Origin of the sequence: Roseateles albus (assembly GCF_028595345.1) — a bacterium.
Classification (GTDB): domain Bacteria; phylum Pseudomonadota; class Gammaproteobacteria; order Burkholderiales; family Burkholderiaceae_C; genus Paucibacter_A; species Paucibacter_A albus.
The window spans coordinates 171,427-229,097 of the sequence record NZ_JAQQXT010000009.1; the positions used below are offsets into that span (position 1 = coordinate 171,427).

At 61.1% G+C, this 57,671-nt stretch carries 49 protein-coding genes (1 of these 49 running past the window's edge); 30 read left to right on the top strand and 19 right to left on the bottom strand.

Annotated elements, in window-relative coordinates; all coding sequences use genetic code 11:
- From PRZ03_RS15570 to PRZ03_RS15600, 7 genes are all read left to right on the top strand, one after another.
- On the top strand, positions 1-476 hold the final stretch of the coding sequence (locus PRZ03_RS15570) for a patatin-like phospholipase family protein (protein WP_273601181.1). The gene continues 1,825 nt to the left of window position 1, outside the view; only the last 476 of its 2,301 coding nucleotides appear in the window; its start codon lies off the left edge, out of view; its stop codon occupies positions 474-476.
- A gap of 42 nt (positions 477-518) precedes the next feature.
- Positions 519-1,181: an OmpA family protein gene (locus PRZ03_RS15575; RefSeq protein ID WP_273601182.1), complete on the top strand. Its 663-nt coding sequence runs from the start codon at positions 519-521 to the stop codon at positions 1,179-1,181.
- Between the two features lie 131 nt (positions 1,182-1,312).
- A complete protein-coding gene (locus PRZ03_RS15580) occupies positions 1,313-1,783 on the top strand; it encodes a hypothetical protein (protein ID WP_273601183.1) in 471 nt (156 codons plus the stop codon).
- A 234-nt stretch (positions 1,784-2,017) separates the two neighbouring features.
- Positions 2,018-4,231: a mechanosensitive ion channel domain-containing protein gene (locus PRZ03_RS15585; RefSeq protein WP_273601184.1), complete on the top strand. Its 2,214-nt coding sequence runs from the start codon at positions 2,018-2,020 to the stop codon at positions 4,229-4,231.
- Positions 4,231-5,880 (top strand): mechanosensitive ion channel family protein, encoded by a 1,650-nt coding sequence (locus PRZ03_RS15590; RefSeq protein ID WP_273601244.1) that lies wholly within the window; start codon positions 4,231-4,233, stop codon positions 5,878-5,880. The genes PRZ03_RS15585 and PRZ03_RS15590 overlap by 1 nt, the downstream gene beginning before the upstream one ends.
- Positions 5,877-7,472 carry a phospholipase D family protein gene (locus PRZ03_RS15595; RefSeq protein ID WP_273601185.1) on the top strand — a complete coding sequence of 532 codons (1,596 nt, stop codon included), beginning with the start codon at positions 5,877-5,879 and terminating at the stop codon, positions 7,470-7,472. Before PRZ03_RS15590 ends, PRZ03_RS15595 begins: the two co-directional genes overlap by 4 nt.
- A 113-nt stretch (positions 7,473-7,585) precedes the next feature.
- Positions 7,586-8,260, top strand: coding sequence for a DUF3047 domain-containing protein (locus PRZ03_RS15600; RefSeq protein WP_273601186.1), 675 nt, complete (start codon positions 7,586-7,588; stop codon positions 8,258-8,260).
- 35 nt (positions 8,261-8,295) lie between these two features.
- Here PRZ03_RS15600 and PRZ03_RS15605 read toward each other — a convergent pair whose 3' ends face one another.
- Entirely contained in the window at positions 8,296-9,243 is a 948-nt protein-coding gene (locus PRZ03_RS15605; RefSeq protein WP_273601187.1) for a phospholipase A, read from the bottom strand.
- A gap of 95 nt (positions 9,244-9,338) precedes the next feature.
- Positions 9,339-9,695, bottom strand: coding sequence for a hypothetical protein (locus tag PRZ03_RS15610; protein ID WP_273601188.1), 357 nt, complete (start codon positions 9,693-9,695; stop codon positions 9,339-9,341).
- Positions 9,696-9,871: 176 nt separating this feature from the next.
- On the opposite strand from PRZ03_RS15610, the gene hdhA reads away from it, so the two are divergent.
- From hdhA to PRZ03_RS15640, 6 genes are all read left to right on the top strand, one after another.
- Complete coding sequence (gene hdhA, locus PRZ03_RS15615; protein ID WP_273601189.1) at positions 9,872-10,639, top strand: 7-alpha-hydroxysteroid dehydrogenase; 768 nt, start codon at positions 9,872-9,874, stop codon at positions 10,637-10,639.
- A 52-nt stretch (positions 10,640-10,691) separates the two neighbouring features.
- Complete coding sequence (locus PRZ03_RS15620; protein ID WP_273601190.1) at positions 10,692-11,489, top strand: SDR family oxidoreductase; 798 nt, start codon at positions 10,692-10,694, stop codon at positions 11,487-11,489.
- Positions 11,489-13,189, top strand: a complete 1,701-nt coding sequence (locus PRZ03_RS15625; RefSeq protein WP_273601191.1) for an alginate export family protein — start codon at positions 11,489-11,491, stop codon at positions 13,187-13,189. The genes PRZ03_RS15620 and PRZ03_RS15625 overlap by 1 nt, the downstream gene beginning before the upstream one ends.
- 16 nt (positions 13,190-13,205) lie before the next feature.
- The gene (locus tag PRZ03_RS15630) at positions 13,206-13,691 is read left to right on the top strand and encodes a hypothetical protein (protein WP_273601192.1); all 486 of its coding nucleotides are present in this window, start codon (positions 13,206-13,208) and stop codon (positions 13,689-13,691) included.
- Positions 13,688-14,419 carry a hypothetical protein gene (locus PRZ03_RS15635; protein WP_273601194.1) on the top strand — a complete coding sequence of 244 codons (732 nt, stop codon included), beginning with the start codon at positions 13,688-13,690 and terminating at the stop codon, positions 14,417-14,419. Before PRZ03_RS15630 ends, PRZ03_RS15635 begins: the two co-directional genes overlap by 4 nt.
- Positions 14,420-14,743: 324 nt before the next feature.
- On the top strand, positions 14,744-15,214 hold the full coding sequence (locus PRZ03_RS15640; RefSeq protein WP_273601195.1) for a hypothetical protein: 471 nt from the start codon (positions 14,744-14,746) through the stop codon (positions 15,212-15,214).
- On the opposite strand, the gene PRZ03_RS15645 is transcribed toward PRZ03_RS15640, so the two are convergent.
- Entirely contained in the window at positions 15,177-16,658 is a 1,482-nt protein-coding gene (locus PRZ03_RS15645; protein WP_273601196.1) for an alginate export family protein, read from the bottom strand. The genes PRZ03_RS15640 and PRZ03_RS15645 overlap by 38 nt on opposite strands.
- Positions 16,659-16,830: 172 nt before the next feature.
- Here PRZ03_RS15645 and PRZ03_RS15650 point away from each other — a divergent pair, with 172 nt between their 5' ends.
- Complete coding sequence (locus PRZ03_RS15650) at positions 16,831-18,174, top strand: MFS transporter (RefSeq protein WP_273601197.1); 1,344 nt, start codon at positions 16,831-16,833, stop codon at positions 18,172-18,174.
- A gap of 836 nt (positions 18,175-19,010) precedes the next feature.
- Here PRZ03_RS15650 and ybaL read toward each other — a convergent pair.
- On the bottom strand, positions 19,011-20,783 hold the full coding sequence (gene ybaL / locus PRZ03_RS15655; protein WP_273601198.1) for a cation:proton antiporter domain-containing protein: 1,773 nt from the start codon (positions 20,781-20,783) through the stop codon (positions 19,011-19,013).
- A gap of 331 nt (positions 20,784-21,114) precedes the next feature.
- Between ybaL and PRZ03_RS15660 the strand changes: the two genes are divergently transcribed.
- Positions 21,115-21,270, top strand: a complete 156-nt coding sequence (locus tag PRZ03_RS15660) for a hypothetical protein (protein WP_273601199.1) — start codon at positions 21,115-21,117, stop codon at positions 21,268-21,270.
- Positions 21,271-21,766: 496 nt separating this feature from the next.
- Here PRZ03_RS15660 and PRZ03_RS15665 read toward each other — a convergent pair whose 3' ends face one another.
- Complete coding sequence (locus PRZ03_RS15665; protein WP_273601200.1) at positions 21,767-22,270, bottom strand: MarR family winged helix-turn-helix transcriptional regulator; 504 nt, start codon at positions 22,268-22,270, stop codon at positions 21,767-21,769.
- 70 nt (positions 22,271-22,340) lie between these two features.
- On the opposite strand from PRZ03_RS15665, the gene PRZ03_RS15670 reads away from it, so the two are divergent.
- The 5 genes from PRZ03_RS15670 to PRZ03_RS15690 all read left to right on the top strand — a co-directional run bounded on the left by PRZ03_RS15670 (position 22,341) and on the right by PRZ03_RS15690 (position 27,510).
- Positions 22,341-23,222 (top strand): EamA family transporter, encoded by an 882-nt coding sequence (locus PRZ03_RS15670; protein WP_273601201.1) that lies wholly within the window; start codon positions 22,341-22,343, stop codon positions 23,220-23,222.
- A gap of 11 nt (positions 23,223-23,233) precedes the next feature.
- The gene (locus PRZ03_RS15675) at positions 23,234-23,848 is read left to right on the top strand and encodes a nitroreductase family protein (protein WP_273601203.1); all 615 of its coding nucleotides are present in this window, start codon (positions 23,234-23,236) and stop codon (positions 23,846-23,848) included.
- A 253-nt stretch (positions 23,849-24,101) separates the two neighbouring features.
- Entirely contained in the window at positions 24,102-24,893 is a 792-nt protein-coding gene (locus PRZ03_RS15680) for an alpha/beta fold hydrolase (protein ID WP_273601204.1), read from the top strand.
- Positions 24,894-24,967: 74 nt separating this feature from the next.
- On the top strand, positions 24,968-26,455 hold the full coding sequence (locus PRZ03_RS15685) for an HD domain-containing phosphohydrolase (RefSeq protein WP_273601205.1): 1,488 nt from the start codon (positions 24,968-24,970) through the stop codon (positions 26,453-26,455).
- Positions 26,456-26,550: 95 nt separating this feature from the next.
- Positions 26,551-27,510, top strand: coding sequence for a CE1 family esterase (locus PRZ03_RS15690; RefSeq protein ID WP_273601206.1), 960 nt, complete (start codon positions 26,551-26,553; stop codon positions 27,508-27,510).
- Positions 27,511-27,567: 57 nt separating this feature from the next.
- On the opposite strand, the gene PRZ03_RS15695 is transcribed toward PRZ03_RS15690, so the two are convergent.
- Positions 27,568-27,819 (bottom strand): YciI family protein, encoded by a 252-nt coding sequence (locus PRZ03_RS15695; protein WP_273601208.1) that lies wholly within the window; start codon positions 27,817-27,819, stop codon positions 27,568-27,570.
- A gap of 391 nt (positions 27,820-28,210) precedes the next feature.
- Here PRZ03_RS15695 and PRZ03_RS15700 point away from each other — a divergent pair, with 391 nt between their 5' ends.
- From PRZ03_RS15700 to PRZ03_RS15725, 6 genes are all read left to right on the top strand, one after another.
- Positions 28,211-30,193 (top strand): S9 family peptidase, encoded by a 1,983-nt coding sequence (locus tag PRZ03_RS15700; protein ID WP_273601209.1) that lies wholly within the window; start codon positions 28,211-28,213, stop codon positions 30,191-30,193.
- A gap of 130 nt (positions 30,194-30,323) precedes the next feature.
- The gene (locus PRZ03_RS15705; protein WP_273601210.1) at positions 30,324-30,770 is read left to right on the top strand and encodes a hypothetical protein; all 447 of its coding nucleotides are present in this window, start codon (positions 30,324-30,326) and stop codon (positions 30,768-30,770) included.
- A gap of 539 nt (positions 30,771-31,309) precedes the next feature.
- A complete protein-coding gene (locus PRZ03_RS15710) occupies positions 31,310-31,942 on the top strand; it encodes a hypothetical protein (RefSeq protein ID WP_273601212.1) in 633 nt (210 codons plus the stop codon).
- A 649-nt stretch (positions 31,943-32,591) separates the two neighbouring features.
- Positions 32,592-33,809, top strand: coding sequence for a YeeE/YedE family protein (locus PRZ03_RS15715; RefSeq protein ID WP_273601213.1), 1,218 nt, complete (start codon positions 32,592-32,594; stop codon positions 33,807-33,809).
- 372 nt (positions 33,810-34,181) lie between these two features.
- Positions 34,182-35,291, top strand: a complete 1,110-nt coding sequence (locus PRZ03_RS15720) for an NAD(P)-dependent alcohol dehydrogenase (protein WP_273601215.1) — start codon at positions 34,182-34,184, stop codon at positions 35,289-35,291.
- Positions 35,292-35,399: 108 nt separating this feature from the next.
- A complete protein-coding gene (locus PRZ03_RS15725; RefSeq protein WP_273601216.1) occupies positions 35,400-35,954 on the top strand; it encodes a DUF427 domain-containing protein in 555 nt (184 codons plus the stop codon).
- A 270-nt stretch (positions 35,955-36,224) separates the two neighbouring features.
- Here PRZ03_RS15725 and PRZ03_RS15730 read toward each other — a convergent pair whose 3' ends face one another.
- The 11 genes from PRZ03_RS15730 to PRZ03_RS15780 form a co-directional block, all read right to left on the bottom strand.
- Positions 36,225-37,970, bottom strand: coding sequence for a methyl-accepting chemotaxis protein (locus PRZ03_RS15730; protein WP_273601217.1), 1,746 nt, complete (start codon positions 37,968-37,970; stop codon positions 36,225-36,227).
- 132 nt (positions 37,971-38,102) lie between these two features.
- Positions 38,103-38,900 (bottom strand): winged helix-turn-helix domain-containing protein, encoded by a 798-nt coding sequence (locus PRZ03_RS15735; protein WP_273601218.1) that lies wholly within the window; start codon positions 38,898-38,900, stop codon positions 38,103-38,105.
- Between the two features lie 255 nt (positions 38,901-39,155).
- A complete protein-coding gene (locus PRZ03_RS15740; protein ID WP_273601219.1) occupies positions 39,156-41,135 on the bottom strand; it encodes a hybrid sensor histidine kinase/response regulator in 1,980 nt (659 codons plus the stop codon).
- 734 nt (positions 41,136-41,869) lie between these two features.
- Positions 41,870-43,717 (bottom strand): PAS domain-containing sensor histidine kinase, encoded by a 1,848-nt coding sequence (locus PRZ03_RS15745; protein ID WP_273601220.1) that lies wholly within the window; start codon positions 43,715-43,717, stop codon positions 41,870-41,872.
- 309 nt (positions 43,718-44,026) lie between these two features.
- Positions 44,027-46,585, bottom strand: coding sequence for a sensor domain-containing protein (locus PRZ03_RS15750; RefSeq protein WP_273601221.1), 2,559 nt, complete (start codon positions 46,583-46,585; stop codon positions 44,027-44,029).
- 460 nt (positions 46,586-47,045) lie between these two features.
- Complete coding sequence (locus tag PRZ03_RS15755; protein WP_273601222.1) at positions 47,046-48,278, bottom strand: beta-ketoacyl-[acyl-carrier-protein] synthase family protein; 1,233 nt, start codon at positions 48,276-48,278, stop codon at positions 47,046-47,048.
- A complete protein-coding gene (locus PRZ03_RS15760; protein WP_273601223.1) occupies positions 48,275-48,562 on the bottom strand; it encodes an acyl carrier protein in 288 nt (95 codons plus the stop codon). The genes PRZ03_RS15755 and PRZ03_RS15760 overlap by 4 nt, the downstream gene beginning before the upstream one ends.
- The gene (locus PRZ03_RS15765) at positions 48,559-49,872 is read right to left on the bottom strand and encodes an NAD(P)/FAD-dependent oxidoreductase (RefSeq protein WP_273601224.1); all 1,314 of its coding nucleotides are present in this window, start codon (positions 49,870-49,872) and stop codon (positions 48,559-48,561) included. The genes PRZ03_RS15760 and PRZ03_RS15765 overlap by 4 nt, the downstream gene beginning before the upstream one ends.
- On the bottom strand, positions 49,872-50,627 hold the full coding sequence (locus tag PRZ03_RS15770) for a class I SAM-dependent methyltransferase (protein ID WP_273601225.1): 756 nt from the start codon (positions 50,625-50,627) through the stop codon (positions 49,872-49,874). Before PRZ03_RS15770 ends, PRZ03_RS15765 begins: the two co-directional genes overlap by 1 nt.
- Positions 50,624-51,685, bottom strand: a complete 1,062-nt coding sequence (locus tag PRZ03_RS15775; protein WP_273601226.1) for a type III polyketide synthase — start codon at positions 51,683-51,685, stop codon at positions 50,624-50,626. The genes PRZ03_RS15770 and PRZ03_RS15775 overlap by 4 nt, the downstream gene beginning before the upstream one ends.
- A 107-nt stretch (positions 51,686-51,792) precedes the next feature.
- Positions 51,793-52,320: a pyridoxamine 5'-phosphate oxidase family protein gene (locus tag PRZ03_RS15780; RefSeq protein WP_273601227.1), complete on the bottom strand. Its 528-nt coding sequence runs from the start codon at positions 52,318-52,320 to the stop codon at positions 51,793-51,795.
- Positions 52,321-52,653: 333 nt separating this feature from the next.
- On the opposite strand from PRZ03_RS15780, the gene PRZ03_RS15785 reads away from it, so the two are divergent.
- On the top strand, positions 52,654-53,298 hold the full coding sequence (locus tag PRZ03_RS15785; protein WP_273601228.1) for a hypothetical protein: 645 nt from the start codon (positions 52,654-52,656) through the stop codon (positions 53,296-53,298).
- A 384-nt stretch (positions 53,299-53,682) separates the two neighbouring features.
- A complete protein-coding gene (locus PRZ03_RS15790) occupies positions 53,683-54,426 on the top strand; it encodes an SGNH/GDSL hydrolase family protein (protein ID WP_273601229.1) in 744 nt (247 codons plus the stop codon).
- 89 nt (positions 54,427-54,515) lie between these two features.
- Here PRZ03_RS15790 and PRZ03_RS15795 read toward each other — a convergent pair whose 3' ends face one another.
- Together PRZ03_RS15795 and PRZ03_RS15800 are read right to left on the bottom strand one after the other, a co-directional pair.
- Positions 54,516-54,839 (bottom strand): hypothetical protein, encoded by a 324-nt coding sequence (locus tag PRZ03_RS15795; protein WP_273601230.1) that lies wholly within the window; start codon positions 54,837-54,839, stop codon positions 54,516-54,518.
- 215 nt (positions 54,840-55,054) lie between these two features.
- On the bottom strand, positions 55,055-56,200 hold the full coding sequence (locus PRZ03_RS15800) for an alpha/beta fold hydrolase (protein ID WP_273601231.1): 1,146 nt from the start codon (positions 56,198-56,200) through the stop codon (positions 55,055-55,057).
- A 351-nt stretch (positions 56,201-56,551) separates the two neighbouring features.
- Here PRZ03_RS15800 and PRZ03_RS15805 point away from each other — a divergent pair, with 351 nt between their 5' ends.
- Both PRZ03_RS15805 and PRZ03_RS15810 read left to right on the top strand, forming a co-directional pair.
- Positions 56,552-56,998, top strand: coding sequence for an OsmC family protein (locus tag PRZ03_RS15805; protein WP_273601245.1), 447 nt, complete (start codon positions 56,552-56,554; stop codon positions 56,996-56,998).
- A 38-nt stretch (positions 56,999-57,036) separates the two neighbouring features.
- Positions 57,037-57,543, top strand: coding sequence for a DsbA family protein (locus tag PRZ03_RS15810; protein ID WP_273601232.1), 507 nt, complete (start codon positions 57,037-57,039; stop codon positions 57,541-57,543).
- Positions 57,544-57,671 lie beyond the last annotated feature (128 nt).

The window sequence follows — 57,671 nt, forward strand, 5'->3', positions numbered from 1 at the left end:
ACAGCTACCGAGCACTGGCCGCGCTGGGCGCTGATGAGCCCAACTACCAGCGGCATGAAATCGACAGCGTGATTGCGCGTAGCTATGGCGAGCACACCTGGCGGCTGCGCGCCCGTTGGGCCGGCGTTGCCGGCGCGGACGGCAACGCGCGTGACTTCGTAGGTGTCGGCGGCTTTCTCGATCTTTCGGGCTACCAGCAGGGCCAATTCCTTGGCAAAAATGTGTCGCTGCTCTCGCTGGGCTACGCGCGCCGCGTGCTCGCTTTGCCTCAGCCCTTCGGCAGCGGCTTGTTTGCCGGGGTGGCGGTGGAAGCAGCGCGTATTGGCAGGCCGCTCGGGATAGACGCCCATGCTTTGAATCGCTATGGCCTTGTCGCCTATGGCGGGGCTGCGACGGCACTGGGTCCGGCCTATCTCGGTTTTGGCATCGGGCAAAACGGCAATCGTGCCGTTTACCTCTTGCTCGGGCGGCCCTGACCGTTCAGAGCATCTCAGTTTTTACTCAGCAGGAGATTTCCAATGACAAAGATCGCATCCCATCGTCGCCAAGCTGGCGTGACCGTGACAGTTCTTGCCGGGGCGCTCGCGCTGGCCGGCTGTGAAAGCATGAGCCCGCGCGAAAAGGGAACCGTAGGCGGTGCTGCTGCCGGTGCGGCGACCGGTGCCGTTCTGGCTTCGGTTACCGGCGGGAAGGCCGGCACCGGTGCCGTGATCGGCGGCGTGATTGGCGCGGTAGCTGGCAATCTGTGGTCCAAGCGCATGGAGGAGAAGAAAGCCGCGATGGAGCGTGCCACTGCCGGAACTGGCGTCACAGTAGCCAAGACCGCTGACAATCAACTGCAGGTCAGCGTGCCCAGCGACATCTCCTTTGACATTGGATCGGCGACGATCAAGCCCGAACTGCGCGGCGTGCTTGACCAGTTCGCGCAGGGGCTGGACGCAACGATGCTGGTGCGCGTGATTGGCCACACCGACAGCAGCGGCTCCGACGCGATCAATGACCCACTCTCGCTGCGCCGTGCGCAGTCGGTGCGCGACTACCTCGACACCCGTGGTGTGCCCGCCGCACGGATGGAAATTGACGGGCGCGGTTCGCGTGAACCGCTGGCGGACAACGCCAGCGAGGCCGGACGTGCAAAAAACCGGCGCGTCGAGATCTTTTTGCGTGAACCGCAGGCCTGAGGGCGGATCGTGGCGGCCAGCAAGTCTGCCTTTTGTGTGGGCCCAAGCGCTGCGCTGAGCCCGATTCTTGCAGTTCAATTTGGGCGAACCAGCGGTGACTTGAACGGCGAGTGCGTGAAAGCTGCGATTCTATGAACGCGCCGCATCACGACCGTACCGCATTGACTGAAACACACAAAACGGGGCCTGTGGACCTGCCCCTGGCGCTGGCGATGTTGGCACTGCATCGCGACTTGATCGGGCAAGTGCAGCGGATGACCTGGGAGCTGACTGCCGGCGACTTTGAAGCCTTGGTAATTTGGTGTGAGCTCGCGCGGTACAGCGATGCGGACGCGGGCGGCACCCCGCGCACCTTACTGCTGCACGATTTGGTCACGGCCACAGCAATCCCGCGTGAAACTGTGCGTCGAAAGCTTGAGCGTTTGGCTGCTTTGGGGCACGTCGAGCGCGTTGAGCGCGGCTGGGTGACGCGCATGGCTCCGCTCGATCAGGCGGTGCGGGCGAGGGCAGAACAAGCCGCGCATTTGGCTCGCGATTCGATGGACGCCATCTTGGCCGCAAAACCTGCCGGCCCATCCGACACGGCGCAAGTTCATTGTTAGCAGGCTGATGGCCGGAAACTGACAGCACGCACAAAGCTCTGCTCCCAATGTCTTTGCTCGGCTTGCCCAAATTGGGCAAGCCTGCGTTGCTGGTCGTGAACCTGCTGCCGACAATTCGGCGCTATGAATCGTCGCTTTGTGTGTCGTGTCGCCCTTGCTTGCTGCAGCTGGGGCTGGTTATTGGTGGCGGCTGGAGCGGCCGGCATTGAGCTGCCGTCTTCGGCGGCCAAGCTGGTGCCCAAGCTGGCGACGGAAATGCCATCAAAGCCGGGCACAAAGGCTGCCTCAACGCCGGATCCTCGCATTGGTGCCGAAGCACTGGCGAGTGAGCTTGCCGAGGTGCGAGCGCTGCAGGCCCGTCTGCAGCAGCAGGTTGATGAATCAAGCGCCGCTCCATTGCTTGAAGAACAGCGTAATCTCGCCGCACGCCTGGCCATATTGCTGGCCGCACAATTGAAAACGCCACTCGCGCAGCCTGTTGAAACGCTGCCCCCGAGCACACCCGCGCTCGGTGCGCCACCTTACGCGGCGGCCGCGTTGGATGCGCTGCGTGACTGGGTTGATGGACTCCAAGCGCAGCGGCGCTCTTTGGACGTGGCAGCGTTATCACTGGATGCGCAGGTGGCTGGTCTCGTAAACGCGCGCCGCAAGGCTGAAGAGATGGTGAGGCTGCGGCAGGACCAGATCGCACAATCACGCGAAGCCATGCGGCGCGAACGACTGCAAGCCGAGCTTGAGGTGGCGCAGTTGGAAGTGCGCATCGCCGCAGTGGAGCTGGCTCGCGCGGACACCGCACGCTTTGAGGCGCGCGACCGCAGTGCCGCGTTGCTTGCGCAGTTGGAGCCAGCCTGGCGCGAGTTGGAGCGTGTGCGCGCCTATCAAGTGATTGACGACGCTGCACTTGAGCAAATTTCGACCTCATCACGGGCGGCGCGTCGGCAGTTCCAGCTTGACCGCCAGCGCGCCAGTGCTCGCTTGGCCAAAGCTGAAGCGGCAGCGGGCGGGACAGCAGACGCAAACGGGGGGGCACCGCAAGTCGGCGCGGCGTTGTCACGCGAAATAAAAGCGTTGCGCGGCGAGCTGGCTGCGCTTGGGGAGCTGGACACTATCGAGGCGGGCCGTATCGAGGTGTGGCGCCAGCGAAGATTGGCGCTCGGCGCACTCGTTGATGCCGATCAACGAGAGCAGGCCTCGGCCTTGATCAGCCGCTCCATCGATCAGCTTGGGTCGCGCGCGCAGGCTAGTGCAGACCGACTTGCACAGATGCGGGCCGGTCTTCGCAGTGAGCGGCTGCGCGTGGAGGCGCTGGCAAGTGATGACGCCAGCCTGCCAATCATGCGTCGCGCGTTAGATGCGCAGCAACGCGAAGCCGATGCCATAGAAGCTGTGCAGGAGAAACTGCAGCGACTGCAGCTCTTGCTTGTGCGCAGCTTGGAGGATATGGGCGTCGCGGTGGAAGCCGCGCCTGCGCCCTGGCCCCAGCGAATATGGGCGGCGCTGCAAGAAGGCAGTCAGGCGATATGGCACTACGAGCTGTTCAGCGTCAGTGAATCGACTCAGGTAATGGGCCGGACCGTCACGCTGGACTACGGCGTTACGGTGGGGAAATCAGTTGGCGTGGTGTTGCTGTTCTTCCTGGGGTGGTGGGCTGCAAGCCGGCTTAGCGCAGCGCTGATTGCCGTGATAGTGCAGCGATTGCAGTTGTCGCCACAACTGGGCCGCGTGATGCAGCGCTGGATGCTGACCTTACTGCTGCTCGGCGTGCTGGTTCTTGTGCTCAAGCTCGCTCGCATTCCGCTCACCGCTTTCGCCGTGCTCGGAGGAGCGCTCGCGATTGGTGTCGGATTTGGTACACAAAATATCATCAAGAACTTAATCAGCGGGGTAATCATTCTGTTTGAACGCAAGGTGCGTGTGGGCGATATCGTCACCATCGATGGAGTCACAGGCACAGTTAGTTCAGTCGACCTGCGGGCAACCACCTTGCGCGGCTTTGACGGGATTGAGGCCATCGTGCCGAACTCGCAGCTACTGGAGAACCGGGTCAGCAACTGGAGCTATGACGGATCAACGGTTCGACGGGCAATCTTGGTTGGCTTGCGCTACGGCGACGATCCCCGCGCCGCTTCGGCCTGTCTATTGGCTTGCGCAAATGCTCATCCCTCCGTCTTGCAAGAGCCGGCGCCGGAAGCTTTGTTCGATGACTTTGCCAGCGACGCGCAGCAGTTGCGCCTGCAGTACTGGATGCAGCTCGGCGGCGCACGCACCGGACCCTCCGTTGACAGCGATCTGCGCTACACGATCGCCGAGGCTTTCGCGTCGCAGGGTTTCGTGATTGCGTTCCCACAGCGCGATGTGCATTTGCGGCTCGATGAGCGGTCAGCTTCAAAAATCAGATCGTTCGCGAACGCGCCATTCCTGCCTATCCCGCGCGAGGCGCAATCGTGATGAAGTTCCGCGGCGTTGCTTGGCTGCTGGCTGTCGCGACCAGCCTGACCGTGCTACAGCCGGCTGCGGCTATCACTGCGACAGTGGCTTCACCGCCGCCAAGCGCTGAGTCCGCAGACCTGCGCTACATCAACCGCGTGGTCTATACGATGCGCGTGTCGGTGGCTGGGGCCTCCCCCAAGCAGCGGGCTGAGCGGGCTTTGCGGCGGCTGCAGGCTTTGCCTATCGAGGCCCTCTCCCAGCCTATTGAACGCGTAGATATCGGGCACTCTAACGAGCGCGCAGTCGCCCTCAGACTGGGCAAAGAAACCTTGCTCACCGTTTTTCCTCGGGATCTTGACCCAGACACCGGCGCGACGGTTGACGACATGGCCACAGCCAGCATCAGTGCACTTGAGGAAGCCTTTGCTGCGCGTCTGGCGCTTCACGAACCAGAACGCGTCGCCACAGGCTTGGCCATCGCCGCGATCGGCATCCCGGTGGTGGTGCTGGTTGCTTGGCTGGCTTGGCGGCTGAGGGCGGCGCTGACCCGACGGCTGCAACGCGTGGTGCAGGCCGAGGCGGCCACACACCGCATCTTTGGCATTGACTGGTCAGAGTTCGGCCTGCGTGCTGTGGCGGCGGTGACGAATATGCTGGGTTTTGTGGCTGTTGCCTTCTTGACTTTTGCCTGGGCGGCCCATGCCCTGCGCCAGTTCCCGGCAACGATGCCTCTGGCCCTAGAAATGCGCCAGTTCTTCCTGGTCAATGCAAATGACTTGACTTTCGCCTTGTTGGGTGTGCTCCCCAACATCGCGGCAATTTGTCTGGTTATAGTCATCGCAAGGGGTGTGGTGTGGATGGTGGATCATGTCTTCGTCGGCGTGGGCTCGGGCCGCATCAATATTCCCGGAGTGCACCGCGAAACCGCTCGGGCCACGCGCAGACTGGTGGTGTTTGTGGTCTGGGGGCTCGCGCTCACGGCGGCCTACCCTTATATCCCCGGCTCGGACAGCATGGTCTTTCGCGGACTGTCTGTGTTCCTGGGGGCCATGTTCACGCTCGGCTCCTCCGGCGTTGTCTCTCAGTGGATGCACGGCTTGGTGATCGTCTATGCGCGTGCGCTGCGCGCCGGTGACTTCGTGCGTTGCGGCGAGCATGCGGGGGTGGTGTTGGAACTGGGCTCTCTGTCGGTGAAGATCATTGATTCGCGTGGCGACGAGGTCACCTTGCCCAACGGCACCGTCGTGCAAGGGGCCATCATTAACCATTCGCGCCATGCACCAGGCGGCGCAGTACGCGGCTCGGTGCGCTTGTCGCTTGGTTATGACGTGCCCTGGGCGCAGGTGCATGCCTTGCTGAAATCCGCCGCCGAGCGCACCGACGGCGTGCGCTCGGCGGCCGCTCCTCGTGTACTGGAGCGCGCGTTGGGTGACTTTGGGATTGAGTACGAATTGCTTGTGGAGATTGCCGGCGCACGCCAACGCTCTGCCACGCTAGCGGCCTTGACGCGCGCAATTCGGGATGTCTTCGACGAAGCAGGTGTGGCGATCTTGTCGCCCCACTTTGTTAGCTATCTCAATGTGCCTGCGGCGATGCCTTTGGTTGAAAAGACGTTCGAAGTGGCTGATCTGCAAGCAAACGTCGATGCCCGAGGAGGTCACCGGTGAATGCGGCGCTTAAGCTCAGGATGCTCTGCGAGTGGCGCCTGGCAACACGGTCTGCCCTGTGCCGGATGCTGTGCTTCGCCTTGCTGACGTCTATGGCGGGCTGTGTTTCGGCGCCGCGCAGCGTGCAAGTTCTGCAGCCCAGCTACGCGCTCGATGCAGGTCAGCAAAGCAAACTCGGCCGCGTTGGCGCGCAAGCCCTGACAGCAGCTTCGACGGAGGAGTCCGCGTTTCATCTGCTACCGGCTGGGCTTGAGGCGCTTGCCGCTCGGCTCGCACTGGTGGCGGGAGCCGAACGCAGTATCGACCTGCAGTACTACATCTTGCGCGCCGACAGCAGCGGCATGGGTTTGATGGCCGCGCTATGGCAGGCCGCTGAGCGTGGCGTGCGGGTGCGTTTGCTGCTGGACGATTGGGGTGCACGCCCTGATGACGCGACGCTGCAGCGCTTGGCTGCCCACTCGCACATCGAGGTCCGCTTGTTCAACCCGCTGATCCATCCGAGATCGGCGACATTGAGCCTTCTGCTCGATTTCGAGCGCACGCAGCAGCGCATGCATAACAAACTGCTGCTGGCAGACAGTCAAGCGGCCATCCTAGGGGGGCGCAATATTGGTGACGAGTACTTCTCGCGCCACCGCGAGTTTGAATTTGGTGACGTCGACGTGCTCGCCTTTGGACCTGTGGTTCCTCAGATGGCTGCGGCTTTTGACCTCTATTGGAACGACGCCCTGAGCTTGAGTTTGCTGTCCGACCTAGTCGCCCCGGAATCGTCAACTCAGCCCGCCGAGCCGGTCACTGAGCTATGGCAGGCCGCTCATGGAAGCGGATGGGCGCGACGCCTCGCCGCAGGTGAACTGCGCTTTTTTTGCGGTCGTGCAACTGCCGTGCACGACAAACCCGGCAAGCTCGACCCTGAGCGGCCCTCGGAGAACTCCAGGCTGGGCCGTGCAATTGCAAACGCCATGGGTGCAGTGGAGCGCGAGCTTTTGATCGTTTCACCCTATTTTGTGCCGGGAGAAGGGGGCGTGGCTCAGCTGCGCGAATTGGCGCAGCGCGGCGTTCGAATCACTATTGTTACCAACACTCTGGCTGCCACCGATGTGCCGGCTGTGCATGCCGGGTATGCGCGCTACCGGCATGATTTGCTTCAGGCCGGACTCGCGCTGTACGAAGTGCGTCCCGACGCTGCTCAGCAGGGGCTCGGGCGCAAAGAGCGTAATGAGCGCTACGAACGCAGCGAACGTAATGGACGCACTGGCTCTTCGCGCTTGTCATTGCATGCCAAGTTGCTGGTTGCCGACCGCTCCAGCGCCTTCATCGGATCAATGAATATCGACCCCCGCTCGCAGCGACTCAATACGGAGAACGGCGTTGTTGTCACCAGCCCGGCACTGGCAGCGGAATTGGTCGGCGGTGTGCAACGCGCCTTGGTCAATGATGCTTGGCGTGTGCACGAGGAAGGTGAGGGACTGCGCTGGACCGGGGTGCAAGATGGTCGTTTGGTGACGCTGGATCATGACCCCGGTGCCAGTTGGTGGTTGCGGTTACAGGCCAGCCTGCTGGCTTGGCTACCGATTGAGGATTTGTTGTGAAGAGCTTTTGCCTAAAGTCTGGACGCGTCGATTGCGGCTTGTTGATGGCTGCGAGGTCTGCCCGTATACCGGGAGCTTGCGCAGCCCGCCTGACCGTTGCTTTTGCGCTCCTCATGCCTGCCGCACAAGGAACAGCCATAGCGGAGAATCCGCAAGGCGCCGACGCGAAGGATGAATGGACACATGTGCCCATCAATGATCGCAAGCCGCGCACTCAATACGAATTTGATCGCGACGACGGGCAAGCCGCCATTCGTGCGCGGGCCGAGCGCTCAGCAAGCCTGCTGATGAAGCCTGCTTCCGGCATTGAGCTTGCACGGACTCCGCTGGTGGCATGGCGCTGGCTGGTGTTGCAATCACCGCAAGAGGCGGACATTGCCGATGCCGGCCGTGAGGATGCTGCCGCTAGGCTTGTATTTGTCTTTGATGGCGACCGCAGCCGCCTGCCCTGGACCGATCGTGCGGTGATGGCCGCAGCTGACCGCCTCGGCTCGCGCCCTATGCCATTTGCGACGCTGATGTATGTCACTTCCTCCCTGTACCCGGTTGGCAGCGTGCTGCCTAACCCCTACACCCGGCGTGTACGTATGCTTGTGGTTGACGCACAGAAGTCAAACACGCCAGCAAGCTGGCAGTCCTTCAGACGCGACTTGGTGGCGGACTACACACAAGCCTTCGGTGAAGCGCCTGGCCCGCTCATTGCTTGGGGCCTGATGAGCGACAGCGACAACACCGGCGGCCGCGCCGAGGCGGTCTACGCGCCAGTCCGATTTTCAACGCGGGATTGATGTCGCGGTCCAAGAGATCAAGGGAGAACCCACCTTCAATGCCAGCCGGCCAGCGAGAAGCCAATCCCGACGCGGTTCTGATGAATGTTGTAGTCGATCAGGCTCTCACCGTAGCCGCTGAAAGCTTGCACATAGCCTTGAAGCCGGCCCACGAGGGGGAAGGCCCATTCGAACTCGGCCGATCCCCGCGAGGCGTCGCCGCCACGCAGCGTATGGCGAAGCCGTAGGGACAACGCGCCGCCACCGTTGCCGCCTGGCAGCGCGCGGCGAATCGTCAGATCGCCCCGGCCCATGTGGTCGAGGATGTCGGGGTTGTCGTCTTTGTCGGCGGTCTCACTCAGCCGCATCCAGGGCCGCAACTGGATTGACCAGTCGCCATGTTCGAGACCGACATGAGCAATCAGCCTGTTCCAGCTGCGCGACAAGGGCTGTGCGCGGCCGTTGGACTGGTGGTTCAAGGCCAAGCCAGCGGTACGCCCGGTCCAGCCGAGCAAGTTCCAGTCGGTCACCACATTGAAGATCATCTCGGGCTCGTAGTTGGTCTCACGAAACGGTCGAGAAATATCCCCTTGGTAAAGCTGCCAGCGCGAGGACTGCGTGTAAGCGAGCCACAAGTCGCCGCGTTCGCCGAAGACGCCGGACCAGAGCAGCGTCTTCGCGCTGAGCTGGAACTTCACTTCCTCTGCGCGGTTGGGCAGATCAACACCGACGTCGTGCCCGGGCGCCGGTGACGATGGGCGCCGGTTGATGTTGTCGGTCGCCGAAATCGGCAGCACGTAAATCGCACGATAGGGGCGCAAGCTGAATGACTCGATGCCCTGCGTCGACCATGTATTAGAGAGCGTGGCGCTGCCGAGCTTCGCGTCGGGCGGGTTGTTGTGGCTCGCAGCAGGCGCTGTCGACACAGCCGCATCTGACACAGATTCGGGGCTCGGCGGGTGCACGCGGTCAAAGCAAGCCAAACGCTCTGCGTCATGCTTCATGGCCGTACAAACGACTGCGCTGATGGGGCCGGGATCTGAAGCAGCATACGAAACACAAGGGCTAATTGCGCAGACAAAGGCCGCCGCGAAAGCGGTCAGTTGACGAACATTTTCCATTCACTCATCTTCAGTAAAGCTTTGCATTCACGGGAATCGAGCTTGTTGCCAAGGAAGTGCCCGCCCTCATAGGCGCGGTCACGCGCGCCTATGGCACGCAACTTGTCCCTAGAGCTCAACTTGTCAATCACACCTGCGGTGCGCAGACGTGCAAAACGGTAGCGACGCTCATCGCCACCGTAGCCTTCCTCACAGAAACGCATCCCGCCAGAGAAGGCGCCCAGGCGAGTCGCGTCGGTAATGACCTGGGCAGCCGTAAGTGACGGGTTAGCTAGGCAGATTACCGCAGCCCCGAGTGCCGCTGCGATGGGACGTTTGCAAAGTGTGGAAGGCATGCCAGAAGTGTTCCACGCACCAGCTGCGGCGACTAGTTCAAAGGCGCCAACTTCCGCCCGAAATGGGCGGAATCTTGAGTGCGACGCATCTTGCCCAATTTGGGCGAACTTGGCTTGCGGCAGATAGAGCTGTGGGCAGAAACTGCACGCGTTTCAATTCTTCAAGAGACATTGCTATGACAGTAATCGACAGTTTCCGAATGAACGACCAGGTCGCAATCGTCACCGGCGCCGCAGCCGGTATCGGTCGCGGAATTGCCGAGGTGTTTGCTAACGCCGGCTGCTCTGTCGTCGTCAGCGACTTGGCCCTCGACAAGGCCGAAGCCGCTGCCGCCGCGATCCGTGAGGCCGGGGGAAAAGCCGTTGCTGCGGTTTGCAATGTTACGGTCGAAGAAGATCGAGTCGCGCTCGTCAAGACTGCGCTGAGCGCCTTTGGCAAGCTGACGGTGTTGGTCAACAACGCGGGTGGCGGCGGCCCCAAGCCATTTGAGATGCCCATGGGTGACTTTGAGTGGGCTTACCAGCTGAATGTGTTTTCAGCCTTCCGTTTAATGCAACTGGCGGCGCCTCATATCCAACATGCCGGTGGTGGCGCTGTGCTGAACATCAGCTCGATGGCCGGCGAGAACAAAAACGTCCGCATGGCGTCGTACTCGTCTTCCAAAGCGGCGATGAACCACCTGACGCGCAACACCGCCTTTGACCTTGGACCCATGGGTATTCGCGTCAACGCAATCGCACCGGGTGCTATCCGCACCGCCGCGCTTGCGACTGTGCTGACGCCCGGGATCGAGAAGGCAATGCTCAAGCGCACGCCGCTCAAGCGCTTGGGTGAGGCGTCGGATATCGGCATGGCCGCGTTGTTTCTGTGCAGCCCAGCATCAGGCTGGGTCAGCGGCCAAGTGTTGACGGTGAGCGGCGGCGGCTTGCAAGAGCTGGACTGACCCGACTCGACCTGAATGCAGGTTTTTTTACTTTCACAAACTGGAGAACGACATGAGTCAATTCGATCCCTTTGCAGATTTCCGTATGGATGGCCAAGTGGCCATCATCACCGGCGGCGCTCAGAATATTGGCGAAGCCATTGCGAAGACCTTTGCCGGCGCTGGCGCCAAGGTGATGATCGCCGACCTGCAGGGCGACAAGGCTGAGGCCACCGCCAAAGCCCTGTCTGAGGCGACTGGACGTGATGTACGGGGCATTGGCTGCGACGTCACCAACGAAGCTGATATCCAGCGCTGCGTAGCCGAGACAGTCAAGGCCTTCGGCGGTGTATCAACGCTCGTCAACAACGTCGGTTGGGGCCGCGCGTATGCTGACCCGCTGGACATTGATCCACAGGAGATGCTCAAGAGTTACGAGCTCAACACCATCTCCGGCATGCGCATGACCGCCGCTTGCCGCCCGCATCTGTTGGCAGCTAAGAACCCGTCCATCACCAACTCGGGCTCTATGGTGGGCGTCTTGCCGGCGTTTGATTTCCTTCCATATTCCGCAGCCAAGGCGGCGATGAACCACATGATGCTGGGCCTCGCGCACTATTTTGCGAAGAAGGTGCGCATAAACACCATCTTGATCGGTACCGTGCTGACGCCAGGTTATGCCGACGCTGGCCTCGACGCCGCAACACAGGAGAGGCTGGCCAATCCGAACAACCTGACCGGCCGTGCGGGCTCGCCGCAAGATGTGGCTAACGCCTTTCTGTGGCTGGCCTCGAATGCCGGTAGCTGGGTCAGCGGCCAGACCCTGCAGGTCGCCGGTGGCGGCACGCGCGTCCGCTTGATTCCTGACTGATGATGATGCCGTGGATCGCCCGAACTGCCGCAGTGGGGGCTGCGGCATGCTTGATTGCCGCGTCGCCTGCTTTCGGCCAAGGCGCTATCGACGCAAGTGGTGCTATGCGCATCGGCTCGGTCGAGGTGCGCCTGGACCCTGAATTTGGCGCCACCGAGGCGGGGCGCAAGTTTGAGGCCGATCTGCGGCGCGGCCTGGGCGTCTTCCCGGGCCGCAGCTACAGCGCGCTGGAGATTGAGCTTGCTGTAGCGCGCTTGCAGAACACCGGGCAGGTCAAGCGGGCGCAGTTTCACTACGCCTTCAGTGATAGCGGCTCGATTGCGTTGGTTCTGGACGTGTTGCCGCCAGATCGCGCCGCGCCCGCGCCGTCATGGACGGATAGCTTGCGCTTGGTAGATGAGGGTGGACGTCTGCTCAAGCTCAGACTGGGCTTGAAGGGCGCCACTGCTGTCTCGGGCAATCAGTGGTTCGCAAACGGTGCTACTTTGACGCAGTACAACCCGCGCGGGCGTTTCGAGGGTGACCGGGGCCCGAATGTCATCCTTGACCTCGCGCCGTCTATCGGTCTCGCAGGCGCCTTGCCCTTGTTGCCCGGGCCGGGCTCGCCCTATCTGTATGCCAGCACCCTGTACCTGGCCACTGCTTCGGTGGGGCAGGACAACAATCGCAGTGACACCCGCACGACCGGGCAATGGGAAGAAGCTTACGTCGGCATCGTCAGCTCAGGTACCACCGAATCCGGCCTGGCATGGCGAGCCAACCTGTCCTATGGGCGCCAGCCTTACTGCATAGGTAACGGCATGTTGGTGTGTCAAATTGCTTCGAGCGGCGGTGACCGAGGGGCTGACTTTGCGTGGCCTCGCTGGAGTGGCAGCAATTTCTTGAAAGCGCAGTTCCGCCTGAACCAGACGCTTGTGGAGGCCGTGCAGTTCGAGCCCAATGACTTTCCCTCGACTCACACCAAACTGGCCGGCGTCAATATCGACCATGACAACGGGCGCGACTTTGCCGCTGGCTTCACTTGGCTAGAAGCAAAAAGAGGTGAGTTGAAATACTTCTATCCCGATGGACGCTCTTACCAGCGGGAGGGGCTGAAGGTCTGGCAGGCGCGCGCAGCGCTGAAGGCGCCGGCAGGCCAGGACGCCCCGTTTGCGAAGGCTGAATACGCGCGCCAGACGCACCGTGACTTTGATATGCGCGCGACCGGCTGGTCGGCCGAAGGCGGCTGGCAGTTCGGCCGCGTGTCGTGGCGGCCGAGTCTGAGTTGGCGGTATTCGGCCACCACGGGCGACGACCCGGCGACGCCGCGCTATGAGCGCTGGGACTTACTCTATTCCGGCAACGACATTGACACCTGGGTCCAGGGCCAGTTGATGAAGAACATTCACTACAACAGCAATGTGCAGGTGCATCGCATCTTGGCTCGTGCCACGCCGGATCCGACTTGGCGCCTCACCGGTGCGGTCAGCGCCTACCGCGCCGACACGCTGAACAATATTGGCGGCGTCATCTCCACCCTGACCGGCCCCGACCTGGGCCGTGAGCTGCTGTTGGTGGCAGAGCACTTCGCCTCGCGCAATGTCTATTGGCGCTTTACCGCTGCATCGCTGTGGCCGGGCAGCGGCGTCACCGGCACGCTGCCGGAGCCTGCTGTCAAGCCCTGGCTGGTCGGCATCGTGCAGTTCAACCTGAGTTATTGAAAAGGAAACCACCACCATGACCTCTCATCATCTCGTGCGCGTGCAAGACGCACTCATTCCCGCTGCGCTGAATGCGTTGATCAACGGCGGCATAGCTTGGTTCGGCTTCAAAGCCCTGCCAGCCGTGCCCCTGACGCTGGACCTGATTTCAGCCAAGCAGCATACCGTTTGGGGCGAGGGCGTCACGCTGGCCTTCGCGCTCGGCCTCATCTTGACGCTGATCACCGCCAAGATGTTTTCCAAACATGTCATCAAGGAAGACCCTTCCCTGGCGGCGCGTGTACGGCGGCCGATCTTCCCCTTCGTGATGGGCGTCGCGCTTGGCAATGCCATGGCCTTGTTTGGCTGGTTCGTCGCCTTGGCGGTGTTGTGGCAGCGCGTGGTCGGCACGGTTGAGGTGTCGCCCGCCCTTGCAGCATCGCTGGTCGGCCTGCTGGCCGGCGTCATCACCATTGTGGTTGAGATGCGCACCAAACGTGCCTTGCTCGGGAGTACCGCATGAAATCTAGCCGAGCTCTGCTGGCCTTCGTTGCTGCAACCGCCATGGGGTCGGGCTATGCTCAAGAAGACGGCGCGCCCAAGGGGGTCAACCCAAAGGATTTGGTGACCAAAGTCGACTTGATCGCGCGCCGCGATGACTTTCAAGGCGGTGTCATGCTGGACAGCTTGACCTTCAAGTATGACCGCGGCCTTGATGCGCATTGGGGCATGGCCATCGAACTGCCTTTGGCTCGTTTCAAAGCGCCCGGGATCTCAGAAAGCGGTATGGCTGAGAGCAAGGTCAAATTCCGCCGGGTCGAGAACAGCGACTGGGGTGCCTTTCTCGTCGGCGGCGAGTTCGTACTGCCCACCGACTCCAAGCGCTCGCTAGGCAGCGGCAAGTGGCAGTTCAACCCCAGCGTGGGCGCTGTTTTGTCGCTAACGCCGACGGTCTTCGCCTTCGCAGGCTACCAGCACTTCCTCTCAGTGGCCGGGCGTGATGACGCTCCGAGAATCAATCAAAGCCAGCCGCGCCTGCTACTCGCCAAAACCAGCGCGGCGGGCTGGTGGGTGATGAGTGATCTGAAATACACCCTCGACCACGAGACTTCGTCCAAGACCCTTGATGTGGAGCTGGAGGCCGGCCGCATGGTGGCGCGCGACTGGGCGGTCTCGCTACGGCTGATTGAGTCGGGCTTTGACAGCACGCGCAGCTGGGGCGCGGTGGTTGTGCTGCGGCACTTGTTCTGATTTCCTGCGGCAGAGCAGCAACTGGATTTACTTTGGACTTGGCATACGCTTAGCTAACGGGTAAGTCCAATTCATCTTTCGCCTTCGCCCATTTTGGGCGAGATTTGTTGAATTTACCCAATTTGGGCACGAAGATAGAAGCTTGGATTTGCAAAAGTCCTAGACCTTATCTTCTTATGCCCGTCGCTATCATTGCGAACGGCGCAGACTTCAGTAGAGCAAGTCATGAACAGTCGCGGCGATAGCCAAGTTAAAAGTTTGATTGGGCAGCTCGAGGATTTCGATGCCGCCTTTGATCGTTGCTTCGGCTTGACCGCGTTCCACATGAATCGCCATCTCATCGACCATATGTTGCGGGTGGGTCGGCAGTTGACCGACAACGATTACGAAGCCATCGTCATCTGGGGTGTGTTGGCGCATCAGAACATTGCGCACATGTTGCCTCCCGGCGGTGGCCCCAGCAGCCTGCTCAACGAGCGAGGACGAATCACTTCAACGCAAGGCATGCGTCCGCTGCGGCTGCGTGACGTGACACAGATCGCTCGGTTGCCTCGTGAAACGGTGCGCCGCAAGCTTGAAAAGCTGGCCACGGCCGGCTGGATTGAGCGCCAGTCCGATGGCTGGGTCATCTGCGCCGACCACAGCGCTGCCTTGCTCCGTGAGCTATCGCGCGAGAACGTGCGCCGCTTCCTCAGCGCTGCCGATGATGTGCTGCGCGCTTTGAAGGAGGCCGATACCCTTCTTGCAGCCGAAAAGCTCATTGCAAAAACCAGTACAAGCTTGCCTGCAGCGTGATCCACGAGCGCCGATCCATACCCTCAGGCACAGCCAGTGACTGTCGAACTCCTTGCCCTGGCCGATTGATTGATGCCACGGACTGCGCGTAAAAGCGCGGGCCTATAGTCCACCTCAATATGGCCATCAACTCATGACCGATGTCTCGCGAGGGCCAAAGTGCACCCAATGGACCCGCGCCAAGGTTGTTGACTTCGGCGGCGCGGTAGCGCAACAGGTCCAGCGTGACAGCAATGCCCTCTGTGGGTGCGGCGAAAACGCGAAGCCGGTCCTGCACGAGGTTTGTATTGCTCTGAAATTTCGAGAAGGCGATACCGCCCATCCATTCGTCAGAACCGGCGGCAAGCAGCGGGTCCCATCGCTCGAAGCGCAGGGTGTTGGGGCGATCGCCGGAAAAGCGCGCGTGACGCAGTTCAACTGCAGGCCTGCCCGGCCATTTGTTCCAACGATAGCCAGCGCGGGCGTAGCCCGCGAGCGCGCGTACATCTGCACGGTGATGGCCTTGCTGACCCAGCAGTCCGGCGAGCAGCAGTCCGGGCGCACCGAATGCGCCTGGCCAGCGGGCTTGAATCGTTGTCGCGTGCAACCCTTCGCGTGGCAGCGGCTCTGCGGCCGGACGGCGCAGCAGGCTATCAGACTGCGTGACCTCAAGGTGCGACACCGCCAAGTCCAATTTACCGGCCGGTTGCCAGGAAAAATGAGCGCCGGCATAGCGACTTTGGGTATCCACTACAGGCAGTTCATCGGGATTCAAGGCAAACAATTGCAGCCGCCAGCGTTCAGCACGCAAGTCGGCCGTCAATGCAAAGTCTGCCGCGCTCCTTGCGCCCAAGTTCAGCGCACGTCGCTCGCCTGCATTGCTCGAAGTGCGAACCAAGTGTACGAGAAAACCATCATCCAGAGTGAACGAAGTCCGACCGGCTCGCACCAGCAGCGACGGGCCATAGACAGGACGGTGCAGCAGGCCAACAAAGGCTTTTTCGATAGCCGCTTCGGTATGACTATCCTGGCGATAAATGTCAGCCCCTTGCGTCGCTGTCACTGCGACGGTGCCTGCACCGAACGCTGCCCATGCTGTCTCGCCCAACGGGACAGTGAATCCCAGCCCCGGCTCCACCGAAACTTCCGCGACGCTGGCGCGGCGGGAGGCTCCGTTGGGGCGGGAGATCGGACTCGACGCAACGAAGGCCTCACGGTGTCCGAAGTATGGCCAGTCATCAAGATACAAGCCAATGCCTCCGTACAAAAGCGGCTGCCAGCGCAAGCCTTCTCCAATAGCGGCCAGTGGCAGCCGCGTGCGGTTCGCAGGGCTGGGTGCCGGCAATCCAGCAGCTACGCTAGGAAAATCTCCCTCTGCGTCGAAATTCGACGATGCGGCAGCATGCGCCGGCTGCGACAAGAACGCTCCCGCGCCAAGGGCGGAGGCCGCGATGATGTTCAGCAAATACCGTGTGCTCGGCCGAGAGCGGGAGGACAATTGGGGGCTCGAAGGACTGATCGGGGGCATACCAAGATGCTAGGCGGCAGGTGCTACGGCGTCTGTGGCGTTCCTGCTAGCATTGCCCAAATTGAGCGGGACTTTGGCGCTAACTTTTCAGACCATCGAATGAGATCAAGTGGTGAATCGTAGCCCAAAGAACACAGGCACCTTTGCGGCCGAGCACTCCCAACAGGACGACGCGCCGTGTGCACGTTGGGGGCTGCTGGTATTGGTTGTGCTGGCCCTGTACACCGCGATGGATCGGCAGGTTCTTGGCTTGCTGGCCGAGCCTCTGCGCCGCGACCTCGGCCTTGATGACACTCAGTTTGGCCTCATGCAAGGCGCCGGCGTGGCTGTGTTCGCTGCACTCGCAGGCTACCCTCTTGCCTGGCTCGCCGATCGTTCAGACCGCCGCTACGTTTTGGCAGCCTGCATGTCTTGCTGGTGTTTCGCTTTAGTCGCGTGTGCGCAGGCTTCGAGTTTTATGGAGCTGTTCGCCGTCAGCTCCTTGATGGGGGCGGCCGAGGCCGGTGTTGTACCCATCGCCTATGCGTTGATTGCAGACTGGTTTGGTGCCCGGAAGAGGCAGACCGCTAACTCGATCTTTGTGCTGTTTGGCCGCATAGGCGCGGGGGTAATGATTGCCGCCAGTGGCTGGCTTGTAGCATCGGTTGATGATTTGCGGTCTTGGCTGCCACCCGCATTGCAGGGCGCTGCTGAGTGGCGGCTCACGCTCATGTTCACGGCGCTGCCAAGCCTGTTGATCATCCCCTTGTTGCTCACGATGCCGCGGGTCGGGACTGATGGCGCGGGAATTCGCGGCCGCTTTCTGGGCCTGCGTGGATCGAAGTCGGTTTTAGAGCCTGCGACGCTTGTTTTGCCGGGCATTTTGTTTTTGGTCATCGGTGCAGCAATGTTGTCCGCTGGTGCAGCGGCGGTAGGTGTGTTCATGCCAGTGTTGGTGCAGCGTTTGGCGGGACTTACACCTGCGCAGGCGGGCTCTGGTCTGGGCCTCGCGGCGCTAAGTGCGGCGCTGACCGCCCTGGCAGTGAGTAGTGGGTTGGCGAAGCGCAATTCGGAGAGCACGGCCGGTGCCACAGGCATGCGGGTCGCTGCGCTTGGCATGGTGATCGCTGCGCTGGCAGGAGCGCTGTTGGTGGCGACGACGGCCGTGAACCATGCGCTGCTGCTGTACGCCTGCTTACTGGCCGGCACGATGACCGCAGCAATGCTGCTCGTAGGTGTGCTTCAAGCCAAGGCGCCGCAGCATGCGCGGACGCGCTTCATGGCCGTCTTCGTCGGTGCCGCTGCAGTTGCCGCCGCGCTTTCGCCAATTTTGGTAGGCGCTTGGTCCGATGCTGGCGGCGCCACGCCAGTTGCGCTCGCAAGGGCAATGGCGTTTTCGAGCGCTCCCTGCTTCGTGGGCGCGGCCCTCGCTTTTGCTTTGGCGGCGAAAGTGTTGGTTTCGAAGGTCAATTGAGCTGGATGGTCTGTAACTTTTTACCCGAGTGAACATTGAGAGTCATTTGAAGGAGAACTCTCAGTGCAGAAGCAGCTCTTTAACCGAGCGAATAACCACTACCGAAGACACGAGCTCCATGTCGGATGCCCAGGTTCACCTGCACAGCCTTCATTTACGCCAATGCGCGGCAACTGTTTGATGACGATCAAGGCTGACGGCCAAGTCTAGGTCCTCAAGTGTCTCAGTTCGGCCCATTGTCAAGTGAAGAAAACTTCGGCTTTGCGCACCGAGCTGACCATCGAAAGCACTAACGCCGTTCACGCCAGCTGCGCCCTGACACTGCTTTTCCTGCTGTGAAAACTGTCGTCAGATCAGTGCGCGTCTCGCGCACAGGTGGTCGCATCTCCTGATTCCGCTGATCCGCAGTTCCGGGTGGTACAGCCGACATTCGACCAACGAATTGCCCAGTGGCTGGTGTAGGCAAGTGGCGGCCATTCGCGGTCAGAAATCGAGCGGCTACCGTCAGCATTCCAAGTTGAGCGATCTCGCGAGATGAGCGTCTGCAATGGGCACCGTGCTGGCGCCACCCACTGCGCATCCGAATGACAGCAGCTGACGTGGAGCGTGAGGCCGCAACATCGCCCGTAAGCCGACGTTGACCAAAACGGTCGGCGAACCGAACGTCAGCTTTGCGGCGCCTGTTCGAACTGTCGGCTTGGAGCAGGCCCCGACATTTCGAGGTCACTGCCAGCGTAGCAACTCGGTGCCCAAAGTGGTACTTCGTGGATGTGGCGGGTGCCAAGCTTGTCTGACCCCATCGGGGGCAGTGAGATAGGTCGTTGGCCTGAAGGACCTCAGTGCCGCCCCGAACTGTTCTTGACCGGGGCGCCGGCATCGTCTTGCGGAGCGGCGGCAGCTGACGCCGCCGCGTCACTCGGCGGTGGGAAGCGCTCAAGAACATGCCCTGTGATGCTTTTGGAGAGCTCCTCCTCGGCGAAGAAGATGGTGTCAAAGCCGTCTTGGCGCAGCAGGTCGGCTTCGTCCTCGCTGTGTGCGCGCAAGACGATTTCGATGCCGGGGTTAAGGTTGCGGGCGGTATCCACCATCTGGCGGGTGTTGAGCGGGTCGGGTGTTGAAATCACCAGCATGGCCGCATGGGCGATGTGGGCTTGAATCAGCGCCGCCGGCTCCGCAGCATCGCCGGAAACAGCCGCAACACCTTGTGTGCGCAAGTCCTCGACGATCTCGCGGTTTTGTTCTGCAACCACATAAGGAATGCCCCGTGCTGCCAGCGCAACAGCGATGCGCTTGCCCAAGCGTCCATAGCCGACCAACACAACCTGGCCCTTGAGATACTTGGGCGCGGTGGTGGTGGGCAGCTCCGCGAACGGGTCGGCCGACTGTTCTAGCCGCCGCGCCAACCGCGAGCGCTGAAGTATCCAGCGTCGGGCTGGTTCGATGGCCGCGAACAGCAAAGGATTCAGCGCGATTGAGATCAAAGCGCCGGCCAGCACGAGACTCATTCCCTCGGCCGGCATCAAGCCCAGCGTAAGCCCCAGGCCGGCCAGGATGAAGGAGAACTCGCCGATCTGCGCCAAGCTGGCCGAAACCGTCAATGCCGTGTTGAGTGGGTAGCGCAGCAGAAGTACCAGGCAAAAGGCCGCAAGGGATTTGCCCACGATGATGATGGCCACAACTGCCGCGACGCGCATGGGCTGCTCAAGCAAGATGGCCGGCTCAAACAACATGCCGACCGACACAAAAAACAGCACCGAAAAAGCATCGCGCAAGGGCAGAGATTCTTGGGCCGCACGGTGGCTGAACTCGGACTCGCGCAGCACCATGCCGGCAAAGAAGGCGCCCAGTGCGAATGACACGCTGAACAGCTTGGCTGCGCCGAACGCTATGCCGACGGCCGCTACCACCACTGAAAGGGTGAACAACTCCCGAGAGCCGGTGCGCGAAACTTGCCACAACAACCAAGGAATCACCCGTCGGCCTGCCACCAGCATGATGGCGATGAACGCAGCCACCTGCAGCAGGGTTTGGCCTATGGTGAGCCACAGTGATTCGGTGGCCGGCGTGGTCGCCGTGCTGCTGCCGAGAATGCCCGCCATGGGGGGCAGCAAGACCAGTACCAGAACGGTCGCGAGGTCTTCAACCACCAACCAACCCACGGCGATGCGGCCGTTCATGCTGCTCAGTACGCCGCGGGCCTCTAGCGCCTTCAGCAGCACCACGGTGCTCGCACACGAAAGCGACAGCCCCAAGATCAAACCAGCGCCCCAACTCCAGCCCCACCACCAAGCCACCGCGAAGCCCAGCAGTGTGGCGAGGCTCATCTGAACCACGGCACCTGGTACAGCGATGCGCTTGACGGCCATGAGGTCATCGAGCGAGAAGTGCAGGCCGACGCCAAACATCAGCAGCATCACGCCGATCTCGGCAAGTTGAGAGGCCAGGTGGACATCGGCCACAAAGCCCGGTGTGCTGGGTCCGATGATGATGCCGGCCACAAGATAGCCCACCAAAGCGGGTACTTTGATCCGTTCGGCGAGGAAACCCAGGACGAGAGCGACGCTGAAGGCGGCTGCAAGCGTGGTGATAAGCGGAATGTTGTCGTGCATGCGAAACCGCGCCTTGTTGTTGAAATCAAGCCCATGCAGCAGCCCAATGTTCTTCGACGCTGCGCGGCGCAGCTTACAGGGCAAGGCCGCGGGCGCCCGGTTGGTCGGCAGAAGACCCTTCACCTTCAGCCCAAAATCGACTGCCCCTATTGGACTGCGTTGGCCAAGTGAATTTCAGAGAAAAATGAAGGCTGGGCGACGCCTGGCTACCAGCGCATGTTGGCATCGTATTTTGGCGTTAGGGAGAGCAGGCCAAAGTGGGGTCAAACCTAGACGCTGAATCGCTGGGCGAACAGTAGTTCTGGGTCGCCCAACACTGAGGAGGCTGGTCATGCAGTTAATCATCGCGGCCAGACTTGTTGAAGACCACAGCGAGAGCGCGCCCGTGCGTTTGGCTGCCGTTTGTCAAGAGTTGACGACCAGTACCTTTGGCCGCCTCTTGACAGAGGGCAAGGTGTTTCCAGCCAGCGCGCAGCAGAAAGAGTAGCCGGCCTATGTTGAACGTGTGCTGGCTTGATGGGCTGTGTATGTGCTTTTTGCCCTTGCCGGCGTTACCTTCGAGCGACTGCTACGGGCACCGTGCTGGCGCCACCCACTGCGCATCCGAATGACTGCAGCTGACCTGGAGCGTGAGGCCGCAACATCGCCGGTAAGCCGCCGTTGACCGGAACGGTCGGCGAACCGAACGTCAACTATGCGGCGCTTGTTCGAACTGTCGGCTTGGAGCAGGCCCGGACATTTCGAGGTTACTGCCCGCGTAGCAACTCGGTGCCCATTGCAGGTATTCAGTTTGGTTCGACCAATTCATGCGACCGGCTAATTCCTGCCGCCCGCGAAGGCCTGCTTTCGGGCATCTGATCTCCATGCTTGTGCTGCCAGCGAAGAAGGTTCTCGGTCCAAACTGACAACTCTTGCGCTGTGTCTGCCGCAGCGTTTTCGCCACCTCTCTGTTAGCTTTCTGCGGGACAAAGGCCACACCCGTATCAACGCTCCAGCTCGGCCAATAAAGCCTTCAGACCTGCATCCAAGGCCCGCAACTCTGAAGCCTTCAAGGGCGCCAAGATCGCGTGCTGATTTTTAACATGGGCGGTGACCGCCTGGTCTATAAGCGCCAGCCCCTGAGGTGTCAGTTGCACCAGCAAGCTCCGCGCATCATCGGGGTTAGACCTGCGCTCCACCCATCCGACAGATTCGAGCCGCTGCATTCGGTGCGTCATGGTGCCCGAGCTGACCATTAGCTGTTGGAACAGCGCCGTGGGCGCCAGGCAGTAAGGCGCCCCTGCACGGCGCAAGGTCGCCAACACATCAAACTCCCAACCGCTCAGGCCGAAGTCCAAGAACACCCGGTCCAGCCGTTGCTGGAGCAGCGCAGCACAGCGCTTGGCCCGGCCGAGAGTGCCCATGGGTGTGACATCCAAGTCTGGGCGCTCCTCGTGCCATTGCCTGAGGATGGCGTCCACCGCATCACCCGAGTTATCAGAGGCCATTGCCCTCTCCATTTATCTTGATATCGAGATTATCCGCTAAGATGTTTATCTCGACTTCAAGATAAATGAGATGACCAACACACCCACATCGTCCGCGCGAAACACCATCCTGCTGACCGCACTCGCCCCGCTGATCTGGGGCTCAACTTACATCGTCACCACCGAGTGGCTGCCGCCCGATCGCCCCTTCACGGCCGCGGTGCTGCGCTGCCTGCCGGCGGGCCTTTTGCTGGTGTTGGCCTGCCGCCAAGCCCCCGCCCGTGCCGAGTGGGGGCGACTCGCGGTTTTAGCTGCACTGAACATAGGCTTCTTTCAAGCCCTGCTCTTCGTCGCGGCCTACCGCCTGCCTGGCGGCTTGGCGGCCGTAGTGGGTGCTGTCCAACCGATCTTGGTGATGGCCATGGCCTGGGCCCTAGACGGACGTTGGCCCGGCGCGGTAGCCCTGGGCGCCGGCGTGCTGGGTGTCCTGGGCATGGCCGCCTTGCTGCTGTCGCCAACCATGACCTGGGACGGTATCGGCCTGGGTGCCGCCCTGGCCGGTGCTGCGTGCATGGCCGCAGGCACCTTCTTGGCAAGGCGCTGGCGCACAGGCCTACCCTTGCTGGCCTTCACCGGTTGGCAGTTGCTGATTGGCGGTCTGGTGTTGGTCCCGTTGGCTTGGTGGGTGGACCCGCCCTTGCCAGCACTCAACGGCCGTCACGCCCTGGGCTACGCCTACCTCAGCTTGGTGGGCACCTTGCTGAGCTACGCGCTTTGGTTTCGCGGCGTCTATCAGTTGTCGCCCGTGGCCGTGTCGTCACTGAGCTTGCTCAGTCCGCTGAGTGCCGTACTGCTGGGCTGGGCCGTACTGAACCAAAGCTTGGGCGGCCTGGCCCTGCTGGGCTTCGCGATGGTGCTGACTAGCATCTTGGCTGTGCAAAAGGCCAGTCATTCCTCCACCTCACAACCCTGAAAGTAATCACCATGACTGACATCAACCACTTGATTCGACGCCGCATTTCCGGCAACCACTTTGACCCCAAGCAGACACTGCAAGATGAGGTGCTCACCCAGTTGGTCGACCTAGCTACCCGGGCACCTTCGGCTTTTCACTTGCAGAATTGGAAGTTCATCGCGGTGAGGTCGGCACCGGCCAAAGCCCGCTTGAAGGCCCTGGCATACGGTCAAAACAAGGTTGAAGATGCCAGCGTGTGTTTCATCATCTGCGGCACCTTGCAAGCTCACCGCCAACTCGGGCACAGCTTGCAAGCGGCGGTCGATGCGGGAATAGTGCCGGTCACCCTGCGCGACACCTGGGTCAACATGGCCCAGGAGGCAATGCAAGGGCAAACCCAGGCCCAGCGCGACGAAGCGATACGCTCCGCCTCCCTGGCCGCAATGACCTTGATGCTTGCTGCCGAAGGGCTGGGCCTGATGAGTTGCCCCATGAGCGGCTTCGACGCGCCCGGCGTGACCCAAGCATTCGGACTCAGCGCCAATGAACTGCCTGTGCTGCTCTTGCCTGTCGGCCATGCGGCCCCCGGCAACTGGCCGCAGAAACCCCGCAAGCCGCTGAGTGAGGTGCTGGCGTTTGCGTAACGCAAACGGGCGACGCCAGCGCGGTCAAGGTTCTGCTGTGCGCTGGCCGAATCAATTTGACCCAATCTATCACCGATGGCCCTGAAGTCTTCAAAATACGGAAGCACATGGGCGTAAGCCTGAAACCCAGGGCATCGCTCATGTACGGTGCCGCGCCCAAGCGAATGCTTTGAAACTAGGACGTTCGTCCAATGGCGCAAAACGCCTTGGGCTGAGACAGTCATGGTCATTCAGCTCCGCACCCACTCAGCCCATGAACCTACTATCGCTGCATACCGGCGCATTCGCATGCAAAGCCATCATTCTGGCCCTCGCGGCTCCAACCCCTAACGCGGCTGCGCAGACATCCCCAGTTCGGGAGAAGGCTTCCGTCGTGATCGTTCACGGAGCATTTGCTGATGGCTCGGACTGGGCCAAGGTCATCCCCTTCTTACAGGCCGAGGGCGTTCGCGTGGTGGCTGTACAGAATCCCTTGACCTCGTTGGAAGATGACGTTGCTGCGACCAAGCGTGCCATTGCGGCACAGCCGGGCAAGGTCGTCTTGGTTGGCCATTCGTGGGGCGGCTCCGTCATTACGCAGGCAGGTACTGATCGCCAAGTAGCTTCGCTGGTCTACGTTGCAGCACTTGCGCCAGATGTCGGCGAAGCATCTGCCGATTTGGGCAAGAACTACGCTGCACCTGCAGGCTTGGCCCACCTCGTGGCGGACGCGGAAGGTTTCTTGACGCTCAGTCCGCAAGGCCTGAGCAAATACTTCGCGCAAGACCTGACCGAAGCTGCGACAAGGGTGATGGCCGCCACGCAAGGCCCAATTCAAGCCAAATCGTTCGAACAGAAACTGACGGCCGCAGCGTGGAAGGATAAGCCGTCCTGGTACATCATCAGCGAAAATGACCGCATGATTCAGCCCGAACTTCAACGTGCTTTGGCCAAGAAGATCGGCGCTCACGTGACCAGCCTCGCTGCCAGCCATGTGCCACAGCAATCGCAGGCTGCCAACGTGGCGGCGGTGATACTGGATGCCGTAGAGAGTTCAAGTCGCTGAGCACCCAGGACCGGGACCAGGGCATCAAGAATCTCTGCGTTTAACCTTGATATCCGCTTACACGCTTGATCGCCATGCATTGCCAAGTTCCCACGATCTCGTCCGACATTGACGTGCACGACGCCGTCAAGGCACTGGCATTTGTTGGGGACCTGAGCATGGGGCAGCCTGTCGACCACTCTGTTCGCACGGCCTGGCTGGCAGTCCAGCTTGCAACCGAATTGGGCTGCGACGTCGATGTGCAAGGTGACAGCGCGTATGTGGCCTTGTTGCGTTGGTCCGGTTGCACAGCCAACGCGCCTGAGTTTTCCAGCCTGATGGGGGATGACGTCAAGGGGCGCCAGTCCATGCTGGACACCGGCTTCCAAAGCTTCCCCGTCAACGCACGTCACGCTATGGGCGCGCTAGCCACCATCCACTGCGAGGTATCCGGTGAAGTGGCGCGCTGCCTGGGTATGCCCTCCAATGTCGAGACATCCCTGCGCGACATTTTTGAAAGTTTCGATGGGCTCGGCAAGCCGGCTGGCCTACCGGCCGAGCAGATTCCTTTGTCTGTCTTCATCGTAGCGGCCGCCAGTGACCTGGAAATATTCGGGCGCGTCTATGGTCTGAATACGGCACTGGACTTGATAACGGCCCGTGCCGATGTGCTGTACCCCCTCCACATCGTGAAAGCCGTTCAGAAATTTGCCCCTCGCTGGCAGCAGGGTCTTGACGACGGCGCCGCGCTGGCTGAAGCGTCGCCCTGGTCCTTGAGAGGATCCCGATGCGCGCCGCTGGAACTGATCGCGGATGTGATCGATCTCAAGCTGCCCTGGTTGACCGGGTTCTCAAGGCGTGTGGCCAACACAGCCGCAGCCTGCTGCCAACGGATGGGAGGGACTACGCAAGCCCAACAAACTGTTTACCGCGCGGGTCTGATCCACGGCCTGGGTCGAGCCTCGGCGCCTAATGCGGTTTTCGAAACCACGCGGCCGCTCAGTGAAGGGGCTCAGGAGTCCTTGCGCCTGGTGCCCTACTGGACGGCACGCGCCGGACAGCGCATCACCAAACTGCGCGTGGAGGCCGAGCTTGCGTCCTACGTCGACGAGAGATTGGACGGCTCCGGGTATTTTCGCGGCGTCTGCGGCAATGCGATCAGCATCGAAGCCCAGATCCTGGGCGCAGCCGCTCGCTTGACCCTGTTACAAACCGCCAAGCCCGGTCGACCTGCGCTTGATGCCGCCCAAGCCGCGCGTGACATGAGACTGGAAGCGAAGCAGGGACGCTTCAATGCAGACATCGTTGACTGCCTGTTGATCGATGACGCACCAGCGGTTGCCATAACGCAGAGCAGGGAGTCGGCGAGTGATGCCCCCAAGCTGACTTCGCGCGAGATCGAGGTGCTGTATTGCATCAGCCACGGGCAAAGCAACAAGGAAGCCGCGCAGCACCTGTGCATCAGTCCCAGCACGGTGCGGGCCCATCTGGAAAATGTGTTCCGCAAACTGGCATGCAGCACGCGTGCGGCGGCGACGGTCAAAGCAATGCGCCTCGGATTGTTGGAAGCAAGCCGCTTTTAACTCCTAGGCCGGGGCTAGCGCGTATCCCACATCACTTTTCGCGGACCCAAAGTCAGCGGCAAATGGCCCACAGAAAAAATAACAAGACAGATTCAATGTCCTCGACCTTCGCTTTCACGCGCAAATTCCTTCTTGGCAGCAGCAAGGTCTGCGGGCCGACCGCAGCCATAAGCAAAGAATTGCTGCTGCGCCCGGAGGGACCACGCAACTACCTGCTGGCCCAGCCTCGCCTGAGGCCGAAGGAACGCACCCCCTTGGTGATTCTTTTGCATGGTTTCGGGGCTTCTGCGGCGCAGTTGCTGGGCCAGGGCTTCCCGCCCTCGCCATTGGCGCATTGGCTGGAGATCGCTGAACGCGAACACTGTCTGCTTGCCGTTCCCGATGGTGTCGGCCACAGCTGGAATGATGGTTTTGCCGATGCGCCTATCAACGCCAAGACCGACGACTGCGGCTTCATCGGAGCCTTGATTGATGAGCTGATTGAAAGTCAGCATGTCGATGCTGCACGAGTCTACGTGATGGGTGTGTCCAAGGGCGGCATGATGGCGTTTCGCCTGGCGACGGAGTTGGCGCCAAAGCTGGCTGCGTTCTCGGCCGTGCTCGCCTCGATGCCATTGAACAACAAATGCCCGCCGCCGCGAGTCCCGCTGTCTGCCCTACTAATTGCCAGCCAAGCCGACCCCTTGGTGCGCTACTCCGGAGGCAGCTTTTTGAAGAATCGGCGCCAGTCCGGCTCCATGCTGGGCATCGAAGCCTCGATCGATGTGTGGAGAAAACTCGCTGGGCTGACGGGTAATGCCGTTCCGCAGCCACTGCAGCAGCGCGTTGCCAGCAACAAGACGCGAGCCACAAGGTTTATTTGGGGCGCTGATCCACAGCAACTGCAAGTTGGCCTGATCCGTATCGACCAAGGCGGCCATGCGGAACCCAGCCCGACGCGGCGCTACCCACGCTGGATCCAGTGGCTAGTCGGTGAGCAAAACGCAGATTTCGAAACCGCTGAAGCGGCCTGGGACTTCTTCAAGGAAAAACGCTCTGCCTCGCCCGATTTCTAGCCAACACAAGGGTCGAAACCGACAGAGCGAACTCGCTGACTCATGTGTCTGCCCCCATCAGGCATTCCATTCCTTCACCGTTACGACCGATGAGCCGGAACTGTGCAGAGGGTCGGCAAATGCGATTTGTTTGGCCTCTTCGAGATGCGCCGCCTTAAGTAGATAGGCGCCGCCGGTTTTGTCCGTGAAAGGGCCAGCCATTTCCAGACGTTCCTCGCTCTTCAGTCGGTCGAGAAAGGCATAGTGATCAGGCACGACGTTCAGATCGAAGTTTGGCGTGCGCAGGGTGAGGACGAGATAGCGGGGCATGACGGAATCTGATTAGTTTGTTCGTGTTTTAAGCCATTGGAGCATCGGCGGCCCGCACCAAGATTGACCGACCAAAAATTTGATTGGAACTGACATGAAAGTCGATTCGCCGCGAACTCATGCACTGGCTTTTGCTAACTGTATTTTTACTCGCAACGATTCTATTGACTAGCCCCTGAACACCATGAATATCGCCAAGTCGCCAGCCACCCATAGCGCATTGCTCAAGCACGTCAATGCTGCACGCGCAATGACGGCCGGAATCGGCAGAAATATCAATCTCCATCAAAAACTCACGCCATTAATGGTCCCCAAGCTGCTCATGACTCTCCTTTGTTCCACTGCCCTTGCCATTTCGACCCTCGGCCTGCTTCTATGTGCCGCGCTTCCGTTGACCGCTCGTGCCGCCTCACCGGGTGCGCCTGAGAGCGAGACCCCGCTGATTGCCCGCACCGCGCTGTTCGGCAGCCCAGAACGAAGCGAGGCTCAGTTGAGCCCGAACGGCAAATGGCTGTCCTGGCTCGCGCCTGTTGATGGCGTCATGAATATCTGGCTGGCGCCCAGTCATCGGCCAGCTGCCGCAAAGCCTGTCACCAGTTCAAAGGGCCAGGACATCCCGAGCTATTTTTGGTCGAGTGACAGCCAGCATCTGATGTTTTTCCAGGACCAAGCCGGTGACGAGAACCTTCACCTCTACGGCATTGAATTGGGTACGGGCCGACAGCGCGACTACACGCCTTTCTCTCAGGTGCGTGCGAGGCTGCTGGGTCGTTCAAGCGCACACCCGCACGAGTTAGTCCTTGGTCTCAATCAACGCGATCCGCGCTGGCACGATGTCTACCGACTCGACCTCAGGAGCGGCGCGCTGCGGCTGTTGATGCGGGCCGATGGCTACGCCAATTTCCTGGTCGACCACGACTTGCAGATTCGTCTGGCCCAGCGCCCCAATGCAGCCGGTGGCAGCGACTACTTTCGCGTCAGTCAGGCGCAGGTGGCACAAGCGCCCTATCTGAGCACCACCCTGGAAGACAGTGCGACCGCGCCGCTGGGCTACACCCATGATGGGCGGACCCTGTACTGGACCGACTCACGCGGGCGAGACACCACCGCGGTGTTTGCCGAAGACGTGGCCAGTGGCCGGCAGCGCCTGCTCGCCGAGGATGCCCGCGTCGACCTGCGCGAAACCATGCTCGATCCGCGCAACGGAAAGATCCAGGCTTACGCAGTGAACTACCTGAATTTGGAGTGGAAATTCTTCGACAAGGCCATGCAGACTGACTTTGCCTGGCTGCAGAACCGCCTGGGCAAGGGCGAGGTATTTGTGCCCAGCCGCACCCATGCCGATGACCAATGGATCGTCGGCATTGAGCCGATTTCCAAGGTCGGCACCACCTACTTGTTTGACCGCAAGGCGCGCCAACTCACACCGCTCTACCCCACACGTGCGGCCCTGCTGAACGCCCCTCTGGTCGCCATGCACGGCGTGGAAATCAAGGCGCGTGACGGCTTGATCCTGCCCAGCTATCTGAGCCTGCCCAAGTCTGCCGATCGGGATGGCGACGGCAAAGCAGACCAGCCGGTGCCTCTTGTACTGCTGGTGCACGGCGGCCCCTGGTCACGGGAAAGCATGACATACGACGAGCGCCACCAGTGGCTAGCCAATCGCGGCTATGCAGTGCTGTCGGTCAATTACCGAGCCTCGAGTGGATTCGGTAAGAAGTTTCTCAACGCCGGCAATCTGCAGTGGACCAAGGCCATGCATACCGACCTGTTGGACGCAAAGGACTGGGCCGTCAAACAAGGCATCACCAGGCCCGACACTGTGGCAATCATGGGAGCCAGCTACGGCGGTTACGCCAGCCTAGTAGGCCTGAGCTTCACACCCACCAGCTTCGCCTGCGGTGTGGACATCGTCGGCCCCTCCAATCTAGAGACCTTGCTCGCAACCATCCCACCCTATTGGGAAGCACGCAAGCAGCAGTTCTACAAGCGCATGGGCGACCCCACGACTGAGGAGGGCCGGGCCACACTGCGCGCCGCCTCGCCGGTCTACAAGGCCGATCAGATCGCGCGGCCGCTCTTGATCGGCCAGGGCGCCAACGACCCGCGCGTCAAGCAGGCTGAAAGCGACCAGATCGTCCTGGCCATGCAGGCCAAAAAGATCCCGGTCACCTATGTGCTCTATCCCGACGAGGGCCATGGCTTCAACAAGCCCAACAACCGCATCGGCTTCAATGCCATGGCGGAGGCTTTCCTGGGTCAATGCTTGGGCGGCCGCGTCGAGCCTCTGGGGGAGACTGTGCGCCAATCAACAGCACATATCGTCACCGGCGCGGAGCATGTGCCGGGATTGCAAGCAGCGGCAATCAAGTGAGCTGGACTCCGCCCCACCCGAGGGACTACGACTCTTTTGGAGCGACCTTCGCCGGAGAATTTGACGAACCAGCAATACGCCTTTTCCGCATTTCAGCGACCATAAAAGAGACCAGGACGAAAAGCCGCCCTTGATCACCTCCACTAGGGTATCGGCATCGTTAGGCCTAACAAACGACATCATGTGCGTGCTCAAAACAACACAAGCCATCATTGCCATCGCCCTCCTGATTCTGGGCGTCGTAGCTCTCTTCGGTATCGGCATCACGGGCCTACTCTTCCTCGTCCCGGGGGTTGCCTTCGCTGCAATCGCCGGCGTTACGCAGGGAGGTGCGCGTGCAGCGGTGATCTTGGCTTTGACCGCGGACACCGTAATTGCGTACTTTGCCGGGGCGAAAATACGAGCGCTACTTCACCCGGAACTTATGGGTACCAGGGTTGAGCCAGCAGTAGCTGCTCTGCTGAAGCCCACTATTCTTGACTTCGTTGTTCCTTCCGCGGTGTTGGCGCTCGTTGCTATCGCTGTAGTCGCCGTACTGCTTGACTGGCGCTCCGTTCAGGCTGCCGCATGGTTTTAGTCAGCCACAAAGGCTGCACGAAGGACGGGCCATTGTCGGCAAAGCAATTCGGATCTATCCGAGGCTCATGTGGTGTGCAATGTCAGCTATGCGCATACCAATCTCGCGCCGGAGACGTCTCCTTTGGGTTTTCCAATGCCGGCCAAAGGCTAGCCTTGAATGTCAGCTCCGGGCACCGTGCTGGCGCCACCCACTGCGCATCCGAATAACAGCAGCTGACCTGAAGCTTGAGGCCGCAACATCGCCCGGAAGCCGACGTTGACCAAAACGGTCGACGAACCGAACGTCAGCTTTGCGGCGCCCGTTCGAACTGTCGGCTTGGAACAGGCCCGGACATTTCGAGGTCAATTCCCGCGTAGCAACTCGGTGCCCATCATCGACATTCGACGCCACCTTCAGCAGGCAATCGGCAGCCCCAAAGCGGCCGGGTGCAATGCTCAGTGTGATGCCGCAAATTCAGACCCTAAAATGTTTCGATGCCGTACAGCATTACGATTTGCTCGCGCTTGCTTGTCTTCGCTCTAGGCTGGAGCGCTTCGTTGAGTTGGGCCTCTGAGCGCGTGCTGCTGCGCGCTGGCACCCCGGAAGGTTTGCCCGGCTACGACATAAGCGGTGGCAAGCTGATCATCAAGGATAGCTCCAAGCGGCGCATCTTTGAATGCATAGAGTCGGCACTGAACGCCCGCTTCGAGTGGCAAGCCTTACCGACCAAGCGCTTGATCCAGATGATCATGGACGGTCAGCTTGACATCGCCTTCCCAATGGGATTCGCCACAGAGCGGGCCTCAGTGATGTTGCAAAGCGCCGCGACGTGGGACAACCCAGACGTTTGGCTTTCATTGCGCCCCGTGAACATCCAGGACAAGAACTTGCGTATTGCAGCGCGACTGGGTTCGCCGCAGCAGATTGATCACTTGGCAGATGGCTATACCCATGTCACGGGGTCCTACACCTATCCGCTTTTGGCCAAAGAGCTTTCGATGGATGTGACCACCGCAGTGATCGTGCCGCAGTCGGTTTATGAGGAACAAAAGGCGCACTGGCCCTCGCAGACCCTGGTGACTGTAGGGCGCCAACGCAGTTCCGGTTTTTACCTCAAGTCCTCGGATCCCCTGAAGCTGCTGAAGCCGCTCAACCTTGCCATCGAGGCTTGCCGGGTCTCGGACAAGTAGGCGTTTGGCGAACAAGAACCGTCCCAACCTGTTGGCCTTGAGATGAGTGGCCGTCAGTCATGGAAGCCTGCTCATGGCCGACTGAGTTAGTACGTCGAGCCTAGGCCAAAACCGGCTTTGGGCACGGAGTTGCCACGCAGTCAGCGCCCTCGAAATGTCTCAGCCTGCGCTTGGCCGACAGTTCGAACATGCGCCGCATAGCTGACGTTGGGTTCGCCTACTGATCCGGTCAGCAGTGGCTTACTGGCGATGTTGCAGCCTCACACTCCCGGCCAGTTCTTGTCATTCGAGTGCGCTGTGCTGGCAGCGACAGGGTGCCCGGAGCTGTGGCCGTCAGTGCGCTTGGCAAAACGTCGCTTCACCCAGCCGCACCGTGTTTCGAGACTATGGCTTGAATCCACGGGAGTCCTGGCCGATTTGGCGCTCGCTGCCTTCGGTGGTGCAACGCACAGACCGATGCCGCCCCGGCGCGCACATTGACTTCGGTTGAGCCGACGAACGGGGGCGCGCGCTGTCTCGGAGATGCCTTGAACTATTGCCTTGCCGTGACCACTGCCGCTGGAACGCCGTTCGCTTGCAAGCGGCATCCGGAGGCGGTCGCCCTCCTAGACGTTTTCGCCACTCGCCCGATCGGCACATGTCTCGCGCTGTGACACCCAAACCGCAACCCGGCGTGGCGCTGGCTGCCCTCGCCGTCGTCGTATTGCTGGGCATCAGCATAGCCCGCCACGCCCCCGGCAGGCATGTGCTGCTGATGCTGACCGGTGTTGCGCTTGGCGGCGTGCTGTACCAATCGGTGTTCGGATTCACATCCGCTTTCCGCGTGCTGCTGGCCAGCAGGCGCAGCGCAGGCTTCCGTGCCCAGATGGTCATGCTGGGCGTCGCCTGCCTGCTGTTTTTTCCGGTGTTGGTCGGCGGCACCCTGTGGGGCCAGCCGGTTATCGGGTTCTTGTCGCCTGTCGGTGTGTCGCTCATGTTTGGCGCGTTCATCTTCGGTATCGGCATGCAACTGGGCGGAGGCTGTGCATCCGGCACCTTGTATGCGCTGGGCGGCGGCAGCACGCGCATGCTGGTCACCTTGCTGTTCTTCATCGTCGGATCGGTGGTCGGCGTCACCCACCTTGCGTGGTGGGAACGGCTGCCTGCTTTGGAGCCGGTATCGCTGATCACGGGCCTGGGCTGGCCGTTGGCGCTGGCCCTGAATTTGGCCGTCTTTGCCGCCGCGTATTGTGTCGCCTGGCGCTTGGAACGCGCGCGGCATGGCAGTGTGGTGTCCATTGCGACCTTGCCCTCCATGAATGCCGGCGCGGGCGCCGCCCCGGGTGTCGCGCGTGCTGGTGCCACGCCTTGCGTGTCGGGTCCCTGGCCTCTGCTGACTGGCGCATTGGCGTTGGCGCTGCTGAACTTCGTCACGCTCGCGGGCAGACCTTGGGGCATCACTTCGGCGTACGGCCTGTGGGGAGGCATGCTGCTTCAGTCAGTGGGCGTGCCCATCACCGGCTGGTCGGGCTATTCATCGCCAGAGATGCAGGCCGCGTTGCACAAAGGCGCGCTGGCGGACATCACGTCGGTGATGGACTTCGGCATCATGCTGGGCGCGCTGCTTGCTGCCGGCGCGGCCGGTAAATTCAAACCGGTCTGGCGCATTTCCGGTGGCCACTTTGCCGCATCGGTGGTCGGCGGTTTGCTGCTGGGCTACGGCGCTCGACTGGCTTACGGCTGCAACATCGGCGCCTTCTTCAGCGGCATCGCGTCGGGCAGCCTGCACGGCTGGCTGTGGATCGTGTTCGCCTTGGTTGGCACCTGGGCAGGGCTACACCTGCGGCCCGTCTTCGGACTGTCTGACGTACCGCCGTCGAAGCACTGATGGCTTGCCCACGCCAATCCACAAGCGCTCGCTGGTTTGCCGCTCAGGCCAAGCAAGCCATTTCGTGCCTTGGCTCTGGGATACGGATTCCAGGGGCAAGGTCATCGCAAGGGCGTGTGCGCCACCGAACAGACCAGCGAATGCCCCCTTGCGCATAGTGCGCCATGACCCTCACGACCCCAGGCATCGCTCACGTTACGCACCTGATTGGCAAAAAAGGGGGCGGTGCAGCAGTCGACCCAAGTCGTGATTTCAGCGTGATGCCTGCGCGTAAAAAAGCCGTTCGCAGCCTAAGCCCTACGGCTCACGCAAGCTCGCCCTCTTCCGATACGTACCAACTTGGGCGCAACGCACTTCTTGAAAGGAACTCTCATGATCTCAGCCCGCGGCTATGCCGCCCATGACCCGCAAAGCCCACTGCGCGCCTTCGCCTTCGAACGGGACGAGCCGCGCGAGCGTGACGTGCAGATTCAGGTGCTGTTCTGCGGCGTCTGCCACTCCGACATCCACCAAGCAAAGAACGAGTGGTCGAACACCGTGTACCCGTGCGTGCCGGGCCACGAGGTGGTAGGCCGGGTGACGAAGATCGGCGCTGGCGTGACGACGCACGCCGTGGGCGACATCGTCGGCGTGGGCTGCATGATCGACAGCTGCCGTCACTGCAAGCCGTGCAAGCTGGGCTTGCAGAACTACTGCGAAGGTCCGAACAGCTGGCTGGCCACCTACAACGGGCCCATGGTGCCCGCCAAGCAAGCACCTGGCGGCCTCAACACCTACGGACGCGACAACACCTACGGCGGCTATTCCGACGTGCTGGTGGTGAGGGACGACTTCCTGATCAGGATTCCTCCGGCGCTGAAGCCCGAGGTCGCCGCGCCCATCCTGTGCTCGGGCGTTACCACTTACTCACCGATGAAGCACTGGGGGGTCCAGGCAGGCCAGAAGGTCGGCATCATCGGGTTCGGCGGACTCGGCGACATGGCCGTCAAGCTGGCACTGGCCATGGGCGCGCAAGTTGTCGTGTTCACCAGCACCGAGGCCAAGCTGGAGGAGGCGCGCAAGCTCGGCGCCGACGCCGTGCTGGAGAGTGATGCAAAGGCCTTGGAGCCCCATGCGTCCAGCTTCGACTTCATGTTGTCCACGGTACCGCAGCGGCACGACCTGAACCCCTACCTGCCGTTGCTGAAGCGCGACTGCACACTGGTGGTGGTCGGTGCGCTGGAAGTCATGGCGCCCGTGAACAACCAGCAAGTTGCATTTCACCGTCGAAGCATCTCGGGGTCGCTGATCGGAAGCATCGCCGAGACCCAGGAGGTGATCGACTTCTGCGCCCTCCATGGCATCGGCCCGGACATCGAGATGCTGCGCATCCAGGACCTGAACGAGGCCTATGCACGCATCGAGAAAGGTGAAGTTCGCTTCCGCTACGTCATCGACATGGCGTCTCTGGCTGAGGAATCGGTGCCCACCACCTTGGCGTAGGACCCGGAGGGATTGCCGCGCAAACGGCGGTGGCCCGGTTACCGCCGCCCGTAAAGCGCCGGACCGACGGGCTCGGCAGCGGCCTCGTGACGTATGCTCTGAGCCCTCATGAACAGCGATTCCAAATGGCTAGATAGCGCCCGCGAACAGTGGCTCTGGCGAGGCGAAGAGCGGCCCCCGTTCGCCGATGTCCCTGCGTCGGGGCAGCTTTCGGTTTGGGATTTCCCGAGACCACCAGAGCTCGTGCGTGAAGCTCGTGAGATCGTCGTGCTTTGGGGCAACCTAGAGGTTGCGCGCACACAAGCAGCCTGGGCAGTCCGCGAAACGGCCCACCCACCGACTTTCTACCTGCCGTTGGTCGACGTACAGCTCGACCTGTTGCATCCCGCTGCTGGCGGCTCGTTCTGTGAGTGGAAAGGACCGGCGCGCTATTGGGATCTGGTCGACGGCGCACGCCGCTTGGGTCAGGTCGCCTGGAGCTACCCCAATCCCTTGTCTGGTGCCGAGCCGCTCGCCAACTGTGTGGCGTTCTATGCCCACAATCTTGACTGCTATGTCGGCGGATCGAAAGCCCGTCCACAGCCGGGCGGCTTCTATGGAGGCTGGATCACCTCCGACTTGGCCGGGCCCTTCAAAGGCGGACCTGATAGCGGAGCTTGGTAGTCTGTCGGGTTCGGGCGCGAGGCGCGCAAGAAATGACAAACCCACACAAGCAAGTGCCATCGCCAATGCGCGGCGCCGGAGTCGGCACCACGGCCGAACAATTTCAGCTTCAGGAAGTACGTCGGTCACTTGATCGCCAAATCTCAGCGGCAGTACCCAGCCTTCCGGCGTCGGGCGATCTCACGCAATGGGCGACTGCAATGGGCACCCTGTTGCCGCCCCAATTGCGCATTCGAATGACGGGCAACCGCCGTGCAGCCTCGGCTCTGATCAGAAGCTTTTCCAGCCATTGGTGCCCGTGCGCAAGGCCGGTGCAGTGACGCTTGGCACCGCAGTGGCCACCTTGGCCGGCGCGGGCTGGGCCTTGCCAAAGACCGGCCGTGCGACACTGTTCGCGCGGTCGGGACCGCTGCGCTCAATGCCGGCGGGCGGCGACCCCTGATGCCTGCTCGGCGCAATCGGGTCCTGCGTCAGCTTGAACACCGCCACCGTCTCGACCAGCTGCTGCGCCTGCAGCTTCATGCTCTCGGCCGCGGCGGCACTTTCCTCCACCAGGGCGGCATTCTGCTGGGTGACCTGGTCCATCTGGCCGACCGCCTCGCCCACCTGCGACACCCCCGCGCTTTGCTCGGCGCTAGCGGCACTGATCTCACCCATCAAGTCGGTAACCCGTTTGATCGAACCGACCACCTCGGCCATCGTCACCCCGGCCTGATCGACCAACTCCGTGCCCTGTTCGACCCGCTCGACGCTGGTGCTGATCAGGCTCTTGATCTGCTTGGCCGCCTCGGCCGAACGGCCGGCGAGGCTGCGCACCTCGTTGGCCACCACAGCAAAGCCACGGCCCTGCTCACCGGCGCGTGCGGCTTCGACGGCCGCGTTCAGAGCCAGGATATTGGTCTGGAAGGCAATGCCATCGATGACGCCGATGATGTCGGCAATCTTCTTCGAACTGTCGTTGATGGCCTTCATCGTGCTCACCACCTGGCCGACCACTTCACCGCCCTTGATGGCCACCGTGCTCGCGCTTTGAGCCAACTGATTGGCCAGCTTGGCGTTGTCGGCGTTCTGCTTGACGTTGGCACCGAGTTGCTCCATCGAGGCGGCGGTCTGCTCAAGCGCCGAGGCCTGCTCCTCGGTGCGCTGGCTCAGGTCATTGTTGCCCTGGGCGATCTCGGCCGAAGCACTCGCCACTGCTTCCGAATTCTGGCGTACGTTGGACACAACCACGGCCAAGCTGGTCTGCATCTCCTTGAGCTGCGCCATCAGGCTGGAGGTGTCACCCTGCCGGAGATCAATGGCCGCGCTGAGGTCGCCTGCAGCGACACTGCGTGCCAGATCGGCGGCCTCACCCGGCTCGGCACCGAGCTGGCGCGCGATGGAGCGGGCGAGCAAAAAGCCGAACAGTGCGGCAAACAGCAGCCCACCGGTAATGGCCATGATCGAGGTGATGCGGATCGCGTCATATCGTCCGACCGCCAGGTTGAACGCCTTGCGGGCCTCGTCGATCTGCAACTTGACGAGCGCCTCGTTGGCCCGTTCAACTGGGGCGGCAAGCGGACGGATCTTCTGCTCCACCAGCCCTTCGGCTTCCTTCGCATTGTTCGCGCGCAGCGCGGCGAGCGTCGGCATCAGAGCCTCCTGAAGGTACTTCTTGCGTGCATCGGTGAAGTCCTTGGCAAGCTTGGCCTCCTCGGCCGTTATCTGGCTGGCCATGTAGCCGTCCCAGAGCTTGCCAATCTTGGCGAGGTTGGCCTCGATGTCGGCGCTGCGCTGCTGGATGATCTCTGGGGTCGGGTCGATCAACGCAATATTGATCGCGAGGCGGTTCTTCAGTGACAAGGCATTGATCTCACCCAGCTGGGTGGCCGGAATCGTACGGTCTTCGTAGACTGTTTTCAGGGCATCGTTCGATTGCCAGATGCCGAATAGCCCCAGGCTGCCAATGCCGACTAGCAGCGTGCAGAAGACACCGATCATCAAAGTCAGGCGGGTCGAAACTTTCAAATTATTCACGTGATTCACAGTTCAATGAAGAGGCATGCAGGGGATCTGCGTTCTGGGCAGGTCAGTGGTGCACATTGAACCTGCGAAGCCCGGTGTCCGATCAAGCAAAAAGGGTGACTGCGCCTTGCGGAGGCGGTACGGTCAAACTTGAACCATGGCAGGGAGATGGACGACCTCGATCGCGTCTTCATGCTCGACCAGCCAGGCCACGACACGGTCCGCGCGGTGGACGCACAAGGGGTTGAGGATCAGGATGATCTTTCTTGTCGATACCTGGATGCGCCGCCGCAGCAAGGCAATGAGCTTGTGCGCGTCTAGCGCCCCGGCATAGGACGCCCAGTGCATCTGGCCCCTGTTGTTGACGGTCGAGAAGACCGACAGGAGGCTGCCGCTCAATCCCAACTCGCCTTCGTCTACCCAGTTGATCTCCGCGTCCTCGATGCGGGCACGGGCGGCAATGCCTGGGTAGGTGGCCTGTAGCCACTGACGAGATTTGACGCCCGAGCGCAGAGAGGCCTTGGCCATGGGCTTGGGCGGCCGCAAGCCCCAACGGGCCAGGTACAGGGCGACGGTTCGATCCGACATGCGGATGCCGAAGCGCGTGCCGATCAACTGGATCACGGCCGCCTTGGTCCACAAGGGATAGGGCAGCGCCAGTCGGTCGGGTGTTTGCCCGAAAATCAAGGCCCGGACGACTCCGCATTGGGCCGCATCCAGCATTCCCCCGTGGCCGGTCTGGCGGCCCTTGGGCGCATCGTCCAGGGCCGGCGCCCCGATGGCATCGACGCGTTTGCAGATGTCGAAAACGCCGGTACGGCTCAATCCCGTCTGCGCTGCGATATCACGATAACTGCTCCCCGCGGCACGCAGGGCGACGACCTGCATGCGCCGGGCCTGGCGCGCTGCGGGTGGCAGAGATCGCATGTCGTTCGGTTTCATCGTCGCTCCGGGATGAACCCAGTGTCACGCCGCCAAGCCGCCGCCGGAACCGGCCGATAGGCCGGGTCACCGTAGTTCCCGTCTTACGCCGTCTTGCTCATCAAGCCGCCAGCAACTGCTGGCTGAGCGGCAGCACCATGGGGTTAAGCTGGTCGGGGCGAAAAAGTGTTGTGGCATAAATGCGCCCAACTTCGAATTGCACACGGCATTGGAGCGCTGGGCGGGTAAAGAAAAGTCGCTGCCAAGTTGGTCAGCCTACAGCTGGCAATCCGCGTGTGCCTTGCTGGCTGGGGCCGACACGCCGAGCAAGCTTGCCACGCCGGCCAAGAACGCATCAAGCGCCAGTGGCTTGGTCCAGTAGGCCACCACGCCGAGGTCAAAGGCCCGGGCCACATCCACCTCCATGGCATTTGCCGAGACCGCGACCACAGGCAGCGCCTTAGTGCGCGCGTCCGAGCGAAGCGCGTCAAGCACCTGGAATCCGGACATGTCCGGCAGATGCATATCCAGCAGTACGAGGTCCGGCGTGTTCTGTCGCGCCATGGCGATGCCGTCCTCGCCAGTCTCCGCCTGGAGCAGTCTGACCCCTTCACAGCGCAAGAGCATCTGCTCGACCAGGATGCGATTGACCGGGTCGTCCTCGATGTAGAGGATGACCTTTGCGTCCCGCTCCACTTTCGCCTGGGCTCCAGGGTCGTCGAGAGCGCGCTTGAGCGGGATGGCGCAAGACGGCAGGACCAGCCTTGCGCGTGTGCCCGACGCGGGACTGCTCTCGATGTCCAGCCGTCCCTTCATCAATTCGACAAGACTGCGGGCAAGGCTAAGGCCGATGCCCGATCCTTCGATCGCATGGCCTTCATTACCCAGCCTGTTGAACGGTTCGAACAAGTGCGAGAGCTGCTCTGCAGTCATGCCGACACCGTCGTCGACGACATCAAGGAAGACTTCGGCTCCGGCGTGGGTCACGTCGACGCGCACCTGACCGCCGGGCCGGTTGTACTTGCAGGCGTTGCTCAAGAGGTTGATCAAAACCTGCAGCAAGCGGCGCGGGTCCACGACGGCGCCGATACCAAACCTGGACGGCGCCTGTTCAGACAACTCGACCTTGTTGGCCCTGGCCAGCGACTGGGTGAGCGCTAGCGCCTCGTCGAGAACGCCGGAGATGTCGCTGCAAACGTTGGTGACCTCGAAGCGCCTGGACTCGATGCGGGAGATATCCATGACATCGTTGACCAGGCCCAGCAGATGCCATCCGGCGTGCGTAATCAGGCGCACTCGCTCGGCCTGCGTGGCCGAAAGGACTTGCTCCTTGTCGGTGGCCAGCAACTGCGCGAAGCCCAGCATGGCATTGAGGGGCGTCCGAAGTTCGTGGCTCATCTGCCCGAGAAACTCGGTCTTCGCACGGTTGGCGTCTTCGGCGGCAAGACGCGCGCGGTCGGCCAGTACGGCCGACTGCCGTTCCCGCTCGCGGTCCGCATTGTCGAGCGCAAAGGAAATGTCGGCGCCGAGTTCGGACAACAGCGGCGTCACCTTGCCTCCGAAGAACGACCGGGTCCTGGAGCACAGGAAAAGAATACCGACCAGCGCACCGCCTCGTCGCAGCGGGACGGCCGCCAAAGAGCTCAGCCCATGAGCCAGACACCATGAGTTCGACTCGCGCAAGCGCTCGTCCTTCGCGGCGTCGTCGACGACGACGCATAGGCCCTTGTGCGCCACCAGCGTAGTCATCAGCGTCTGCAGGCGCGCGCCATCGAGCAAAAGTTGCGGTGATGTTGCAACGACGCGCGAGCTGGCGCGATGGACCTCTCTGACGTCGAACATGTCGACGACGGCGAGGTCCATATTGCCCGCCTTGACGCAGACCTCGCAAACGCCCTCCAGCAGCTCGATGGGGTTAGGACGCCTGAGAATGAGGCGATTGGTTTGCGACATCACGGCATGGAGGAGGTTCAGGCTCTGCGCTTTCACCGCGCTTGCGAGGGCATCGCGCTGCCGGCGTCGCCAAACCGTGCAGCCAACCGAGAGCCCCACCGCGATGAGAGCGAGGCTGTAGGCCTCAGAACCCTGAAGTTCCTCAGCGCGGCCTGGGAACATCCTGACCGCCAGCGCGAGGGCCAGGCTGACCAGACCAACCAGGACCAATGCCACAGCGATAAGCAGCCAAGCTGTGCCTTCAGGAGGCTCCCGCAGGGAAAGGACATCTGCGATTTCGGCTCTAGCGCCACTGGCGCTCATGCAGCCGATCTCCTCGCGATGGGCGGCCTAGTTTGCAGAGGATTCATAAGCACTTTCCGGTGGCGCCGCGGGCCTCTGCGCGGCGCAGGTATACGCAGCTGAAACAAAAGGGGACTGCGCGAGGCGACTACATTCCAGTTTCCACGTTACCCGGACTCACCGAATGCTTCTGCGCGGTAACGAACATACGTAAGGTCTGTCGGGCGGATGGTTGGGCTCGGCGGACCGAGCGGGTCATTCACGAGGAAGCCGCGGGCTCACTGGGAGCGAGCCAAAAGTGGGTCGTTTAAATTCACTGCTCTATCGTTCAAAAGATGCGACGGTTGTCGAAGTCAGGTAGTCGCCCCCACCTTTAAGCGCCGGGATTTTGAGAAGTGTCGGACCTGAGAAGAACGCGCTCAGCTCAAAAATTTTGCGACTCTCCGACTTCGAAGCTGCCAATACTTGGGGAGCAAAGACTGCTATGGGGCCAGCAGCGTGATTTCGGCTCTCGGCCGCGAAAGTCAGGAGCTGGCCGGGAGCGTAAGGCCGCATCATCGCCAGTAAGCCACCGTTGACAAAATTGGTCGGTGAACCAAACGTCAGCTATGCGGCGCTTGTTCGAACTGTCGGCCTGTCGCAGGCCGGGGCCTTTGGAAGGCACTGACTGCGTGGCCACTCAGTGCCCATTGCTCCTGATCCGCCAACTCACGGGTGACGTTTACTCGTCATTAACAACCAGCTGCCTGCGGAGTTCAAGGCAAATCTCCATTCAAATTAATTACCAAAGCTTTCGGTTCCAAGGCTATGAAATCGATAGTAAATGCTGCTTGCGGCCCATGGCCAACTTGGAGCTTGCCGCCCATCTGACTGGCCAGGTCAGCAACTAGTTGTAGGCCCAAAGAGCTTTCGCGCCTGGTTTCAAAATCTGCGGGCAACCCGATACCGTTGTCGATTACCGCCAAGCGCCAGTGATCGGATAAGTCCAGTGGATGCAAGCTGATGGTGATCTCACCGCTACGCTCATCCGGAAAAGCATGCTTGAGACTGTTGGACACCAACTCGCTTACCAGCAGGCCTGCCGGTGTGGCCTGATCCAGGCCCACTTTCAGCAACCCCAAATCCAGCCGGAGTTGCACCGTCCCTCGGCCGGCGTGCAGCGATTTCAAGGATTCCCCCGCGATCTGACCAAGGTAGCTACCCAGGTCCACTGCGGCAAAGGTCCCTTTGCGATAAATGATTTCATGCAGCAAGGCCATTGAGCGCACACGTTGTTGCATATCTTGCAGCACCGCTTTCGTGGGGTCATCGGTGCAGCGAAAACCTTCCAAGCGCAGCAGACTGGTGATGACTTGCAGGTTGTTTTTAACCCGGTGGTGCACTTCTAGCAGCAGAGCGGTTTTTTCCCGTAGCGCGGTTTGCAAGCCAATTTCGGCTTGATTGCGTTTGGTGACGTCATGGGCAAGCACCAGTTCGGCGTTGCGTCCAGCAAACTTCAGAGCGTGGGATACGATTTCGACCGTGATCACCCGGCCATCCTTGGTGCAGTGGTTCCAGAGTCCGGCTTCGTCGATTCCATCCCATTCAAGGGCGAGGTTATCCAGTAAGCGCGGAAGGTCTTCCGGGGGGCGGATATCCTTGATCGTCATCGCCAAAAATTCATCGCGGCTGTAGCCATAGTGGCAGATGGCCGCGTCATTGACCGCTATAAACGCAAGCGTATCGCGATCGAATACCCACATCGGGTGGGGATTCGAATCAAAGAGTTCGCGATGACTCGCTTCGCTTCTGCGAAGTTCAGCTTCGGCGAGCTTCTTTTCGTTGATATCGGCCCAGTAACCAATCAGTTGATCGGGTTTTCCATCGTTTGAATAAACGACCTTGGCCCGGTCATAAACCCAGTGATATGTGCCGTCTGCCATTTGGAACCGGTATTCCTGAGCATGATGGCCATGAGCAAAAAGTTCACCCAGCTGATCGAAGACCAGCTGACTATCTTCTGGATGAATATGGGCGGCCCAGAAGTTAGGGGCATCCGTGAACTGTTCAGGCTGAAACCCCATCAAATCGATGATGTTCTCACTGATGTAGGTTGCCGCATAAGGCGGTTCTACCTCGCATGTATAGATAATCGCCGGACTGGAAGACAGCAAGAATTTCAGCCGTTCCTTGTTGGCGTGCAAGGTGTCTTCCATCTGCTTGCGCACTGTGATGTCCTCGGTCCACATCACGATACCGCCAATATTGCTGGAGTCATCACGCCACGGCTTAACCTCCCACCGAATCCACCCCAAAGTGCCATCTGGTCGCAAAAAGATATCGGACTCACTCCGTTCGGTCGCCCCTGCAAGGCAACGTCGATGAACATCTTTCCATCGCGCAGGGAGGTCAGGGAAGACTTCGTAATGCGACAACCCAATAACATTGCGGTCGCCAAGTTGACAGTCGTCACGCCACCCTTGTGTTAGTTCAAGATAGCGCATATCGAGGTCAAACAAGGCCAACGAAACAGGCGCCCAATCTGCTAGCTGCCGAAACTTATGAACAGTTTTCTGCGAACCCACAGCACCTGCGGTTTGGACATCATTGCTATCTGTATCCATGTTTCCGCTTGCCAATTTGTTGATGGAACTTAGCAACAATAAAACCAAGCACTGTTATTCGTGCGAATGATCTGGATTCAATCCCAGACGACACATATGGTCTACTTCAGTACGATGGCCATCTGCCATCGATCAATTTGGCCGCCATTCGTCTTGCGAGGCTAAGCGAATCAGGGGAGTGGCGTCAATCGGCGCTCGCCCGCATCAAATGAAACCAGCGATGCTGGCCGAGGGTCTCCTGAAGTACGCCGGACTTCGCTTGCAGTGAGTCTCAAGTAAAGCGCAGCGGCGCGCTTTCTTTTGGTTAACTCAGTCAGCGGGCATACGTCGACCAGATGCCTCCCATGCCTGCACCCAAGACAGCATTTGCTCAGCCGGCATGGGGCGGGCAATGCCGTAACCCTGTGCCAGCTCGCAACCCAGCGCGAGCAGTCGTTCGCCATGGTTTTGGGTTTCCACGCCTTCGGCGATCACCTGCCGCTTGAAAGCAGCTGCCAAGCCAATAATGCCTTGCACGATGGCCTGCGCTTCATGGTCGTTCAACATATCGCGCACAAAACTCTGATCTATTTTCAGCGTTTCGGCGGGCAGGTTCTTCAGATAGGTGAGCGAGGAATAGCCGGTGCCGAAGTCATCGATTGCAAAGTGCACACCTAGCTGCCGGCATTCCCGCATCATTTGGGACGCGACTTGCAAATTTTCCAGCGAGCTCGTTTCGAGAATTTCCAGCTCCAGTTGACCTGTGCCGATGCGCGGATGCCGAAGCAGCATCTGAGCCAGCTGAGCGACAAAATCCTGTTGCTGGAACTGCCAAGCGCTCACGTTGACACTAACGGCTAGGCGCAGACCTTGATCCAACCAAGCTTCGATCTGATGCAAGGCCTCTCCAATCACCCATTCGCCTAGCCGCAGGCCCAGCACATGCCCTTCCAGCAGCGGCAAAAAGGTGGCCGGCGCCAGTAGTCCGTGCTGAGGGTGCCGCCAGCGTATCAAGGCCTCGGCGCCTGTCACGCGGCCGTTTCGTAAGTTGACCTTGGGCTGGAAATGGAGCTCGAATTCAGAGCGCTCCAGCGCGACTTGCAGGCGCTGCAGACCCTCTCCGCGGTGTTTGAACTCGGCGTCCTGAGCTGCGTCAAAAAGTTGATACCGATTCCTGCCGTTTTGCTTAGCCTCATACATGGCGCGATCGGCATGACGCATCAATTGATCGGCCTCCACATCATCCTGCGGATAGAGGGTTACGCCGATGCTGGCCGACACCTGCAACAAATGCTCCCCGAAGACGATGGGTTCGGAGCAAGCTTTCAAAATCCGTTCGATCAAGGCGTTGAGTTCGGCAAGCCCATGCACGTCGACAAGCACCAGCACAAACTCATCGCCACCAATCCGCGCCAAGGTGTCGACCTCGCGGAGGTGCGACTTCATACGTTGGGAGAGGGTGATCAAGAGCTGATCGCCCACGGCGTGACCATGCTTGTCATTGATGACTTTGAAGCCATCCAAATCCAAATACAAGACGGCCAAGGTTTGGTCATGGCGGGCGCTATTGGCCATTGCTTGTTGCAAACGGTCTGACAACAACAGCCGATTTGGAAGACCCGTCATTGCGTCGTAATGGGCGAAATGCTCCAGCTTTTCGGTCTGTAGGCGCAGCGGTGTGATGTCTGCAAACAAAGCTACATAACTTTGAATTTGACCGGACGAATCCGCAATGGCGCTGACCGTCAACAGTGCAGCAAAATCAGTACCATCGTGACGCCGACTCCAGACCTCTCCCTGACAATGGCCGGTCTGCCACAAGGACTGCCACATGGTTCCACTTTTGTCGGTGTCTTCGCTGTTGCCGCATAGTTGCCGGTAATTTTGGCCCAGCACGGCTTGGCGGGTATAGCCGGTGATGCGCGTAAAAGCCTCATTCACATCCAGCAGCACACCGGCGGGACTGGCGATAACAATCCCCTCGCTGGTATAGGTGAACACGTTAGCGGTCAAGCGTAACCGTGCTTCGGCAAGCTTTTTTTTGCTGATATCGCGCGCGATTTTGGACGCCCCGATGATGCGTTGCTGCGCGTCACGAATGGGCGATATCGACACCGAAACATGTACCAGGCTGCCATCCTTGCGTTGGCGCACGGTCTCGAAGTGGTCTACCTTTTCGCCCGCAAGCAGCAATTCCAGAATGAAGCGTTCTTCGTCTTTGCGGTCCAAGGGAAACAGCACCAACATTGGCTGCCCCAGCATCTCCTCGGCGCTGTAGCCAAATATGGCCTCAGCACCGCCATTCCAACTGGTGACGATGCCGTCCAAGGTTTTGCTGATGATGGCGTCATCTGAGGACTGGACGATAGCCTCATAGAGCGCCAAGGCGGTGCGCGGGTCCAGTTCGGGGTCAAATGCCGGTCCAGTTGGGCATTTCGGCGCTAAGCCAAGGCAACTGGCGGTGCTGTACTTGCTCTCTGTTTGGTCTACCAGAGTGGTAAGTTGCGGTGCGTGGAGTACATGCTGGACCAAATTGGTCAAGTCGCGCGCCACTGTCACGACCGAACAGACGCGTCCGTCGGAACTCAGCTCTGGCGTGAGGCGGGTTTGCATCAAATGCTTGCCCTCAGGCCCGGCGTACGTGAACTGTATGGTTGACGGCAACCCAGTTTTGAAAACCTCGCTTAGAGAAGCTTCCCAAAGTGCAACCTGCTCGCCGGGCATACCCAGCTCCTTGTTGGAGCGCCCGATAAATTGAGCCGCAGCGCGGCCGGTGATGCGCTCGATAGATCTATTGACATAGAGATGCCGAAACTGCGGATCAAATTGAGCGACCACGTCTTGCATAAAGTCTGCAAAACCCATGTCTATGCCTGAGCTTGCAGGCACTGATGTCGCTGCAACGTCTGGAACCTTGGCTGGATTCATGGGCACCTCCGCCTCACCAAAAACCCTCACCACCTTGCCCTACTGGTGGAGAGCCGCTGAATGCCGAGTACAACATGGCTTTAGCTTGCTTGACAAGCCTCATTCTGGGCGCATACCAACAGGCCGTGACGCTGAAATCCCCCGCAAACGTCCCAAGCATGGACCTTTGCCAACAACTGTTGCCGTCGACCACTTGCCCACTGCTTTGCAGCCAACCGGCGTCCAGCATTGCTTTCAGCAGCCGCACCGCCAATTCCCCGCCCAGATGGCCGTAGCAAGTTCTGGCTTGCCTGAACTGCTCGGGATTGGCCGCACCAAGGCCGGCTGGCGCGGCGTGCGGGGCCGGATTGACGCACCGAAGGAGGACAGGCTTTCGATCAGGTGCTTGGCCTCAGGTCCTACAACCCGAACGGCCGAATGCTCATCCCGCGGAGCGAAGCACCAGCACGGCGTTCGTCCCGCCGAATGCAAATGAGTTGGACAACATGAGCCGGGCGGCCGAGCCCTCGCGAGCGACATTGGCGACATAGTCCAAATCGCATTCAGGGTCAGGCATCTGCAAGTGCATGGTTGGCAGCGCGACCTGATGTTTCATGGCCAGCAATGACAGCACACACTCAAGCGCTCCGGCCGCGCCCAACAAGTGGCCATGGATGGCTTTGGTGGCGCTGATGGGGATTTGATCTGCGCGCGCGCCGAAGACGCTTCTGATTGCGGCCGTCTCGGTTCGGTCGTTGGCCTGTGTACCGGTGCCATGCGCGTTGATGGCATCGACCTCTTGCCGATCGACGCCGGCTGCGCGCAAAGCGGCATTGATCGCGGCCACCTGCCCTTCGACGCTTGGGCGCGTGATGTGACTGGCGTCGTTGGACTGCCCGTAGCCCAGAATTTCGCCAACGATGTCTGCCCCGCGCGCCTTCGCCCGGTCCCAGGGCTCGAGCACCAACATGGCCGCACCTTCGCCCAAGACCATGCCGCTGCGGTTTTTCGAAAATGGCCGACATGACGCTGCCGGGTCGAGTGCATCCAGGGTGGCCACGGTATGCAAGGCTTCCCAGGCCTTCAAAGAACCCGGCGACAAGGGCGCTTCAGCGCCACCGGCGATCGCGATATCGAGTTGCCCGCAGGCCACCCGCATCCAGGCCTCGCCAATGGCTACCGCCGACGACGAGCATGCGGTCGAGTACGTCATATTGGGACCTCGCAGACCATACTCGATGCCGATCCAGGCTGCGGCCGCGTTGTGCATGCCCATCAAAATGGTGAAGGGCTTGATGCGATCGGACTGCTCGCCATAGAGGGTCTGGTAGCCCTCGTCCATCGAGAGCGTGCCGCCCATGCCGGTACCGACAAAGACGCCTGCGCGCTCGCTATCAAAGCCTGCCAAAGCATTGTTCGATGCTTGCATGGCCTGGTTCGCGGCGAACAAGGCGAAGAGGCTGAAGCGGTCGAGCATGCGCGCTTTGCCCGGCTCGAAATCAAGCCGCTCGTTGAAGTTTGCAACTGCAGCGATGGGTGTGGACAGCCGGCTCGCAAACGGGATCGCAAGCTGGCGGACGCCGGAATGCCCGGCGCGCGCATTGGCCAGCACCTCCATCGCGCTATTTCCCAGCGGCGACACGACGCCAATGCCGGTGACCGCAACCCGCCTCATAGAGCGCGCAGCGCGGGTTCCCCGGGCGGTGCGTGAGCCACTACGAGGCCTTGACTGACGATCAGTTCATCGACGTAGCGAACCACATCGCCCAATGTCGGAAGGTCGACAGGATCGCTCGGCAGCTTGATCTGAAACACGTCTTCGATGTTCCACATCAGTTCGACCGTCCCCAGCGAGTCGATGCCCAGGCTCTCCAGCGGGGCGTCGAGTGTCAGGCGATCGGGCTGCAGCTTGTAGTCTTTGATCAAGATGGCACTCAGGCGCTCGAAGGTCGTTTTCATGTCGATTCCTCTTGTGGGCGAGTCAATGAAGTCCGCTGTGCCGCCGAGCCCGGAATGGGATGCCAGGCCCGCGCAATTGCCATAGAGCCCGCAAACTCGGGTGTGCGGACCTTGCCGCCCCAGCGCGCACCCAGGGTGAGAATTCGGGGCCAGACTTGAACCAGTTTCAACAGCGCTGCCGCCTGGCGTGGCCGCATGGCGAGATGAGCGAAAACTGCTGCCAAACGCAGGCGCGGCGCAAAGTGGTGGCGCCAAGAGGCCGCGTAACGGCGCTGCAAGTCGGCTTGGGCGGGCGCGTCGGGCACCGCAGAAGTGCCGCAGCGGCCCAGCAGGTGAGAACACAGCAGCGCAGCCGACTGCAAGGCCATGCTCATGCCTTCACCCAAGATTGGATGCGCCTCGCCGGCGGCATTGCCGACCCTGAAGATCCCGTCTGCGGCATTGACACGCACACCGGGATCAAGGGGACCAGACGCCAGCCACGGGCCCATGCGCTGTGCGCTTTGCAAGGCCGCTCGCACGCCAGCACACTCGCGCTTCAGCCAGGCCTCGACGGCTTCGCTCGCGCTCAGGCCAGGCGCATGGCTGCGCAACTCGCAGAGCCGGTCGCGCCGTATGCAGCAGGCCAGTGTCATCGTTTGCCGGTCGGCCATCACCATGCCGCCATAGCCACCGTCCAGGGCCAAGACGCTGATCTGACCGTCGGCGAGATTGGAGCCTGAGAAGTTGGCCTTGAAGGCCAGCAAGTCGCCGCTGCCGCGCGTCTGCCGGTGCTTGGGCCTGTCCGACGGCAGGTGTTCCCACGACCCGTGGGCGTCGACCACCACTTTGGCGCGTAGTCGCAATAGCGCCGCGGGCGCCATTTGGCGAAGCTCGCAATGCCAGCTGCCGGGGCCTCCCAGAATCGCTTGCGCGGTGCAGGGCTGAAACACAAAGGCGCCGGCGGCTCGTGCCTGCTCCAACAGCAAAATGTCCAGCGCCTCCCGGCCGAGCCCACGGCCCCAGGGATATCGCGCATGATCAGCAGCCGGAAGCTCGGCCTCCGCCGCCCGGCCGCCGCGCAGTAGCCTCACGCTGCGCAGGTCCGGCCCTGCAAGAAAATTGAAGGTGTCCCCAATACCCAGCGCTTCTAACAAAGGCAGATTGCTGGCCGCGACACATTCGCCGCACACCTTGCGGCGCGGAAAGCACTGACTTTCGATCAAGGCCACGGACCAGCCGGCGCGCGCCAATTGAATGGCGACCGCAGAGCCCGCCGGCCCCGCGCCGACGATGAGGGCATCAAAGCAGTTGGGCAAGTTTGTCTGCATCACTCGATGCCTGCTCGACGGGCACTGAAACAATGGCTGAACATACCGGCGGCGAACTCGCGCGTGTTCCAGGCGCTGGTTGTGCCCCTCGGCCATATGGCGCTGATCTCCTCGCCACGAAAGCCGGCCTGCACGCTCAACACGGCATCTTCACGAGTCACGGCATTCGCGCCGAGCACGCCGACGAGATGACTCCCTAACAAGGCCATGGACGACCGTCTCGGCTCATAAGCGAAGAAGCGATCGCTGCGCGATGCGACTGCAGCGAGCAGCCGGTCAAGCGGGTCGCCCTCAAAATGATGCAGGAACAAGGCCGTGCTGATCAAGTCCCAGCGTTGCAAGCCAGCGCCCAGCAGCCCTTCGTCGGGCCGCGCCTCGTCGGGCCGCGCCGCCCAAGCCAGCACATCGTCACGCTGTACTTGGACAGTCCAGCCCAGAGCTGCATAGGCCGCCAGCGTTGCTGGACTGACGATGTCCTGCTGGTCCAACAAGGTCAAATGCACGCAAGGCCAATGCGGTGCGAGCTCGCGCGCGACGCCGAGCAGCAAGCGGCCGTCGCCCGCGCCGAGCTCCAGAATCCTGAGCGGCAGGCGAGCAACGCCGCCAGATACCAAGTCCTGCCAGCCCCGTGCCAAGATGGCGCGCGTGCCCATAGCGCGGTGCACGCGTAGGAGATCGCGTCGCGAGCGTATGGCGGCAGGATCGGCTGGCGCGAGCTGATCCAAGGTCTCTGGCGCCACGCGCCTGGCCATCATCCCTGCACCTCCAGCAGCGCACCGTGGCAACTGAAGCCGGCGCCAAAGGATGACAGCCACCACCAGCCGGGCGCTGCACCATCGGCCAGCGCGGCTTCGAGTACAAAGTAGACAAAGGCGCTGGACATATTGCCATATTCACGCAGCATGGCAGCGCTGTAGCGCAGATCGCTGGGCTGCAAATCAAGCCGTTTCTCCAGCGCCTGGAGCACATCGCGACCACCGGCATGCATGATCCAGGTGCCCACGTCGCCAGGATTCAGTCCGGCCCTGCCGAGCACGGTGTGCAGCACGCGCTGTGCGTAGTCAGCCGCCAAGCCAGGGACAGCGCGGCTCAGGATATTGCGCAACATGCCGTCGCGTTGCTCGAACATCAATGCATGCCGCTCGCTTGGCTCGACAAGGGAGGTGCTGTCCGTCCATTTGATGCGTCGCCCCGAAGCACTGGCCTGACGCGTGAGCACCGCAGCGCCGGCACCATCGCCAAACAAGCAGGCACTGATCAGCACCCCCGGGTCGTTGTCGAGGTACATCGCGGCGCTGCTGACTTCGACGCAGATAGACAGCACATGCTCGCAGGCGCCGCTGGCCAGCAGGGCCTGGCCCAGCATCAGGTTTGGGAGTGCGGCAGCGCAGCCCTGTCCCACCAAGTCGAAAGCTTGAACGTCGCAGCGCAAGCCGAGACGTTCGGCAACATAGCCCGACAAACCAGGGCACAGATATCCCGTGCAAGTACTGACCACCACGGCATCGATCTGCGTCGCGCGCAGCCCGGCCTGGCTCAATGCGCGCTCGCCGGCTTGCGAGGCCAGCGCCGGCGCGTTTGTCAGGAAACGCCTTGCCAGTGTGTTGGGGTCGATCGTGAAGACCTCGTCCAGGCTTGTGACCGCCAAGCGGCGTGCCTCGATGCCGTTGTCGCGCTGCAGCACGGTTCTCGCAATCAAGTGGGCACGCGTGTCCAGGCGCGCGAACCATGCCGAGCTCTCGAACGCGGCGAGACACTCGGCCTTGGTGTAGCGGATGGGTGGATGGGCGGTACCTAGCCCGGCGATGTGCATGTCTCAGAGTGCCGGCATGCCGGCCTCACGTTCGGGGTGCGCTTCGGCCAAGACCTGGGCCCGGCTACTCGCTGCCGGCTCTGGCTTGATCTCATGACGCGTCTTCTTCATGACTTGAGTCCGCTCACCGAGGCAGGTGACGACAAACCGGTGTGCGAGCCGTGTTCACCCATCGCGATGGGCTTGCCCGCCACCACCGACGCAATGACCGCAAAGGCACGCACCATCTTGTTGCTCGGCGCGTCCCAGTAGTCGGCAGCATCGGGGATAAATCTCAGCAGCGCCAAGTTGGCGGAGTCCGGGCCATCAGGGAACCAAGGTTTGGCAAATGCACTCCACAGGCGCCCGATATGTGCCCGGTCGGTGTCAATCTCGCCTCGGCCCGATAGCGACACATAGATGCCCTGTGCTCGATCGGTAAAGCTGAGATTGGCGACACGCAAGTGCTCGAGTTTGGAAGACCGCAAATCGGTGAAGAACCAGAGGGCACCACTGCCGTCCATTTCCAATACCGCCATGGGCCGGCAGGCCAGTGCGCCGTCAGCTTCGACCGTGGCGAGCATGGCAATCGGAATGTCTTCGATCAGCTTCGCAATATGGGCGAGATCGGCATTTGGCTGGACTACTTTTTTCATCATTGAACCTCGTGTGGCAATTCGGACTGGTGCTGTGCAAGGGTGAGGACGTGCGGGCTTCCTCCCCCGTTTCTGAACCTTGAGGCCATGGCTTTGCATGGTCTGTGCGCTAGCGCACATCCCTCACTGGTGTTCGCTAGCGCACGGACGAAGCTGGTCACCGAGTTCACGATTGGGACTGAACTGGCACGGCCCCCTTTAGACCGGCGGTGATGATTTGTTGTTGCTGGAAGCATCGCTCGATCAAACCAATTTGATGTTGCAAGGCAGCGGCAGGTACGCAGCCAACAAGTCTGGCAAAAAGCAACAAACAACGTGATCTCTGGAGCGAATGTGATCAAAGATTCAGATATGCCGCACCCTGTGTCAGCAAACAATCCCTGTCCGTTTCTGCGCGCACTCGTGTCGATGGGAGAGCTAAGCGATAAGCGCGAGCCATTGGCAAAAGTCGCGACTGTCGTGGCCGCCATGGCGCGCACCGGCGACGGGCAGCCGGTGTTGCCTCGCGGGGCAATTTACGCCGTGGAATGGACCGGAAATGGCTTGGGGCCACTTTCGCTGTTCGATACCCATTGGCGCGGCTTGCGGCTGAATGCTCTGCGCAATGGGCCACTCGACAAAAAAGGCGCGGGCTCAAGACTACTCAACACCGATGGAACCATCAATGCGAAACAAGTGGAAAGACCTAAGAGCTTTGCCGAGGAAAAGCTGAGCGACGGTGGCGTGACGGAACTGGGCCTTGGCTTGTCAGAACTGCGCGCTTACATGGATGCCAACTTCGCCCGCGCGGTAGGACGTAGGCGCTTAGTTGATCGAGCATTGATGCTTGGAGAGTGGCCGGTGCTGTTGAAGGTTATGGGGAAGGAAGGCCTGGGCGGCAGATATCTAAGCCTTGAAGAGGTCATTGAGCTCTTCAAGGGTCGCTGCTTCCCGGAGCGCATGAACAAGCGCATGGACAAGCGCATTGCCAAAAAATAGGCACTAGCCCATCACACCGGGTTGGCCCTTTGAACACGAATTCCACGCGGTCAATCGGCATGACAGCGGGTGAGGACTGGCGCTGACAGCGGTGCGCATGATCGCCAACGCACAGACGCTCACCGCCACAGCTTGAATCATTCTCCAAATCGCGCCATTGGTCGGCCGACTCAACAACTGGAAACATCCATGAGTCAAATTGGTTGCGCGGTTCCTGATTTCTTGGACTTCAACTCCCTGTCGGTCATCGGTGGCGCTGGGCGGTGTTGGCTGCGGACCTCATATTGGACGGTGCAACGATGAGACCCAGCCAGGCTACGGAGTTGACTGCTGGCAGATGGAGCCTCTTTGACACATGGCCAGATGGGGCTCACGGCTGAATCCATGAAGCCGTTCAAAATAGCAGTTATTCTTTGCATCGCGGTGACACTCGGCCTTTTGCTATGCGCCAAAACCGGTTGGCGCCTGCATGAATTTATCGAACTGGCGCGTCGGAGCAAAGCACTGCAGCGAACACTCGTGCAGCCCTCCCTGCGCTTGCTCATCGTCGGTGACAGTACAGCTGTGGGCACCGGCGCGATGGCACCACAGGCCAGCGTGGCAGGCTTGCTCGCGCAACAGTTTCCCTGCTTGCAGATTGAAAACCGCGCACGAGACGGTGCCAAGTTTTCGCAGCTGCTGCTACAGCTCGAAGGCGAAGAGCGGTTCGACATGGTGTTGGTGATGGCCGGCGGCAACGACGTGATCCGAATGCGCGGACTGGATGCTTTGGAAAACGACCTTGAACGCGTGATGCGGCGCGCCCGTCAACAAGCTGATTTGGTGGTGCTCATGCCGGCAGGCAATGTCGGCAATGCCCCGTTCTTCTCTGCTCCATTGTCCTGGCTGATGACATGGCGTTCGCGTCGGCTGCAGGCCTTCGCTAAGGCAGCGGCGTCGCGCCATGGCGCGGTGATCGTGAACCTGTTTCGCGAGCCAATCGACGATCCGTTCGTGCAACGGCAAGAGCTGAACGCCGCCGATGGCCTGCATCCCAGCGACGCTGGCTACCGGGTGTGGTTTGGCGAACTGATGGCCCAAGCCGCGCTGTCGCAGCGGCTTGGCGCAGCCGCTGCCCGTGTTCGCTGAACATCGCACCGCGCATGCGGACTGGCCACCCGCTATAGCTCGTTCGAATCAATGCCGGTTCTTCTATAGGGCAAAGACTGCTGCTTTGATCATGTGGACAGGCGATGCCAGGCAGCGCGTACAGCGTGTCTAGCTTGATCCCAACTCAACTTGGACGCACCCCGGCTGTCGGGCCATTCGCCGGCCAATGAAGGTTCTGCTTCGTCAAAGCTCTGGCCTGGGTAGCGGCCGAAAGCTTGCACTCCGAAGCCGTAGGCCGGCCCGTAATCATCGAAGTTTGAACCCTGCTGCACATAGCTGCTGTTGGCATAGTTCTCGCGCCAGTAGGCGTCTTCCCGAGACGGATCGACGGCTGCCACCGCTCTGGCTGCGGCGCCGGCGACGATAGGTCCGACCTCTGATCCAGAATCCATACCGGCGTTAGTGAAAGATTGGTGAGCGCCTGTGGCGCCCTCGCAGCGATCGTGATTGCTCTTCATTGGGTCGGCTCCTTGCGTTGTACTTGTCAGGGCAAAAAGGCACTTCTGATGCACGCGATACGGCGAACCAGCGGCGTACGCTAAGCTTGTTTGCATGCGGCCGCGAATCTCTCTAGCAAGTCGCATGAATTCAAACCGCGCCAGAAAGTTCAGCTCCGCAGAAACGAAATCAGCGCATCGTTGAACGCCTGCGTGTGCGATGCGTTCAAGCCATGCGGCGCACCTTTCACCATGATCAGCTGACTGTGCGGCACCGCCCTGTGGGTGCGCATACCTGAGCCGTTGAACGGCACGATTGCATCCGTGTCGCCGTGGATCACCAGCGTGGGGACTGACACCTTCTTCAGGTCTTCCCGGAAGTCCGTGGTGCTGAACGAATCCATGCAGGCCAAGGCAGCATGCTGCGCCGACAACTTGCACAGGGCGACAGCTTCGCTACGCTGGGCCTCGGAAACCTGCAACGCACCATTGGCAGAAAAAAAGTCTTTGGTGAACATGTCAAAGAAGGACGCTCGGTCCTCCTCCAGCGCCTTCTTCATCTGGAGTGCCTTTTCAGGCGTAAGAGGGCCATCAGGGTTGTCCGCTGTCTTTGCCAGATAAGGCGGAACGGCAGCCGCAAAAACCACGCTACGCAGGCGGGATTCGCCGTGCCTCGCGATGTAGCGCGCCACTTCGCCCCCGCCCATCGAAAAGCCGACCAAGGTCACGTCCTGCAAGGCGCACGCGTCCAAGACGCGCTGCAGATCGTCGGACAGCGTGTCATAGTCGTAGCCGAATTCCGGCTTTTCCGAGCGACCAAAGCCCCGGCGGTCATAGGCCACCACCCGATAGCCGGCGGCACGAAGGACTGAAACCTGTGGTTCCCACGCTTGGGCAGATAGCGGCCAACCATGAATCAGCACTACTGCTCGACCGGCACCACCGCTGTCCTCGATGTGCAGGTGCACTGAGTCTAAGTGCACGGCACCCGCGCTGCTTGAATCGTTCGTAGTCGCCACGGTTCCAGCAACTGAGCCGCCTACCGCACCGGCAACAGCTCCGAGTGAAGCTCCGACCAATACCCCCACCGGGCCAGCCACCGCCACGCCAATGGCGGCTCCGGTCGCAGCACCAGCCACCATGCCGCCGCCCACGAACACCGACTTGCCCTCACGTTCGGCTTCCTGAACAGTGAGCGATATCTGCGCCTCAGGATCCGGATCCTGCGACGGAACGCCGTGCCCTGGGCGCGCCTGCTCGGCCAAATCTTCATCTACAGGTGAGGTATCGGATGGCAGTGCTTCAAGTGGTTGCATATCTTTCAGCCCGTAAAGGTATAGGGGATGGGCGCGAGGTCGCGTCTCAAACTGTTACTGCAGCTTAGATCTGTCAGATCGAAGCTGTATGTGCGGCGCCGCACGATCGCCTAAAGCTAGCAAAGCGCCGTAGGCGCGAACGCGCGCCGGACGTAAAGGCGCTTCATCAGCGTTGTCAGCATGGTGTAGTCAAGCACCATCGCTGCAGCGCGGACGGAAGGCCCGTAGGACATCCCGCCGGGCAACACCAGCCCCCGTCCGATGGCAATGCGTGCCAGGGGCATCGACAGTCGACCTGGGGCTGGGTATTTGATCCGGTCCACTTCACCCAATCACATGAAAGGTCACGCCATGATCGAGAAGACCGCCAACGTCCATTGGGAAGGCCCGGGCAAGAAGGGCCAGGGTCAAATCAGCACCGAAACCGGTGCCCTCGAGCGCTACCCTTACGGCTTTGCCAGCCGTTTCGAAGACGATCGCCGGGGCACGAACCCCGAGGAGATTCTTGCCGCCGCCCATGCGGCCTGTTTCACGATGGCCTTCTCCTTTGCCTGCGATAAGGCCGGCTTTGCGACCAGCAAAGTCGACACGCAAGCTCTCGTCCGACTGACGAAGGAGGGCGAAGGTTTCGTGATCGACCGGATCGCGCTCACGTTGAAGGCCGCCGTGCCAGGCATCGACGAAGCCAGTTTCCAGGAGATCGCCCTGGCCGCCAAGCGCGAATGTCCGTTGTCCAAGGCGCTTGCGTCCGTCGCCGAGATCAGCCTGCAGGCCACGCTCGAATCGGCGGCCCCATAAGCGACGCTGCGGTCGTCGATATTCTCGAGGCCGCACTGGTGGCGGCCGACCATGTGCTGGGCGACGCGCACGCGAAGCTGACGCTGCTGGAATACGGAGATTACGAGTGCCCGGCCTGCATCCAGGCCGAGCCGCTGATGCAGCACCTCGTCGACACGCACCGCGGCCGACTGCGCATTGTTTTCCGGCACTTCCCCTTGGTGGAAGTTCATCCGAACGCGGAATTGGCAGCAGAGGCGGCCGAGGCGGCCGCGGCGCAAGGCCAGTTTTGGCCGATGCACCACCTACTGTTTGCCCAGGCCCATCATCTCAAGCCAGCGGCATTGGTGGGCTATGCGCAGTCCCTCGGACTGGACATGAACCGTTTCAACGCCGAGATGGGCGATCGCATCTACACGCAACGCATTCAGATACATCGCCGGGCCGGCGAACGGTGCGGCTTGCGCGCCACCCCTGCCTTCTTTCTGAACGGCAAGGCTGTGGATGTCTCGATCGGCTTCGAGAAGCTGGACGAGGCCGTGCGGGCCGCGTTGAAGATGGCCTGAAATCCGAGCACCTTGCAATACCGCCCAGCGCCCAGCGCCATTGCGTTCGTCCGCTCGGGAAAACCAGGCTCACAGAGAGCACGCTGACGCCGCCAAGCCTGCTGACCGCGTCGTTGACGCGGTAGCCT

Coding starts and splice junctions, on each gene's coding strand:
- PRZ03_RS15575 (WP_273601182.1), top strand. CDS start 519: ATGACAAAGATCGCATCCCATCGTCGCCAAGCTGGCGTGACCGTGACA.
- PRZ03_RS15580 (WP_273601183.1), top strand. CDS start 1,313: ATGAACGCGCCGCATCACGACCGTACCGCATTGACTGAAACACACAAA.
- PRZ03_RS15590 (WP_273601244.1), top strand. CDS start 4,231: ATGAAGTTCCGCGGCGTTGCTTGGCTGCTGGCTGTCGCGACCAGCCTG.
- PRZ03_RS15600 (WP_273601186.1), top strand. CDS start 7,586: ATGCCTGCCGCACAAGGAACAGCCATAGCGGAGAATCCGCAAGGCGCC.
- PRZ03_RS15605 (WP_273601187.1), bottom strand. CDS start 9,243: ATGAAGCATGACGCAGAGCGTTTGGCTTGCTTTGACCGCGTGCACCCG.
- PRZ03_RS15610 (WP_273601188.1), bottom strand. CDS start 9,695: ATGCCTTCCACACTTTGCAAACGTCCCATCGCAGCGGCACTCGGGGCT.
- hdhA (WP_273601189.1), top strand. CDS start 9,872: ATGACAGTAATCGACAGTTTCCGAATGAACGACCAGGTCGCAATCGTC.
- PRZ03_RS15620 (WP_273601190.1), top strand. CDS start 10,692: ATGAGTCAATTCGATCCCTTTGCAGATTTCCGTATGGATGGCCAAGTG.
- PRZ03_RS15625 (WP_273601191.1), top strand. CDS start 11,489: ATGATGATGCCGTGGATCGCCCGAACTGCCGCAGTGGGGGCTGCGGCA.
- PRZ03_RS15630 (WP_273601192.1), top strand. CDS start 13,206: ATGACCTCTCATCATCTCGTGCGCGTGCAAGACGCACTCATTCCCGCT.
- PRZ03_RS15635 (WP_273601194.1), top strand. CDS start 13,688: ATGAAATCTAGCCGAGCTCTGCTGGCCTTCGTTGCTGCAACCGCCATG.
- PRZ03_RS15640 (WP_273601195.1), top strand. CDS start 14,744: ATGAATCGCCATCTCATCGACCATATGTTGCGGGTGGGTCGGCAGTTG.
- ybaL (WP_273601198.1), bottom strand. CDS start 20,783: ATGCACGACAACATTCCGCTTATCACCACGCTTGCAGCCGCCTTCAGC.
- PRZ03_RS15660 (WP_273601199.1), top strand. CDS start 21,115: ATGCAGTTAATCATCGCGGCCAGACTTGTTGAAGACCACAGCGAGAGC.
- PRZ03_RS15665 (WP_273601200.1), bottom strand. CDS start 22,270: ATGGCCTCTGATAACTCGGGTGATGCGGTGGACGCCATCCTCAGGCAA.
- PRZ03_RS15670 (WP_273601201.1), top strand. CDS start 22,341: ATGACCAACACACCCACATCGTCCGCGCGAAACACCATCCTGCTGACC.
- PRZ03_RS15675 (WP_273601203.1), top strand. CDS start 23,234: ATGACTGACATCAACCACTTGATTCGACGCCGCATTTCCGGCAACCAC.
- PRZ03_RS15680 (WP_273601204.1), top strand. CDS start 24,102: ATGAACCTACTATCGCTGCATACCGGCGCATTCGCATGCAAAGCCATC.
- PRZ03_RS15685 (WP_273601205.1), top strand. CDS start 24,968: ATGCATTGCCAAGTTCCCACGATCTCGTCCGACATTGACGTGCACGAC.
- PRZ03_RS15690 (WP_273601206.1), top strand. CDS start 26,551: ATGTCCTCGACCTTCGCTTTCACGCGCAAATTCCTTCTTGGCAGCAGC.
- PRZ03_RS15695 (WP_273601208.1), bottom strand. CDS start 27,819: ATGCCCCGCTATCTCGTCCTCACCCTGCGCACGCCAAACTTCGATCTG.
- PRZ03_RS15720 (WP_273601215.1), top strand. CDS start 34,182: ATGATCTCAGCCCGCGGCTATGCCGCCCATGACCCGCAAAGCCCACTG.
- PRZ03_RS15725 (WP_273601216.1), top strand. CDS start 35,400: ATGAACAGCGATTCCAAATGGCTAGATAGCGCCCGCGAACAGTGGCTC.
- PRZ03_RS15735 (WP_273601218.1), bottom strand. CDS start 38,900: ATGAAACCGAACGACATGCGATCTCTGCCACCCGCAGCGCGCCAGGCC.
- PRZ03_RS15740 (WP_273601219.1), bottom strand. CDS start 41,135: ATGAGCGCCAGTGGCGCTAGAGCCGAAATCGCAGATGTCCTTTCCCTG.
- PRZ03_RS15745 (WP_273601220.1), bottom strand. CDS start 43,717: ATGGATACAGATAGCAATGATGTCCAAACCGCAGGTGCTGTGGGTTCG.
- PRZ03_RS15755 (WP_273601222.1), bottom strand. CDS start 48,278: ATGAGGCGGGTTGCGGTCACCGGCATTGGCGTCGTGTCGCCGCTGGGA.
- PRZ03_RS15760 (WP_273601223.1), bottom strand. CDS start 48,562: ATGAAAACGACCTTCGAGCGCCTGAGTGCCATCTTGATCAAAGACTAC.
- PRZ03_RS15765 (WP_273601224.1), bottom strand. CDS start 49,872: ATGCAGACAAACTTGCCCAACTGCTTTGATGCCCTCATCGTCGGCGCG.
- PRZ03_RS15770 (WP_273601225.1), bottom strand. CDS start 50,627: ATGATGGCCAGGCGCGTGGCGCCAGAGACCTTGGATCAGCTCGCGCCA.
- PRZ03_RS15775 (WP_273601226.1), bottom strand. CDS start 51,685: ATGCACATCGCCGGGCTAGGTACCGCCCATCCACCCATCCGCTACACC.
- PRZ03_RS15780 (WP_273601227.1), bottom strand. CDS start 52,320: ATGAAAAAAGTAGTCCAGCCAAATGCCGATCTCGCCCATATTGCGAAG.
- PRZ03_RS15790 (WP_273601229.1), top strand. CDS start 53,683: ATGAAGCCGTTCAAAATAGCAGTTATTCTTTGCATCGCGGTGACACTC.
- PRZ03_RS15795 (WP_273601230.1), bottom strand. CDS start 54,839: ATGGATTCTGGATCAGAGGTCGGACCTATCGTCGCCGGCGCCGCAGCC.
- PRZ03_RS15800 (WP_273601231.1), bottom strand. CDS start 56,200: ATGCAACCACTTGAAGCACTGCCATCCGATACCTCACCTGTAGATGAA.
- PRZ03_RS15805 (WP_273601245.1), top strand. CDS start 56,552: ATGATCGAGAAGACCGCCAACGTCCATTGGGAAGGCCCGGGCAAGAAG.